The sequence below is a fragment of the Flavobacterium sp. LAR06 genome, assembly GCF_041946075.1.
GTDB lineage: Bacteria > Bacteroidota > Bacteroidia > Flavobacteriales > Flavobacteriaceae > Flavobacterium.
Genome location: NZ_JAUTYT010000013.1, coordinates 1 through 57671 on the forward strand (window position 1 = coordinate 1; position 57671 = coordinate 57671).

Below are 57671 nucleotides of genomic sequence, written 5' to 3' on the forward strand. Positions count from 1 at the left end.
GGGTCATCTCAAATTCTTAGATTGCAAATTTCTTATTTTATTTTGACATTTCCTCCCCAGGTTTTGTGCTTGATCCAATTTTATTACGTCTAATGGATTGATATTATTGGGAATGATGAAATTTTAATGTTAAATATCAATATTTAGTTTGGTGGTTCAATATATACTTATTACATTTATTCTATCGAATTAGTCAAGTTTAAATAAAGGAATTAATTTTAAATAAAATAAAATGAAAACAATAGTAAAAACAAATATGATGTGTTGTAGTATGATGCAAATGTGCATCCAACCTTGCTGTTGCCAAAAGTAAAAGATCTAATCTTTGTTATAGTTAAACTATAAGCCCTTTTGGTTGCCATCCGAAAGGGCTTTTTCATTTCAACATTTTAAATTTTAAATCATGAACACATTAGATATAAATACAATCGCATTTCAGTACTTATTAAGAACTAATTCTCAAAAAACTAATAAATCTGAAGAACTAACAAGTGAACCTATAAAGTATGATCCTGAACAATATGTAAAAGCTCAAAAATCATTACTCTTTCAAATGTATGATGTTGAAGAAGAAGATCTCTATGTTTAAACAATATCAAATTTCAATTTCAGCGAAACAATTTCAATAACAATATATAATAGTACTAACAATACCTAAAAATAAGAAATCATGAGCACACAAAAATTTGCCACAAACGCACTACACGCAGGACACGACGTAACAAAAAATGCAGGAACCAGAGCGGTGCCAATTTACCAGACATCTTCGTATGTTTTTAATAATGCTGATCATGCAGCCAATTTATTTGGTCTTGCTGAAGCCGGATTTATCTACACGAGATTAAATAACCCAACAAATGATATTTTAGAACAACGGCTTGCAGCACTTGAAGGAGGAATTGCAGCAGTTGTGACAGCTTCTGGAGCATCGGCAATTGCGACAACCTTTTTGACTTTGCTAAAAGCAGGTGATCATATCGTAGCATCAAATAGTTTATATGGAGGAACATATAATCTATTGAAAGTAACTTTGTCAAGATTAGGAATTACAACAACATTTGTAGATCCTTCAAAACCAGAAAATTTTACTAAAGCAGCAAAAGAAAATACCAGAGCTTTCTTCGTAGAGTCTTTAGGAAATCCAAAATTAGATGTACTGGATTTGAAAGCGATTTCAACGGAGGCCAAAAACTTCAAAGTGCCTTTTATTGTAGATAATACGGTGGCCACTTCTTATCTGCTAAAACCAATTGAGCACGGAGCTAACATTGTAATTCATTCTTTGACCAAATATATTGCAGGAAACGGAACTTCATTAGGAGGCGCCATTATCGATGCCGGAACTTTTGACTGGTCAAACGGAAAATTCCCTGAATTCACAGAACCATCTGCAGGATATCATGGATTAGTATACCACGAAGCTTTAGGAAATGCAGCTTTTATTGCAAAAGCACGAATTGAAGGATTGCGTGATTTTGGTTCGGCTTTGAGTCCGTTTAATGCTTTCCAGATCATTCAGGGATTAGAAACATTGCCAATCCGAATCAAAAAACACAGCGAAAATGCTTTGGCTCTGGCCGAATGGTTAGAGAAACAAGATGAGGTAGTTTGGGTGAATTATCCAGGCTTAAAATCAAATAAATATTATGATCTGGCGCAGAAATATTTGCCTGAAGGTCAAAGCGGAATCGTCACTTTTGGATTAAAAGGTGGTTTTGATGCGGCTAAAAAAGTAGTTGATGAAACTAAATTGTTTTCATTACTTGCTAATATTGGGGATACAAAATCATTAATTATTCATCCAGCAAGTACAACGCATCAGCAATTGTCTGATGAGGAACAACTAGAAACCGGAGTTTCAAAAGATTTGGTCCGACTTTCTGTGGGAATTGAAGATATCGAAGATTTGATTGCAGATTTACAAACCGTTTTTGCCAGCGTAACGCAATCAAAATACAGTATTAATAAAAATCAGAATTAGGTTTTTTTGTTTTTTGTTTGAAAAATTGCCTTTAGCAATGTGGTGTTGCTAGAGGTGATTTTTTATAAAAAGAAATTCAAGATAAATTTTCACCATATAAGTCATGTAAGTTCAATTTAGAAGGGACGCACAGCAGTGTGTCTAAAATCATAGAAGTTGTTAAATAAAATAAACTTAGATGACTTATATGGATTAAAATTAACCCCAATAAATAAAGTTATGTCAAAGCTTAAAATAAATATCATCCTATTTGGAATTGGGAATATAGGAAGCACTTTGATCAATCAGATTATAGAAAGTCAGGAATTTTTTCTTCAGAGTAAAAATATTGACTTTCATTTTCCGATTATCACCAATTCTACTGTTGCTTTTTTCGAGAAAGAAGGCGTTGGATATGCCTGGGAAACCAATTTTAGAGAATTGGCTGTTCCTTTTAAAGTAAAAGATATCGTTGAGTTTGCAAAAGAAAATGAATTCGAAAATCTGATTGCGGTTGATGCAACGGCCAGCGACGAATTGATTGGTCATTATAATACGTTGATTGAAAACGGATTTAATATTGTAGCGGTAAATAAAAAAGCCAATACATTACCAATTGACCTTTATAAGGAGATCCGTGAGAATCTTAAAAAGTATGATAAAGAATTTTTATATGAAACTTCAGTCGATACTGGTTTTCCGGTTTTGCAGACTTTGCGAGATTTGTATTATTCAGGAGAAAAAATAACAAAGATTCGTGGCGTTTTTTCTGATAATCTGAGCTATGTTTTTAATCGGTTTTCTGCAGAAGAAGCTTCTTTCTCCTCTATATTGAAAGATGCCAGTTTGTTAGGATTAATGCGTTCTACTTTTAAGGAAGATTTGTCAGGAAATGATACTGCCAGAAAATTGCTGATTTTGACAAGAGAAATTGGGAAAGATTTTGAATTATCAGATATAAAAATTAATTCTATTATTAAGGAAGAACATTTAGAGAAAAACGGAATCCTAAATAAAGAAGCAATTGACAGATCCTTTAAAATTGCAAAAATCACTCAGGCAGACAATCATGTATTAAGATATGTGGGCGAATTTGATGTGGAACGAAATTTATTAGAAGTTAAATTAGTTTCAGAACCTGTTTCCTCTGCCATTGGTCAATTAAAAGGTTCAGATTCAATTTTTGAAATTTATACACAATCTTATGCTAAAGTTCCAATTGTTATTCAGAGCGCGTCTCCATGTAAACAGGCAATTTCAAGAGGAATTATTACGGATATATTAAAAGTGTCAGAGAAAATTAAAAATAAAGAAGCAGTCTGGCTTTAAGAACTGGACACCTGAATAGTTTTTTAAAGTTCTTTGATAAACTGATTTGTGGAGATATTAAAAGAAAAAGTGTGTTTTTGTAAGTTTTTACTTTGTTTTTATGAAACAAAACTTTTGTAAGATGTTTTATATCGCTAAAATGCGTTTTTTTGTCGATTATTTGTCTTAATTTCCTTAAAATAATTTGTGTAATTAAAATAATATTTGCATATTTGTTAAACCCAAAAGCTACTAAATCAATGAACTTAAATGTCTATAAAATGTTTTGCGCCATTTCGGTTAATACCGTTGGGAAGTCTTTTGCTTAAATTGTAAGAAAACAACAATATTATATGCAAAGCCTCCCAATAATTTTAGGAGGCTTTTTAATTTTATATGAAAATGCAAGAATTTAAAATAACAAATAAATCACAGATGAATAAATCCCTACAGATGAACAAGATGTTCACTGTCGCATTTATTTGCGTATGCGTCTGTTGATTCCAAAAGAATATATGAGTTTGAAAAACTTAAACCCTTTTGGTACACTAATCCAAAAGGGTTTTTTTATTTCATCCGGCTGGTTAACACAATAGTAAACGAATAATAAAGATAATAATACGCAAACTAAACTAAACTTAAATATCATGAGCACATTAAACTACTTATCAAAGACATTTTCAACATTGAAAAACAGAAGTAAAAGGAACAATCCTCCGCCAAAAAATGAATTAATCGATCCAAGATTCGGAATAACCGAGACGGATAAAAAAACAGATAAAAAAGAACCGAACTCTTTATTGTTTTTGATGTATTCAAAAGAAAATGAAACGCTTTTTATCTAAATCGAAAAGTATCATAAAATAGGGGAATACCTGCTTAATTTTACTGGGCTTTTAGTTCGGTAAATTTTTGCGTATAATAGTTTTAGTTTGAATTATATTTATGAAATCGAGGAATCAGTTTCGATAAAATTTGTTTGTTTAAGAAAATAGTAGTTAATTTGCACCTTTAAGTTCAAAAACGTATTGAAATGTTATAAAGAAAGGACGAGGGATTAGACCCGATGAATCCTTAGCAACCCTTCGGTAAAGCGAAGAAGGTGCTGCATTCTACCACGCCCAAACGTGGAAAGATAACAACAAGAATTTTTCTAGTTTCACTCTAGACTTTTCTTTCTAATATTTCCAGATACAAATCAATAATACAATAGATTTGAAAATTGGAAAATATACCAAACCCCATTAACATACAAAATTTCACCACCGAAAATGGTGCACTATATCATTCGTTACCTTTAGGTTTTACCGTTGCCGGTTTGCCTCTGGATAGCGCGCCTATTGTTTTGGTTAATCATGCTTTAACAGGAAATGCTCAGGTTACCGGAGAAAATGGCTGGTGGAATGACTTAATTGGAGAAGGAAAAACAATTGATACCAACAGATATACTGTACTGGCATTTAATGTTCCGGGTAATGGAACAGATTCTTTTATAATTGAAAAGTACCAGGATTTTGCGACCAGAGATATCGCCCGAATTTTTCTTAAAGGACTTGAAATCTTAGATATAGATCAGGTTCATACGATTATTGGCGGTTCTGTTGGTGGAGGAGTTGCCTGGGAAATGCTAGCTTTAGAACCTAACATAACTCAGAATCTGATACCAATTGCAACCGACTGGAAATCGACCGACTGGATGATTGCTAATTGTTTTTTACAGGAACAAATCCTGAACAATTCATCAAAACCAATTGAAGATGCCAGGATTCATGCCATGTTGTGTTACCGATCTCCTGAATCATTCAAAGAAAAATTTCAACGGACGGTCAACGAAAACCTTTCCATTTTTAATATAGAAAGCTGGTTGGCACATCATGGAGATAAATTGCAAAAGAGATATCAATTAGCTTCATATAAATTGATGAATCAATTGCTTAAAACCATAGATATTACAAGAAATAGTGCCGATTTTGAGACTCTAATTTCTAAAACAAATGCAGCGATTCATATTATCGGAATCAATTCCGATTTGTTTTTTACTGCCAGAGAAAATAAAGAAACCTATGAAGAATTAAAAAAGTTCAAAGAAAATGTTTTTTACAGCGAAATAGATTCGGTACACGGACATGACGCTTTTTTAATAGAGTACAAACAATTAGATCATTTACTTGCCGATATTTTTAAGGCAGAAACAATAGCAAAATAAAATGAAAATATTAAAATTTGGAGGTAAATCATTATCAAACGGAGAAGGACTTAATAAAGTTGTTTCTATAATTTCAGATAAAGTAAATCAGGGCGAAAACATCGCTGTTGTAGTTTCGGCTCGCGGAGATGCCACAGATGAACTAGAATATATTTTAAAAATTGCCGCTAAAAACGGTAATTATAAAATCTTGTTAGAAAACTTTAAAGTCTATCAAATTTCAGATTATCCTGAGGTTGATTTGTCTGAGGAGTTCAATATTTTAGATAAACTGTTTGAAGGAGTAAGCTTAATTGGTGATTACAGCAACAAAATTAAAGATCAGATTTTATCTAAAGGTGAATTGCTTTCGGCTAAATTATTGACAGCCATTTTAAAAGAAAAAGGAATCCCTGCGAATTTTGTTGATTCTAGAGATTTGTTAAAAACCGATTCTAAGTTTGGAGATGCGCAGCCTTTAGAACAACTTTCTAAGAAAAATGTTATCAATTATTTCAAAGAACATAATGGATCAACAGTTAATATTGTGACTGGTTTTATTGGTTCAAACAACAATAATGATACTACAACTTTAGGAAGAAACGGTAGTAATTATACGGCTTCGTTAATTGCGAATTATTTAAATGCTGAAGAACTTCAAAACTTTACACACGTTGACGGAATTTATACAGCAAATCCTGATTTGGTTGCTGATGCTAAAAAAATCGAATTTCTTTCGTTTAACGAAGCGAATGAATTAGCGAATTTTGGCGCAACAATTCTTCATGCTAAGACTATTATTCCTTTATTGGAAAAAAATATTCCGCTTCGTATTTTAAATACATTCAATCACGAAAACCGTGGAACTTTAATTACTTCTGATTCGACCAAAGAAGGAATCAAAACACTTTCTGTTTTAGAAAATGTTTCTTTGGTGAATTTGGAAGGTCGCGGATTACTTGGTAAATCTGGTGTTGATGCCAGAATTTTTAAAGTAATGGGCGATAATAATATCAGTGTGAGTATTATTTCGCAAGGTTCTTCGGAAAGAGGAATTGGATTAGTTGTGGCTACTGAAAAAGCTACAACGGCTATGGTTGAATTGGAAAAAGAGTTTGAAAATGATTTTTATTCTAAAGATGTAAACCAGATTACAGTAACAGATAACGTATCAGTAATTTCGATTATTGGCCAGGATTTGAGTACTTTCCATAAACCGTATACTGCTTTAATTAAAAATAAAATTGTTCCGATTTTATTTAACAACACTGTTACGGGTAAAAACGTGAGTTTGGTGGTTAAAAAATCGGAATTAAATAAAGCTTTAAATGTAATTCACGGTGAGATTTTTGGAGTTTCTAAAAAAATCAACATTGCAATTATTGGTCACGGTTTAGTGGGTGGAACTTTAATCAATCAGATTTTAGAATCGGCTGCAGCTATCGAAAAAAGAAAAGATGTTAAACTAAACGTTTTTGCCATTGCCAATTCTAAAAAATTACTTTTAAATAAAAATGGCGTAACTTCAAACTGGAAAACCGAGATTGAAAAAGAAGGTCTTGCTTATACAATTCAGGACATTATCGCGTATGCAAACCAACATCATTTAGAGAATTTAATTGCTATTGATAATACAGCCAGTGCTTCTTTCGTAGAAAATTATATCCCGCTTGTAGAAGGTAGTTTTGATTTGATTTCTTCAAATAAGGTAGCCAATACATTAAGCTATGGTTTCTATAAAGAGCTTAGAAAAGCTTTGGCAGAAAACCAGAAGAATTATTTATATGAGACTAATGTTGGTGCAGGTTTGCCATTAATTGATACCATAAAATTATTACATCTTTCAGGTGAAAATATTACCAAAATTAAAGGAGTTTTCTCTGGAACGTTGAGTTATTTATTCAATAATTTCTCTGCAAAAGATGTTCCGTTTAGTGAAATTTTAAAGGAAGCAATTGATAACGGATATACAGAGCCAGACCCGCGCGAGGATTTATGCGGAAATGATGTGGGAAGAAAATTATTGATTTTAGCAAGAGAATTAGATCTGCAAAATGAATTTGAAGAAATTTCCATCCAGAATTTAATTCCGGAACATTTAAGAGAAGGAAATGTATCTGATTTCTTAACGAAACTAAAAGAATTCGATCCAATTTACGATAAAATAAAAGCAGATCAAAAGCCAAATCACGTATTAAGATATATTGGTGAATTGTCTGGAGATTTGCAAAATGATAAAGGAAATTTAGAAGTAAAATTAGTTTCAGTTCCTTCTGATACGGCGCTAGGCGGATTGAAAGGTTCAGATTCTTTCTTCGAAATTTATACAGAATCTTATGGAGATCGTCCAATTGTAATTCAGGGAGCCGGTGCAGGTTCTGCGGTTACAGCGAGAGGCGTTTTTGGAGATATTTTGAGATTGTCGGATAAAGGATAAGAATTTCTGATTTTAGATTATAGAGTTCAGATTTCTGAATTCAAAAAAACAAAAAAAAATAACACACAATGAAAGTAACCTTAAACAGAGTAAACGACGCGTTTCATTTCAAACTAAAAAATGAAAGAGGTCATGTAGTTGATGTTGATAGCAGAGCTGAATTTGGCGGAAGCGATTTAGGTGCAAGTCCAATGGAATTAGTATTGATGGGAGTTGCAGGATGCAGCGCTATTGATATGATTTCGATCTTGAAGAAACAACGCCAGGAAATAACTTCATTTAATGCTGAGGTTGAGGGGGAGCGTGTTCAAATTGACGAAGCAAAACCTTTTAAAGAAATCAATGTTGTTTTCTACTTAGAAGGTGACATCAATCCTGAAAAAGCACAACGTGCCGCACAACTTTCTTTCGAGAAATATTGCTCCGTTGCCAAAACAGTTGAACCAACTGCTACCATTAAATATAAAGTTGTCTTGAACAACGAAATACTATAAATTAAAAAATGAGTCAATTAGAGAATTAGATAATTTTTAGATTGGCTAAAAAGACTCACTTGTTTACGTTTCAAATAATTGTATTATACATCGTATAAACCTGAAACTTGAAACCTGAAACAAAAAAACAAAAAATAATGAACGAACAAGAATTTGGTTTTGAAACCCAGGCCATCCGTACACATTTAGAAAAAACACAATTTCAGGAACATTCCACTCCGTTGTACTTATCATCAAGTTTTGTATTTGAGGATGCAGAAGATATGAGAGCCTCTTTTACAGAAGAGAAAGTCCGTAATATTTACTCTCGTTTCAGTAATCCAAATACTACAGAATTTGTAGATAAAGTTTGTGCAATGGAAGGTGCCGAAGCGGGTTATGCTTTCGCAACCGGAATGGCTGCGATATATTCTGCGTTTGCAGGATTGTTAGAATCTGGTGACCACATTGTTTCTGCGGGAAGCGTCTTTGGATCTACGCACGCTTTATTCATGACCTATTTTCCAAAATGGAAAATCGAAACTTCTTATTTTGATATTAATCAGCCGGAAACTATTGAAAGTTTTATTAAGCCAAATACCAAAATTTTATATGCAGAAACACCAACAAATCCTGGTGTAGATGTGATTGATTTAGAATTATTGGGACAAATTGCAAAAAAACATAATCTGATTTTAATCATTGATAACTGTTTTGCTACGCCATACATTCAACAACCAATTAAATACGGTGCACATATCGTAATTCACTCAGCAACAAAATTAATAGACGGACAAGGTCGTGTATTAGGCGGAGTTGCAGTTGGAGATGCTGAATTGATTCGTAAAATATATTTGTTTTCTAGAAATACGGGACCGGCAATGTCACCTTTTAATGCGTGGGTTTTGTCAAAAAGTTTAGAAACTTTGGCTGTTCGTGTTGACAAACATTGTGAAAATGCTTTAAAAGTAGCTGAGTTTTTAGAAAGCCATCCGAATGTACAAAGTGTGAAATATCCGTTTTTGAAATCACATCCAAAATATGAAATCGCTAAAAAACAAATGCTTTTAGGTGGTAATATTATTGCGATTGAAATTAAAGGTGGTCTTGAAGCAGGTAGAAAATTTTTGGACAAGATTAAATTATGTTCGCTTTCTGCAAACATTGGAGACGTAAAAACAATTGTAACACATCCGGCCTCAACAACACACAGTAAATTGTCTGTTGAAGAAAAGCTTGCAGTTGGAATTACAGAAGGTTTAGTACGTGTCTCTGTAGGTTTAGAAACAGTAAAAGATGTTATTGCCGATTTAGATCAGGCACTTTCTTAAAAAAAAATTAGATTTATGATTTTAGATATTAGATTTTGAATCTGATATCTAAAATCATATTTTTATGGTATGGTTAAACCGAAAGTACTCATCCTATCAGATTTATTTGGAGGGCAACATCCGAAATGGATAAACTACTATACAAATACATTACGGTCTAAATTTGAGATTCAGTATTATGATGTTCTTGAATTAGCCAATATTGATGCTTCCAATCTTACGGAAGCAGATATTCACAAACAATTTCTCAATGGAGGAATTGATAAAGCAGTTGAAACTTTATTAAAATTAGAAACTGATAAAGTAACAGTTTTGGGATTTAGCATTGGAGGAACAATTGCCTGGAAAGCTTCTTTGCTAGGATTAGAAACAACACATTTATTTGCTGTTTCTTCAACCCGATTACGATATGAAGCAGAAGCTCCAAATTGTGAAATTAAAGCGTACTTTGGAGAAAATGACCCAAATAAACCAATTGATAAATGGTTCACTGACTTAAAAATAACGAATATTATTCTTCAGGGGCAAAATCACGATTTTTATAAGAAAGCAGAAAATGCTTTTTTAATCTCTGCAGAAGTTTAAAACCAAAAACGATTTTTTGACTGTAAATTTATTACTGTTAAAAAATCGTTTTTGGTTTTTATAATTGTTTCAGTAAAAAGTATATTTTTGTTTATAACGAAATCAAAAAGATATACTTAACCTTAAATCAACCTTTATCGCTTATGAGCAATTCTACTTACATTTTAGATGATACATTATTGGTGTCCAGCGGGACTCGTTTTTTGAATTACATTATTGATCTTGTCTCTTTTTTTGTTGTTTTGTTTGCAATTGGCATTGTATTAGGAATTTTGACCAATTTATTAGGAATGACTGCACTTGGTCTTTGGGTTGACAGTTTGGGCGACTTGGGATGGAATTTAGTAGCTATTACGGTGTCCATAATTTATTACACTGTCATGGAAGGATTGTTTGGACGATCTGTAGGTAAATTTATTACAGGTTCTGTTGTTGTAGATGAAAATGGAGAAAAACCAAGCTTTGGAACAATTTTTAAAAGAAGTTTATGTCGTTATATTCCTTTTGATGCTTTTACTTTTTTAGGAGGTTCAAGAGGATGGCATGATTCTATTTCTGACACCTATGTTGTTAGTAAAAAAGGATTGGATGAAAGTGTAAAATCTTTTCATGATTTTAACTTAATTGGTGTTCCTGAAACTGAATTAATTTAAACTATACTAATTTAGTAGAATATAGTTACTCATTATATTATTATTCTCGTTCAAAAAGTATATTTTTGTACTGGAAAATATGTTGATTTTTTAGATGTTGGTAAACAATCTAAAATCTAAACTCAACAATCTAAAATTATACACGTGCTTTCAAAGAAAACAAAATACGGAATTAAAGCTTTAACTTATTTAGCCAGACGCGAGAACAACGAACCGGTACAAATTGCTGAAATTGCCAAAAGCGAACATATTTCGATTAAATTTCTGGAGAGTATTTTATTACTGCTTCGTAACTCTGGTTTTCTTGGAGCAAAAAAAGGAAAAGGCGGTGGATATTATCTGATCAAAGATCCAAAAGATATAAGTATGGCCAAAGTGTACCGAATTCTGGAAGGACCAATTGCGCTTTTACCTTGCGCCAGTCATAATTTTTATGAAAAATGCGATGATTGCGATGATGAATCAACTTGTGCTGCCAGACGTTTAATGACTGAAGTTAGAGATAATACACTTAAAATTCTTGAAAGTAATTCATTGGCAGATATTGCTTTTTAAAGGGTTCTGTTCAGAATAAAACAAAATAAAAAGACCTTTTCAGATTAATGAAAAGGTCTTTTTTTATGTTTTGAAAGATTCTTTCTTTTAAAAAACTAATTTATATCCGGCCAAAAATAACATTACTGCGATCGCATTTCTAAGAAATAAATCGGGAACTTTTCCGCTTAACATACTTCCAATAAAAATCCCAGGAAGTGATCCCATTAATAATTGCCCTAATAATCCCAAATCTAAATTTCCCATAGAGGCATGTCCAATTCCCGCAACAAGTGTTAATGGAACCGCATGAGCAATCTCTGTTCCAACCAAACGAGGTGTTGGTAAAAGCGGATAAAGGAAAAATAAAGTAACAGTTCCTAAGGCTCCCGCTCCAATAGAAGTAAGTGTTACTGTTGCACCCAATAATACGCCAATCCCGATAGTCAGCATATTTTGAGTATGGCTTTCACTATGAAATTTATCTCCCGCATGTTTTTGAGAAAAAACTAAAAGTTTCTTTTTAAACAAAATAGCAACTGAGGTAAAAAGAAGCGCCCAGCCTAAACTGTATTTGATTACGGCATTAATTGTACTAATGTCTGTCTTGATGCTATTTAAAATCCATAAAGTAAGTAAAGCAGCAGGAACGCTGCCTAAGGTCAACCAGCCTGTTATTTGCCAATTGATATTGCTTTTTTTATGATGTACAAATACGCCTCCCATTTTGGTAAATGCGGCATACAATAAATCAGTACCAACGGCTGTTGTTGGGGGAATTCCAAAATACAATAAAATAGGAGTCATTAATGAACCGCCGCCAACACCTGTCAACCCCACGACAAAACCAACGAGTAAACCCGCTATAACAAGACCGATTTGAAAATCCATAATAAAAATTTGCCGTAAAAATAACAACAATTTTATAATTATCCTATGGAAATGGTAGACTTTAAAAGGTGTATTTTATAAAACAAATATTCCAAGTGTATTTATTGTTTGAATACATTGAAATAGCGTATTATTTGTTAAAATAATCGGCTCCGGCTATAAATATCTCGCTAAGGTGTAATTAAAGGATTCTTAGAGGGTTAAAAAAATAAAAATATTGTTTTGATATTTAGAAATAAGTAGTATTTTTGCAAAGTAATCTACTAACCCGATAGGGTAATGGATTTTTGAAAAGAATAGTAGAAATATGGAAAAAGAACTGAAGTTAAATAGTGTTGAGGTTAAGTCTGATACGTCATTAAAAGAAAAATTATGGGTTATTATACCTGTAGTTTTGTTGGTAGGTTTACTGACTGTGTTGGTTTATAATCATCATGCTGAATTTTCATGGAATGGTTTTGTTTCGGGATTTAATCAGGAGTTTTTAGTTTTTTTCTTTATTGGTGTATTTGCTCAGTTGGTAGATGGAACGTTAGGAATGGGTTACGGAGCAACTTCAACTTCTTTTTTATTGGCTTATGGAGTTCCACCGGTAGTTAGCAGTACAGGAGTTCACGTTGCCGAAATGTTTACAACAGGAGTATCGGCAATTTCGCATCACCGTTTCGGGAATATCAATAAGAAACTGGTAAAGCATTTATTGATTCCGGGAGTTTTAGGATCCATTACAGGAGCTTATTTATTGTCTGATGTAATTAATGGAGATGTTATAAAGCCATTTATTGCAGTTTATATGATCATTTTAGCGATCATCATTATAAGAAAAGCATTAGCAAAAAGTATTATAAAAAAGAAAACGAAGAAATTAGGTTTTCTTGCCACTTTTGGAGGTTTTATGGATGCCGTTGGTGGCGGAGGCTGGGGACCAATAGTAACTTCTACATTGTTAGGAAGAGGGAGAAATCCTCGTTACACGATTGGATCAGTAAATGCAGCTGAATTTGCAGTATCATTTGCAAGCGGAATTACTTTCATGCTTTTTGGAGGAATCCATGGTTGGCAGGTTATTATTGGTTTGATTTTAGGAGGCGTAATTGCAGCGCCATTAGGAGCTTATTTGGTAAATAAAATCAAAAGAAAACCAATGATGATTGCAGTTGGAGTTTTAATAATATTATTGAGTTTGAAAACATTATCTAAATTATTGTAAGCAGTTTTTTAGAAAGGAAAAAAGAATATGAGCGCGACAGTTATACAAACATTATTAGATAAAACGAAAGATTTTTCGCTTGATGAAACTTTAGTTTTTTTAGCTAAAGAATATCCGGGGAAAGTAATTTTTTCGACTTCTTTTGGTCAGGAAGATCAGGTAATCACAGATTTCATTGCAAAAAGTAATACTGATATTACCATTTTCACCTTGGATACCGGAAGACTATTTCAGGAAACGTATGATGTTTTTCATAAGACATTAAAAAAGTATAAAAGACCAATTGAGGTTTATTTTCCGGAAGCAACAGCAGTGGAAAATTTATTAAAACAAAAAGGTCCGAATAGTTTTTATGATTCGGTTGAGAATAGAAAAGAATGTTGTTTCATCCGAAAAGTGGTTCCCTTAAGAAAAGCTTTAGCAGGAAATTCAGTTTGGATCACAGGTTTAAGAGCGGAGCAATCTGAGAACAGACAAGATCTGAATTTATTTGAATACGACGGAGGTTTTGAAATCATCAAATTCAATCCATTATTAAAATGGTCTTTAGAGGAAGTTGAAACTTATTTGTCAGAAAACAATGTTCCTCAAAATGCATTGCATAAACAAGGTTTCGTAAGTATTGGATGCGCGCCATGTACAAGAGCAATTTTTCCGGGAGAAGATATCAGAGCCGGAAGATGGTGGTGGGAATCAAGCCACAAAGAATGCGGTTTGCACAGCGCTAAGAAAGAATAAAGAGAATAGAGCAAAGAAGATAGAATCAAGAGAATAGAATAAAACAATAGTTGAAAATTTCAGGGTACACCACAAAACTTGCAACCTGAAATTTGAAACTTGAAACAAAAAAACACAATGAGTTCAGTATTAAAAACAAACGCTTTAGAGAGTGAAGCAATATACATTTTCAGAGAAGTAATTTCACAGTTTGATAAACCGGTTTTACTTTTCTCTGGAGGAAAAGATTCTATAACATTAGTGCGTTTGGCACAAAAAGCCTTTTTCCCTGCAAAGATTCCGTTTCCTCTTTTGCACGTTGATACGGGACATAATTTTCCTGAAACAATTGCTTTCAGAGATAAATTGGTTGAAGAATTAGGTTTAGAGTTGATCGTTCGTAATGTTCAGGATGCTATTGATGAAGGAAAAGTGGTTGAAGAAACGGGTAAATATTCTAGTAGAAACAGCTTGCAGACGATCACACTTTTAGATGCAATTGAAGAATTTAAGTTTGATGCTTGTATTGGTGGAGCGCGTCGTGATGAAGAAAAAGCAAGAGCTAAAGAACGTATTTTTTCTGTTCGTGATGATTTCGGTCAATGGGATGAAAAAAATCAACGTCCGGAATTGTTTGATATTTTGAATGGAAAAATAGAAAATGGCCAAAACGTTCGTGTTTTCCCAATTTCAAACTGGACAGAATTAGATGTTTGGAGTTATATCGAAAAAGAACACATCGAGATTCCATCCATCTATTTTTCACATAAAAGAAAAGTTTTTTTGAGAGACGGTTTAATCTGGTCGCATTCTCCTTTTGTGTATCAGGAAGAAGACGAACAAATCGAAGAACGAATTGTTCGCTTCAGAACCGTTGGAGATATGAGTTGTACAGCTGCTGTTGAATCGTTTGCAGCAACAATTCAGGAAGTTGTTGGAGAAATCAGAACTTCAACTATTTCTGAAAGAGGAGCCAGAATAGATGATAAACGTTCTGAAGCTGCAATGGAAAAAAGAAAACAACAAGGATACTTTTAATTAATTGTGAATTATTAATGCAATTCGGAACGTAATTAAAGTCAAAATCAGAAAAACAAAAACATACAGATTTAAATTTTAGTTCAAAGGGAAGAAACCTGAAACTTGAAACAAAAATTTAAACTTGAAACAAAACATAAGAATGGAAGTTTTAAAAATAGCAACAGCAGGAAGTGTAGATGACGGAAAAAGTACTTTGATCGGAAGATTATTGTACGATACAAAATCATTGACTACAGATAAAATTGAAGCAATCGAAAAAAGCAGTAAACAAAAAGGTTATGATTATCTTGATTTTTCTTTGGCAACTGACGGATTAGTAGCAGAAAGAGAGCAAGGAATTACAATTGACGTTGCACATATTTATTTTTCGACTGCAAAGAAAAGTTACATTATCGCCGATACTCCGGGGCACGTAGAATATACCAGAAACATGGTAACAGGAGCTTCTACTTCTCAGGTTTCTATCATTTTGATTGATGCGAGAAAAGGAGTTATCGAGCAAACATACCGTCACTTTTTTATCAATAATTTATTGAGAGTAAAAGAGGTAATTGTTGCGATTAATAAAATGGATTTAGTTGATTATTCAGAAGAAGTTTACAATAAAATCAAAGCTGATTTCCAGGCATTGAATGCTAAAAGTACTTTCAAAGAGCAAAACGTAAGTTACATTCCGTTAAGCGCGATCAACGGTGGAAACGTAGTTGATCAATCTAAAGATATGCCTTGGTACACTGGTCAAACTGTATTGGAACATTTAGAAGGATTGCATTCTTCAGATGTATTTGAAGCAGGAAAAGCACGTTTCCCGGTTCAGACCGTTATTCGTCCAAAGACAGAAGAATACCACGATTTTAGAGGTTACGCTGGGAAATTATACGGAAACTCAATTAAAGTAGGAGATGCGGTAACGGTTCTTCCTTCTTTAACCGAATCAAAAGTGACTAAAATTCACTTTTTCGATAAAACATTTGATGAAGCCGTTGCAGGTTCGTCTATCACAATCGAATTAGAAAATGATATCAATGTGACAAGAGGCGATATGATTGTAAAGTCATCAGAACTTCCAAAAATTGAGAAAGAAATTACGACAACTGTTTGTTGGATGGACAGTAAAAAACTGGTTGCAGGAACAAAATACCTGATCCAGCACAATACCAATAGAGTTTTAGCTAAAGTAGAAAGTATTAAAAATACAATCTCAACAGATTATTCAGGAACCAAAGAAGCATCTCAATTAGCGATTAACGAAATAGGAGAGGTAAGTATCAAATTAAGCAAGCCTTTATATTTTGATGCCTATAACGATAATAAATCAAACGGAGCGTTCATCTTAATTGATACAGCAACGAACACAACAGCAGGAGTAGGATTCATTAGGTAGTTTTACTGCTGTAAGCAATAAGCTTTAGGCTGTAAGCTTTTAGCAAAAAACGTATAAAAAGGCATGCAAGAAAGCTTATAGCCTATTGTCTATTGCCTTAAGCAAGAAAAACACAAAGTTTAAAAAGCCTAGAGCGAAAGAAAAATGGAAAGTTTTAGAACAGAAATAGAAAATCCGATAGTTCAAAAAGAGATTATCGATTTAGAAAAAAAGATTCATTTATTCCGTGGAGGAAAAATTGATGATGAGCGTTTTCGTAGTCTTCGTTTAGCACGCGGTATTTACGGGCAACGCCAGGAAGGTGTTCAAATGATTCGTATTAAATTGCCTTATGGTAAAGTTACCAGCGAGCAATTGGTGCGTATAACTAAAGTTTCTGACGAATATTCTACAGGACGTTTGCACATTACAACGCGTCAGGATATTCAGATTCACTATGTGAGTTTAGACCGAACTCCGGAACTTTGGGCAAATTTGGCTAAAGACGATGTTACCCTGCGTGAAGCTTGTGGAAATACCGTTAGAAATATTACAGGAAGTGAATTGGCTGGTGTAGATGTAGACGAACCATTTGATGTTACGCCTTACGCACATGCTTTGTTTCAATATTTATTAAGAAACCCGATTTGTCAGGAAATGGGACGTAAATTCAAAATTTCGTTCTCATCATCTGATGAAGATACAGCTTTGAGTTATTTACACGATTTAGGATTTATTCCGAAAATTGTTGATGGCGTTCGTGGTTTCAAAATCATGTTTGGTGGAGGTTTAGGATCTCAGCCAGCGCATGCTGAATTGCTTTCAGAATTTGTTCCGGCAAACGAAATCATCCCGACAGCAGAAGGAATCATCCGTATTTTTGACCGATATGGCGAACGTGCAAAAAGAATGAAAGCACGTATGAAATTCTTGATCAAAGAAATGGGAAGAGATGTTTTCCTTGATTTGGTTGAAAAAGAGAAAAAAGCAATCGCTTTTGAAACATACGAAATTGATACAACCGCTTTTGACGGACCAATTGCTGAACCTTTATTAGAAGTTCCGCAAGTTACAATTGAAGATACTAAAGCTTATGAAGCCTGGAAAAAATCGAATGTAATTGCTCAGAAACAAGCAGGTTATTACGCGATAGGAATCAAAGTTTTATTAGGAGATTTTTATACTGATAAAGCGAGATTATTAGCCGCTTTAATCAAAAATTACGCAGCAAATGAATTACGTTTTTCATTGCGTCAAAATATTGTAATACGTCACGTAAAAGAAGAGAATTTACCTTTCTTTTATCAGGAATTAGCCAAATTAGACTTTGTTCATTTAGGTTATAATTCTACTGTAGATATTACGGCATGTCCTGGTACTGATACTTGCAACTTGGGGATTGCAAGTAGTACCGGTATTGCAGAAGAATTAGAAAGAGTAATAAATGCTGAATATCCGCAGTATTTAAATAACCGCGAAATCGAAATTAAAATTTCTGGTTGTATGAATGCTTGCGGGCAACACAATATGTCTGCAATTGGTTTTCAGGGAATGTCTATCAATTCTGGAAAATTAGTGGCTCCGGCTTTGCAGGTATTATTAGGTGGAGGAAGATTAGGAAACGGAGAAGGACGTTTTGCTGATAAAGTAATTAAAATTCCAAGTAGAAGAGGTCCGGATGCATTGCGTACGATCTTAAATGATTTTGACAAAAATGCAAATGGAGAAAAATTCCTAAACTATTACGATCAAAAAGGAGAGAAATATTTTTATGAGATTTTGAAACCTTTCGCAGATGTAACCAATTTAACAGAAGCTGATTTTGTAGACTGGGGTAACGCTGATAACTACGTAAAAGCAGTTGGAGTTGGAGAATGTGCTGGTGTTGTGATCGATTTAGTAGCGACTTTATTATTAGAAGCTAAAGACAAATTGACTTTCGCGCAAGAATCTTTTGACGAAGGAAAATGGTCAGATGCTATTTACCACGCTTACGCAGGATTTGTAAATGGAGCTAAAGCTTTATTGCTTTCAGAAAACGAAAAAACAAACAATCACGCAGGAATTGTTGATTTGTTTGATAATGTTTTCATCGTAACAGGAAAAATCGAATTGGCAACATCATTCAAAGAATTAGTGTATCAAATCAATCAAAATGAGCCTTCAGAAGCTTTTGCAAAACAATACATTCAGGAAGGAATTGCATTTTTTGATACCATTGAAAAATATAGAGCTCAAGAATTAGCAAATGCATAATACAATAAAACCAAAAGTAACTTTAGTCGGTGCAGGTCCCGGTGATCCGGATTTGCTTACGCTGAAAGGCGCAAAGGCATTGGCTGAAGCGAATGTGGTTTTGTATGATGCATTGGCCAATGAAGAAATACTAGCTTACGCACCCAAAAATGCAATTAGAATTTTTGTTGGTAAAAAAATTGGGAATCACGCTTATACGCAAGATCAGATCAATCAATTAATTGTTGATAACGCGCTGACTTACGGAAATGTGGTTCGTTTAAAAGGCGGGGATCCGTTTATTTTTGGGCGTGGAAGCGAAGAAATAGAATTTATTGAAAGCTTCGGAATCGAGACTGTTGTGGTTCCTGGAATTTCTTCAGTAGTAGCAGTTCCCGCAAGTCAGGGGATCTCCATTACAAAAAGAGGCGTTTCAGAAAGTTTTTGGGCAATTACAGGAACAACATCTGACAGAAAATTATCTGCAGATGTAGCACTGGCCGCACAGTCATCAGTAACAGTTGTGATTTTGATGGGAATGCACAAATTGCCTCAAATTATCGATTTGTTTCAAAAAGAAGCCAAAGGAGATTTACCCGTAGCGATCATTCAAAACGGAACAACTTCAGAAGAAAAAGTAGGAGTTGGGACAGTAAATTCAATTTTAGAAATTGTAAAAGAGAAGCAATTGAGTTCGCCCGCAATTATTGTTCTCGGAGAAGTTGTAAGGGAGAGCAACAAATTAAAAGGCTTTTACGAAGAATTTCTATCAAAAGAAATCGTTCGATAAGATATAAATCATCTAATTTTGATTAGTTGAAAATAAATTAAAATGGAACAGAATGAATTATATCCAATATTCTTAAAGCTTCATAATCTGAATGTGTTGATTGTGGGTGGAGGAAATGTCGGATTAGAGAAGCTTTCTTTTTTGCTAAAGTCAAGTCCAAATGCAAATGTTGAGATCGTAGCGCCGGACTTTCATTTAGAGATTAAAGTTTTAGCAGAGAATCATCCCTCAATTAAATTGACGGAATCGAAGTTCAAAAAGAAAATGCTCAAAAAGCGCCATATGGTAATCGCTTGTACCGATGATTTAAAAGTCAACAAAAAGGTATACGATTTATCCCGAAAGCGTTATTTGATTTGCAATATCGCCGATACACCCGATTTATGTGATTATTATTTAGGCGGAATCGTAACAAAAGGGAATGTAAAAATTGCCATTTCGACCAACGGAAAATCGCCAACAACCGCTAAAAGATTGCGGGAGTTTTTTGAAGAGGTAATTCCGGAAGACATCAACCAAATGGTAGAAAATCTAAACGAATACCGAAAGACACTGAAAGGCAATTTTGAAGATAAGGTTAAAAAAATGAACGAAATTACCGCTTCATTGAAAAATAAAGAGTAGAAAATTACGCAAAGAAATCAATGACAAAAATCATTGATTAAAGAATAATTTATTCGTTTCTTTGTATTATTAAGAATGATTATAAACAACAACCATAATGATTAAAACAGATATACTTATAATTGGAGCAGGCCCTACAGGTTTATTTGCCGTTTTTGAGGCAGGACTATTGAAATTAAAATGTCATATTTTAGATGCTTTACCACAAGCAGGAGGACAACTTTCAGAATTGTATCCAAAAAAGCCTATTTATGATATCCCTGGTTTTCCAGAAGTTTTAGCAGGAGATTTAATTGATAACTTACAAGAACAAATTAAGCAGTTTGAGCCAGGTTATACATTAGGAGAAAGAGCTGAAACAATCGATAAACAAGAAGACGGAAGTTTCATTGTAACATCAAATAAAGGAACTAAATTTCACGCGCCGGTTATCGCTATCGCAGGAGGTTTAGGAAGTTTTGAGCCACGCAAGCCACTTATTGAAGATATCGAGTTTTACGAAGATAAAGGAGTAAAATACTTCATCAAAAATCCAGAGAAATTCAGAGATAAAAGAGTTGTAATTGCAGGAGGAGGAGATTCAGCTTTAGACTGGAGTATTTTCTTAGCGAATGTAGCTTCAGAAGTAACTTTGATTCACAGAAGAAATGAATTTAGAGGAGCTCTTGATTCTGTAGAAAAAGTGCAGGAATTAAAAACATCTGGAAAAATTAAATTAATTACGCCTGCAGAAGTAATCGGAATCAACGGTGCTGAGCATGTTGAATCCTTAGATATCGAAGAAAACGGGGCACACCGTAAAATCGAAACAGACTTCTTTATTCCACTTTTCGGATTGACACCAAAATTAGGTCCAATTGGAGACTGGGGATTAGATATAGAGAAAAATGCAATTAAAGTAAACAACGCCTTAGATTACCAGACCAATATTCCTGGAATCTTTGCCATTGGAGACGTAAATACTTACCCAGGAAAATTAAAATTGATTCTTTGTGGTTTCCACGAAGCAACTTTAATGTGCCAGGCTGCGTACCAAATCATTAATCCAGGTAAAAAATACGTATTGAAATATACCACAGTTTCTGGAGTAGACGGTTTTGACGGAACACGTAAAGAAGCACCGAAAGCAGTTGTAAAAGCGATTGTTTAATTTGAGGGGCTAAGGTTCTAAGGTAATGAGGTACTAAGATTTTTATAAAGCTCAAACTTTTAGTTTGAGCTTTATTTTTTAATCCCGTAGGGATGCTATGTTTATAGAATAAGGATGCCTAATGAAAAAAAAGCCCCAGCAGGGAGACATACCTCAGTACCTTAAAAAAAACCTTAGAACCTCAGAATCTTAGTCTCTCAGAACCTTCAAAAAAAAACTTGCAAGTCGCAAGGCTATTTCATACCTTTGCACCGTTCCTAAATTTATTGAAAGTTATCACGAAAGGCGGAGGGATAGACCCGATGAAACCTTAGCAACCCTTTATCATAAAGAAGGTGCTAAATTCTACTTTAGACTAATTCATAGTATTAAAGATAGATAACACAAATACATAAAGTATTTCCTCAACTTTTCCTGACAACCTTACAATATTATTTTACTGAATTCACAGTTTAATGAGCGAATTATTGGCGCATTTATGCCAACATCGTTCCCGCTGTCCACAATATCTTTCATCCGCCGCGGCGGATAAAAGGATATTTGCTCCCATCGGGGCTAATTGGCCGGCGATAGTGAATTTTTGGAATTAATGTGAATCAAAATATCGAAATAAAGGGACGGGTTTCTAAAACAGCCAGTTTAAAATCGGAATTATAATTAAAAAAAAGCTTAGTGTCTTAGCGTCTTCGTGGCAAAAGACAAAAAAAATGGCAATAACAATTCAGGAAGCAATTAAAAAAAATATCCTAATCCTTGACGGAGCAATGGGAACAATGTTGCAACGCTATAATTTCTCAGAAGAAGATTTCAGAGGAGAGCGTTTCAAGGATTTTCCACATCCGTTAAAAGGAAACAACGATTTACTATCCATAACACAACCACAAGCGATCCGCGATGTTCACGCAGCGTATTTTGACGCCGGCGCAGACATTGTAGAAACCAATACTTTTTCAGGAACTACGATCGGTATGGCCGACTATTTCCTGGAAGATTTGGTTTACGAATTAAACTACGAATCGGCTAAAATTGCCCGTCAAGTAGCGGATGAATTCACGGCTAAAAATCCAGACAAACCACGTTTTGTAGCCGGTTCAATCGGACCAACAAACAGAACGGCAAGTATGTCGCCAGATGTAAACGATCCGGGTTACAGAGCTGTAACATTTGACGATTTGCGTATCGCCTACAAACAACAAGTAGAAGCCTTAATGGATGGCGGATGCGATTTACTTTTGGTAGAAACGATTTTCGATACGTTAAACGCAAAAGCAGCACTTTTCGCAATCGAAGAAGTAAAAGACGAGCGTAATCTGGATATTCCAATCATGGTTTCAGGAACCATTACCGATGCTTCAGGAAGAACACTTTCTGGTCAAACCGTTGAAGCGTTTTTGATTTCAGTATCACATATTCCGTTATTGAGTGTAGGGTTCAATTGCGCTCTTGGAGCCGATTTATTGAAACCGTATTTAAAAACATTATCTCAGCATACACAGTTCAACGTTTCAGCACATCCAAACGCAGGTTTGCCAAACGCATTCGGACAATACGATGAAACGCCGGAACAAACCCAGGCCCTAATCAAAGAATATTTGGATGATAATTTAATCAACATCATCGGTGGTTGTTGCGGAACAACTCCAGATCATATTAGATTAATTGCTGAGGTTGCGAAGGGTTACAAGCCGAGAGTAGCACCCATTTTTGCGTAATAATTATGGAAGTAAAGAACGATGCGAAAGCAAATTATTTGGCAGCAGTTGGTTTTGTAGCTGTAATAATTTTTATAATTCTTTTTAGTCGTAAGGAGGCTGATCAATCTGAAAAGTATAGAAAGACATTTAAGGGAGAAACGATTGCACTTACAACTAGAATTAAACATGCAGGTAAAACTAGTTCTTTGAGATATTATTTTTATACAAGCAAAAAAGTTTTAGCTGAAGTTTCTAGCAGAGATTACAATCTTGTAGACAAATTTTATAAAGTAAAATACGATTTGAATAATCCTGAAGAAAACTATATAGTTTTAGAAGAAGAATTAGAACCTGATTCAATTTCACTAGTTAAAGCAGGTTTTACTAAAACTAAATATTACATATATGATGCAGGGGTAACTTGCAAGTATATTGAGAATTCAAAATGGAAATAAAAGTTCCGGAGGAACGAAATATAAGTTCAAAGATTTGAAAAATTTATTTCAAAAACGACAATTGAAATCGTGAAAAAATAAATCGTCTTTTGAAACCGATATCGCGTGAGGGATAGAAGTGAAAAGCCCGCAGACCAATGCAGTGATAACGAAATTGGTCGAGGACTTGTAACGGATAGCCCTGTTCGCCTTTTTCGGCGAACACGCCCAAAATAAGATTATTAAAAAACGAATATACCTACAAGGTTTCGAAAACCTTGCAGGAAAAAAAAGAATAAAAAAAAAACTCAGAACCTTAGAATCTCAGGATCTTAGTAACTTAAAAAGAAAATGGCAGAAAAAAGAAGAGACCTTGTATTAGCAGGATTAGAACCGTTGATTATTACGCCCGAAAGTGTTTTTGTAAACGTTGGGGAACGTACGAATGTAACAGGTTCGCGAAAATTCCTTCGTTTAATCAAGGAAGAGAAATATGACGAGGCGCTTGATATTGCAAGACAACAAGTTGAAGGTGGAGCACAAATCATCGATATTAATATGGATGAAGGAATGCTTGATGGTGTTCAGGCAATGACAAAATTCCTGAATTTAATTGCATCAGAACCGGATATTTCGAGAGTGCCGATTATGATCGACAGCTCGAAATGGGAAATTATTGAAGCAGGTCTTAAAGTAGTACAAGGAAAAAGCGTTGTAAACTCGATTTCGTTGAAAGAAGGCGAGGAAGCCTTTATTCATCATGCCAAATTAATCAAACGATACGGAGCGGCGGCAATCATTATGGCTTTTGACGAAGTGGGTCAGGCCGATAATTACGATCGAAGAGTTGAGATTTGTCAACGTTCGTATGATATTTTGGTTAACAAAGTTGGTTTTCCTCCGCAGGATATCATTTTCGATTTAAATATTTTCCCAGTTGCAACCGGAATGGAAGAACATCGCTTAAATGCTTTGGACTTTTTTAGAGGTACAAAATGGGTTAGAGATAACTTGCCTCACGCACATATTAGTGGCGGAGTAAGTAACGTTTCATTCTCTTTTAGGGGAAATGATCACGTTCGTGAAGCGATGCACTCGGTGTTTTTATACCACGCGATCAAGAACGGAATGACGATGGGAATCGTGAATCCGGAGATGCTTTCGATTTACGATGATATTCCGAAAGATCTATTAGAGCACGTTGAAGACGTAATTTTAAATAGACGCGACGACGCGACAGAACGACTTTTAGATTTTGCTGAAAACGTAAAAGGCGAAGTAAAAAGTGATGAAAAAGCGATTCAGGAATGGCGTTTAGGAACGGTTCAGGAGAGAATTACGCATTCATTAGTAAAAGGAGTTGATGCTTTTATCGAAGAAGATGTTGAAGAAGCAAGATTAGCGGCTACAAAACCAATTGAAGTTATCGAAATTAATTTGATGACGGGAATGAATGTGGTTGGAGATTTATTCGGAAGCGGAAAAATGTTCCTGCCTCAGGTGGTAAAATCGGCACGTGTAATGAAAAAAGCGGTTGCTTATTTATTGCCTTATATTGAAGCAAGTAAACAAGCCGGAGACAAACAAGGAAACGGAAAAATATTGATGGCGACTGTAAAAGGGGACGTTCACGATATTGGTAAAAACATCGTTTCGGTGGTTTTGGCCTGTAACAATTACGAGATCGTAGATCTTGGTGTTATGGTACCTCCCGAAAAAATTATTGCCGCTGCGATTGAACATAATGTAGACATTATTGGTTTAAGCGGACTGATCACACCTTCGCTTGACGAAATGGTGTATCTGGCAAAAGAATTAGATAAACAAGATATTAAAATCCCGATTATGATTGGTGGAGCAACCACTTCGCGTGCGCATACTGCCGTGAAAATCGCTCCACAATATAGAGAAACTGTAATCCACGTAAACGATGCTTCGCGCGCCGTGACCGTTGCAGGAAATCTATTAGATCACAATCGTAAAATATATGCAAGTGATATTCGTGCAGAATACGATTCGTTTAGAGAAACGTTTTTAAATCGTTCAAGAGATAAAAATTTCTTAAGCATTGAAGATGCCCGTAAAAACAAAATGCAATTAGACTGGAGCGAATACACGCCAACCAAACCAAAATTTATTGGAAAACAAACCGTTGAGGTTGATCTGGATGTTTTGGTTCCGTATATCGACTGGACGCCATTTTTTCAAACTTGGGAATTGCACGGAAAATATCCTGCGATTTTAACGGATGAGGTTGTGGGTAAAGAAGCCACTTCTCTTTTTGCAGATGCTCAGGCGATGCTTAAAGTAATTTTGGCTGAGAAAAAACTACAAGCAAAAGGTATTTACGGAATTTTTCCTGCAAATCAGGTTGATGATGACGATATCGAATTGCGTGATGAAAACGGAAAAGTTTTAGAGAAATTCTTAACACTTCGTCAGCAATCACAAAAAACAAAAGGCGCACCGAATATTGCATTGTCTGATTTTATTCTGCCAAAAGAAAGCGGAATAGCAGATTATATGGGAGCATTTTGTGTGACAACCGGTTTTGGTGTAGACGAATGGGCAGCAGAATTTGAGAAGGATTTGGATGATTATAATTCGATTATGGTTAAGGCATTGGCCGATCGTTTTGCGGAGGCTTTCGCTGAATATCTTCACGAAAAAGTTCGTAAAGATTTCTGGGGTTATGATAGAGAAGAATCTTTAACAAACGAAGAATTGATTAAAGAAAATTACAAAGGAATTCGTCCGGCTCCAGGATATCCAGCTTGTCCGGATCACCTGGAAAAACCAACCATTTGGAAACTTTTAAATGTGGCCGAAGAAATTGGAGTGACTTTGACAGAAAGTATGGCGATGTGGCCAGCTTCATCAGTTTCCGGATATTATTTCGGAAATCCAAAAAGCAGGTATTTTGGACTAGGAAAAATAAAAGAAGATCAGGTGGTAGATTACGCCAAACGACGCAATGTACCAACAGATTATGCGATGAAATGGTTAAACCCTAATATAGCAGACTAAAATATAGTCATAAAGTCAAAAGTCATAAAGTCTCAAAGAATGTAACTTTCGACTTTCGACATTCAGACTTTAAACTAAAAGATTGATTTATGTTTTTTGATTCAGATTTTTTACACAAACAACTCAAAACTCATAATTCATAACTCATAACTTAAATAATGAAAGTAACAGAACATATAGAAAACGCCAAAGGAAATACCTTATTCTCATTTGAACTTATTCCGCCTCAAAAAGGGAAAAGTATTCAGGAATTATACGATAATATTGATCCGTTGATGGAGTTTAAACCACCGTTTATTGATGTAACGACTTCTCGCGAGGAGTATATTTATATTGACAAAGGAAACGGGCTTTTAGATAAAAAATTGACTCGTATGCGTCCGGGAACGCTTGGAATTTGCGCTTCTATAAAACATAAATACAATGTAGATACTGTACCGCATTTGCTTTGCGGAGGTTTCACGCAAGAAGAAACAGAATACATGTTAGTTGATTGTCAATATTTGGGAATCAATAATGTGATGGCACTTCGTGGAGATGCTATGAAAGACGAACAATCTTTTGTTCCTAAATTAGGTGGAAATCATTTTGCTATCGATTTGGTAAAACAAATCAATAACCTGAATTGCGGAAAATACCTGCATGAAGTTATGGATGTTGACAATAAAGCTGATTTTTGTATTGGTGTTGCCGGTTATCCCGAGAAACATTTAGAATCACCATCTTTACAATCAGACTTAAAAAGACTGAAAGAAAAAGTAGATGCAGGTGCTGATTACGTGGTAACACAAATGTTTTTTGATAATGCTAAATATTTTGAGTTTGTAGCAAAAGCAAGAGAAATAGGCATCACAATTCCGATTATTCCCGGAATTAAACCAATTGCAGTTCAAAGGCATTTACAAATTTTACCACAGATTTTCAGAATCGATTTACCAGAAGATTTAATTGATGCTGTCGATAAATGTAAAAATAATGCTGAAATCAAACAAGTCGGAATCGAGTGGGCGATTCAGCAATCTCTTGAACTAAAAGCAGCGGGAGTTCCGGTTTTGCACTATTATTCAATGGGTAAATCTGAGAATATTCGCCAGATCGCGAGTCAGATTTTTTAATATAAGTAGAATGCTTTAATCTTTGTCAAAGTTTTAAACTTTGACAAAGATATTGCTAGCTTGGAATTTGGAATTTAAAGGTTGAATTTTTTTAAATTTAAACATTATGGAAAAAGAAGAATTACAAGCAATCGCGGCTCAGTTAAAACATCCAACAGGAGAAAAAGGGATAGAAATGGCCAACATGATGCATGAAACCAACATCAACATGACGCGTCATTCTATTCAAAATCTAAATGTAAAAGCCGGAAATGCTATTTTAGAATTAGGTCATGGAAATGCGGGACATGTCGAATTTATATTCGAACAAGCCGAAAACCTGAAATACTACGGACTCGAAATGTCTGAATTAATGTTTCAGGAAGCGCGCCAGATCAACAGAAATTTTGTGTCTCAAAAACAAGCTTTCTTTTCACTTTATGATGGAGACGCAGTTCCGTTTCAGGATGCCTTTTTTGACAAAATATTCACGGTTAATACCATTTATTTCTGGCAGGAACCAGACAAATTGCTTTCAGAAATATATAGGGTTTTAAAACCAAATGGCCTATTCTGCATCACTTTTGCAGAAGAAAGTTTTATGAAACAATTGCCTTTTACCAAATTCGAATTTGAACTTTACAGCACTGAAAAAGTGGAGCAATTAATCCAGAAAACAGCTTTTAAAATCTTATACAAAGAGACTTTAACCGAAAAGGTCAAAACGAAAACAGGCGAATTGGTGGATCGGGACTTTACTACGATTGTTTTAGAAAAATAATTTTTGAACTCTTTTTTTGAGTAATTTAATTGATTTTTATTTTCAAGTTCCATTTCGGCAAATCCTAATACTTTAAAAAATTATGGAGGTTAAAAAAATCAATTTTCTGCAAAGCTACAGCAGTATTTTATTACTTCTTGGTGGAATTATAGTTGGGAGTATTTTAGGGTTATTTTATGGTAAAGATGTCTTGGTTATAAAACCACTCGGAGATATTTTCCTAAACTTACTTTTTACAGCCATTATTCCGCTTATATTTTTCACAATTGCTTCTTCTATTGCCAATTTAGAACGAACAGAAAAATTAGGAAAATTGTTTATTATTATGATCGCCGTTTTTCTGGCGACCATCCTTATTTCTGCAATTGTCATGATTTTTGCAGTTTATCTTTTTCCTATTCATCAAAATATCATCATTTCTAAAGTTCCGATAGAAAATATTCAATCAGGAAGTATCGGAGATCAGATAGCGCAATTGCTGACCGTAAATGATTTCTTCGAATTATTGTCCCGAAAAAGTATGTTGGCGTTGATTATATTTTCTTTTTTGATTGGATTTGCGAGTTTGCAGTCGGGCGAAAAAGGAAGTGCTTTCAGAAGTTTTTTGGATTCAGGAAATGAAGTCATGAAACAGCTTTTGAATATGATTATGAAATTGGCGCCAATAGGTTTGGGCGCTTATTTTGCGTATCAGGTTGGGGTTTTTGGCCCACAATTATTTGGTGTTTATGCCAAACCGTTAGGAGTTTATTACGGTGCTTGTACTTTTTATTTCTTTGTATTTTTTAGTTTGTACGCTTTGGTTGCCGGTGGGAAAAGAGCTTTTAAGGTATTTTGGGGCAACAACATTACGCCGGCTTTAACGGCAGTTGGGACCTGCAGCAGTATTGCCACCATTCCTGCAAATCTCGAAGCTGCAGAAAAGATGGATATTCCAAAACATGTTCGCAATTTGGTCATTCCGCTTGGTGCGCCTTTGCATAAAGACGGTTCGAGCATGTCTTCTATTTTAAAAATAACGGTTCTTTTTGCCATGTTTGGAAAAGATTTTACGGAGCCTTCAACGATACTTTTAGCCTTAGGAATTACCGTAATTGTTTCGATTGTTGAAGGCGGAATTCCGAATGGAGGTTATATAGGAGAAGTTTTAGCGATAACCGTTTATGGATTACCAATGGAACAAGCTTTGCCAGTGGCTATGATCTTGGGAACATTAGTTGATCCAATTGCGACTTTATTAAACGTAAACGGCGATTTGATTTGTTCGATGATGATTTCGCGATTTTCTGAAAAGACCAAATGGTAAATAAAATTTCAATTACTTCAAATTATACGTAATGAATTCAATATTAAAAAGCGATTTAAATAATCTGTCGACGATTCTTGACAGAACAAAACAACAAGGAATAGATTTTTTGAACAATATCGAAAACGTTCCAACTTCTACTAAAAATTCAATTGATCCAACCAGAGAGCTAAACGAATTAGGTTTGGGTTCATTGGCTGCGTTAGAAGAATTTAATGAAAGATTAGCTCCTTTATTGGTTAGTTCACCAGGTCCAAGATATTGGGGATTTGTGACTGGCGGATCAACGCCGGCTTCAATTGTAGGTGATTGGCTAGCTACAGTTTATGACCAAAATACACAGGCGATAAAAGCACAAGGGGGAGTTTCTGCTTTAATAGAATTTGAAACAATTAATTTACTGCTTCAATTATTACAATTGCCGGATTCTTTTTTAGGCGGATTTGTAACCGGAGCAACCATGTCGAATTTCACTTGTTTAGGCGTTGCAAGACAATGGTTTGGAAAACAATTTGGAAAAGATTTTGCAAAAAACGGAATTTCAGAAACAATCAATATTCTGACTGCAACTCCACATTCATCATCGATCAAATCATTGGCGATGCTAGGAATTGGGAGTAATAATTATACCACATTAAAAACAATTGAAGGAAATCGAGAGGCTATCGATATTACTGATTTAGAGAAAAATATTGAAAGTCTAAACGGAAAGCCTTTCATTTTAATTTCAAGTGCAGGAACCGTAAATACAGCAGATTTTGATGATTTTGAAGCTATTTCAAGGCTAAAAGAAAAATACAATTTCTGGTGGCATATTGACGCTGCTTTTGGAGGATTTGCTGCGGTTTCAGATAAATTTAAACATTTTGTTGATGGTTGGGAAGGAGCAGACAGTATTACAATAGATTGTCATAAATGGCTTAACGTACCTTATGAAAGTGCTTTTTATTTGATTAAAAAAGAACATACAAGTTTGCAAGTAGAAACTTTTCAGAATTCGAATGCACCCTATTTAGGGAATCCGTTGGAGAATTTTAATTACCTGAATGTATTGCCGGAAAATTCAAGACGTTTAAGAGCGTTGCCGGTTTGGTTTTCCTTATTGGCTTATGGTAAGGAAGGATTTCAGGATATTGTTGAAAACAGTGCTGCACTGGCATTACATTTTGGAAATGAATTGATCGAAGACGGTAATTTCGAATTGCTGGCTCCAATTCGCCTTAATAATGTTTGCTTTACTTTGAAAGGAAACCACAATCAGGAAAAAGTAAGCGCGTTTTTGACACTTCTAAATGATAAAGGAAAAGTATTCATGACACCAACAGTTTACCAAAACCGAAAAGGAATACGAGCCTCATTTGTGAACTGGCGTACAGCAGAAGAAGATATTAAAATCGTAATTGAAGAAATGAAAGAAACTATTTTGGATCTAGAAATTTAAGATAAAGCAAGAAATTTTTGAAAAGCCGTTTACATTGTAAACGGCTTTTTTTATGACAAAAAAGTAGTTTTTCTTAAAATTGAGCATTGCTTTTTAATTTTTTAGATTCAAAATATTAAGCAAATCTTAAGCTAGATTTAATTATATCTTAAAAAATAAAAACTTTTTTACGAATATGTGTTTTTAAAAGCCAATAATTGTTTTTATTTAGAATAATTAAAAATAGTTTTGGAAAAGCTCTTTGTACCGCCTATTTTTGTGCAAAATTTTATCTCAATCAATTTTAAAATAATGCATATAAAAAAACTATTAATCCTGATATTGGTTCTTTTAGCTTCAATTCAGGGTTTTTCACAAAAAAGTAAAGTAAAATTAAATGGAGTTGTTTTAACACAAAATGGCCAACCTGCTGAAAGTGTTTCTGTGGCATTAAAGGGAACTGGCTATTCGGCATTGACAAATGAAAAGGGTGAATATGAACTTAATGCTGAGCCAGGTGATTACGTGTTGTCGGTTACTTATGTTGGATATAAACCAAAACAAACAAAAATTAATCTACAATCTAATCAGACCGCTGCGACAATAAGTATTGATGAAGATATGGCTGCTCTGGAAGAGGTTCAGGTAAAAGGAAAATCTAAGGTACAAAGAGTAAAAGAAGAGGCCTTTAATATTACTGCGGTTGATTTGAAACAATTGTACAATACTTCTTCTGATTTAAATCAGGTCTTAAACAGAACAACAGGCGTTCGTGTTAGAGAGACAGGAGGAATGGGATCTGCTTTTAATTTTTCATTGAATGGTTTTTCCGGAGATCAGGTGAAATTTTTTATGGACGGAATTCCTTTAGATAATTATGGATCCTCTTTTACATTAAATAATATTCCGACTAACATGGCAGAAAGAATTGATGTTTACAAGGGAGTTGTGCCAATCGAATTAGGAGGTGACGCATTAGGAGGTGCAGTAAATATTATTACAAATAAGAGTGCCAGAAGATATATTGATGCTTCTTATAGTTATGGCTCTTTTAATACTCATAAAGCCGCTTTAAATACACGTTTTACAAGTAAAAATGGTTTCGTAACTAATTTAAATGCTTTTTTTAATTATTCTGATAACAGTTATAAAGTTGAAGGTCAAATTCCAGATCCTATGACGGGAGTTTTTGGCCCGCCAGAGGAACTTGAGCATTTTCATGATGGATATAAACAAGGAACTGTAATAGCCGAAGTGGGAGTAAAAGATAAAAAATATGCAGATTATTTGTTGATAGGCGCAACGGGAAGTGCAAATAAAAAAGAAATTCAGCAAGGACCAACTATGTATAGAGTTGTTGGTGCTGCTTTTGAAGATAGTCAAAATTTGGTAGCTTCCTTAAAGTATAAAAAAGCAAACTTATTTACCAAGGGGTTAACCGCAACCTGGAATGCATCCTACAATGTAGCAGAAGAACGAAAAGTAGATACTTCATCAAGAAGATTTACATGGAGAGGAGAGCGAGAAACCCCAGGATATTTTAATTCCGGAGAAATTAATCAGGTTAAAACTTTAATGGTATTTGATATAAAATCCCTGCAAAGTAATGCTAATCTTAAATACGATCTAAATCAAAATCACTCATTTGGTTTAAATTACACTTATATTGGTTATAAGCGAACTGAGGATAATGAATACATTACTACAGATACTCCAACAAAACCTTTTTTAAATAAAAACATAGTAGGATTCTCCTATAGTTTGTCGGCGCTTGAAAAAAGACTGTCTTTTAACGTCTTTGGGAAAATAATTGATTTAAAAGGAGAAGTGATAACAGACGCAGGAACCACTTCAGAACAAAAAGTAAATCCTTCGTTTAGTAATTTTGGATACGGTTCAGCAGCGGCCTATTTTTTAATTCCTGAAGAGCTTCAGGTTAAAACATCTTTCGAGCATGCTTATAGACTTCCTTCATCTTTAGAATTGTTAGGAGATGGACTTACGGTTAGTCCAAGTCCTAATCTTCAGCAAGAAACCAGTGATAATTTTAACTTTGGGCTTTCTTATAAAAAAATATTTTCAGTGCACTCTTTTGGAGTAGAGGGGAATTTCATCTATAGAAAAGCCAATGATTTTATACAGTTTAGAATAGATCAATCTAATCAGTTTAAAAGAAAAGCTGTTAATTTTAAAAATATACAGGTAACCGGATTTGATGGAGTTGTTCATTATGGTTATAAAGATTGGTTATTTTTTGATGCCAATGCAACTTATCAAAAAACACTTAATAAAGATTCAACCATTTCTCCGGATACTAATCAAATTAATTATTTATATGATACACAACTTCCTAACGTTCCAATTTTTTACGGAAATGCCAATTTAGGGTTCAACTTCAAGAAAATTAAATTTGACGATGACTTCCTTACTGTTAATTTAATGGCAAATTACTCAGCGAGTTATTACTTAAGAAGTCCAAATCTTGGAGAGACAAATAAAAAAGAAATTCCTGAACAGCTTTACTATTCTGCATCTGTAGCCTATTCACTTAAAAACGGCCGCTATAACATTGCCGTAGAATGCTTTGATTTTACCGACGTTAAACTTTACGATTATTTTAGTGTACAAAAACCGGGAAGATCGTTTACGTTAAAACTGCGCTATTTCTTTATGTAATCAAATAAAAATTAAAATCAATTCTCAATCTGTCCTATGGCAGATAAATAAATAATTAAACTAAATATTATGAAAACAATTAAAATTAAAAATCTATTAGCAATTATGCTAATGTCTGTTACTCTATTTTCATGCAGTAGCGACGATTCTCCTGTTGAGGAACCTGAAGTTATTACTCCAGAACCAGTAGTGGTTAATAAATATGTTATTGGTTACCAGACTGATACGTGGAATGAAAATTATATGTGGAGTTTTAGCTCATTAAGCGATTTAATGACAGGAACAATTGATATGACTGGAAAAGGAATCGAACAAGGTGGTTCGTATATTCCTGTTGCTAATACAATGTTTGCATTGGATAGTGAGGCAGAAGGTGCAGCACCTTATTCTTTAAATGCTGCGGGTCAATTAATTGCAGGAACACGCGTTTTGATAGAATCTCCTTATGCTTACGGTGTTACAGACGATAATAAATTATTAATTGTTGGTGCGTCATGGGAAGGTGCAAGTTCAAATAACGAATTAATTGTTTATGATCCTGTGAAACAGTTGATTACGAATCGTAAATTCAATGATTTCGGAACAACTACAGGACGTTTTGATTTTCCTACTGGTGTAACAGTTGTTGGAGATAAAGTATTTGTTACAGTTTTTAATAGAGACGCAAGCGATAATTGGGCTATAGATCAGGCGAAAGCTTATATTAGAGTTTATGATTATCCTTCTTTGACATTCGTTAAGAGAATCGAAGATGCACGTACTACTGCAGCGGGTATGTATTATACTAATACAGGTATTATCCGTACTGAATCAGGAAATGTTTATACTTTCTCTTCAAACGCAAAAGCGGGAGGTTACAGTGCTCCATCTACAACTGTTAATTCAGGAATTTTGAGAATTAACAAAGGTCAAACTGAATTTGATTCTTCTTATTTCTTTGATATTCAGGCTAGTTCTTTAGGTGGTAAAGTGCTTGCTGCTTATCCGCTTGGAGGAGAGAAAGCATATATTGTTTATCTTCCAACTGCAGATGATACTTTGGAATGGGGATTCTTACGTCACTATTCATTTAAATTTAAATCTGCAATTATCGATTTACCATCTAAGAAAATAACTCCGGTAACAGGATTGCCTGGACACGCTGGTGATAATTATTTTGGTATTGGAAGTTTATACTATGAAGATGGTAATGCTTATAAAGCTTTTGTAACGAATGAAGAAGTTCGTATATATAAAGTTAATATAGAAACAGGAGTTGCTACTGCCGGAGCAAAAGTAACTGGTGGTGGAACAGATATTCCTGCAATTACCAAATTGTCGCACACAACACCGGCTACAACAACAAAATAATTAAAACTTTTTGTTTTTAACTTTATAACCATATAAGCAATGTCTTTAGTGATATTGGTTATATGGTTTTTTAATAATAACAATTTCATTACTGGTGAAATATTAAGAATTTTATAATGTCTATTATCACTGAAAAATTTTCTAAAACAAAACAAAAAAACAAATCACGCTTTAGCAAAATAAACGCGTGGCTTCATTTATGGCTTGGATTGGCTAGTGGAATTGTTGTTCTTATAATGGGGATTACCGGCTGTATTTTGGTTTTTGAACAAGAAATAAAAGCAATGACTTCACCCTGGTTAAATGTAGAAGCGCAAAGTGCCGACAAAATTCTACCACCTTCTAAGATCTATGCTGAGGTTAAAAAAGCTTTACCGGAAAAAGATATTCACGGTTTATGGTATAACGGTTTAGATAAAACAATAAAAGTTGATATTGAATCAGATTCTTTGATTTATGTAAATCCTTATAACGGAAAAATTACTGGAATGGTAGATCATGAAGATTTTTTTCATGAAATTGATGAAGGGCATCGCTATTTATGGCTTGGGGAAGAACTTGGAACAACCATAACGTCCTGGGCTACTTTAATTTTCTTTTTTCTTTTAATCAGCGGTATAATTTTATGGTTTCCAAAAAAGTGGAATAAAACAAATATAAACAGCAGTTTCAAAATTAAATGGGATGCCCGTTTTAAGCGACTTAATTACGATTTGCATAATGTATTAGGATTTTATTCTCTCATTTTAGCTTTTTTAATTGCGCTAACCGGATTGATAATGAGTTTTCATTGGGTACGAGAAAGTACGTACTGGATAACCGGAGGTTTTACTAATGAAGAAGTAAAAAAGGAAGTTGTAGCAGAAGTTAAAACAGATAGCCTTTCTAAACCTAAATATGACATGTTGACTGCGTCAGATATTATATTTAATAAAGTTCGAAAAGAAATAGCAAAGGAAAATAAAGAAGCGGTTATTATTAATTTTCCAGATGAACCCAATGATGATTTTTATGCTTGTACGGATATGAAAAATGGTAATTGGAGAGATTTATATTTTAATTCCAAAACATTAGAACTACTTCCTAACTCGAGAAAATATATCGGAAACGAAAAATTTCACGATTGGTTAAGTCGTTCAAATTACAGTCTTCACGTTGGTGCTATTGGGGGATTGCCAACTAAGATTATTTATTTTGCGGCCAGTTTAATTTGCGCCAGCTTGCCTCTTACTGGTTTTTATATTTGGTGGGGAAGAAATAAAAAGAAAAAAGCAGCACTCAGTTAGTAAAACATTTTTTACAGTCCGCTTTTAATAATAAGAAAGAGCCTGTTGAACAGACAGGCTCTTTACTAACATCAAAAAAAAACAAAAAAACAAGGATCTAAAAAACAAAAAAATATTTCGGACTAAGTTTATAATTAAAGACAATTGAAAAATTGACTTGCTTTATAAATTAAGATTGAAATTATGAGAACAATTATATTTGTCATCGTTCGTATATTTTGTATATCATTTGACAAATATATAACTATTTATAATAAGTCTAAATAAAAACAATAAGAAAGTTTCTAAGAAATAGTTAATTAATTGGTGCTCCGTTGTTTGTATGTTTAAGCTATTTTTTAGTTTCCATTTAAGATCTGGAATGCAAATGCGTGAGAATTTAAAAAACAAAAAAAATGCCCTATAAATAGAGCATTTTTTTTTAAACCTAGACTAAGATTGAAACCTATTTAGTAATTTCTCTAAAAACAGCTTCTAAGTTTTTATTTTTCTGATTCAATTGTAATGTTTTTAAGCCATTTTCATTGGCAAAATCAAAAATAGCAGGGCGCATATCTTTATCAGCCACAAAGGTTAATTCCCAGGTCATATCGTGCGTGTTTTTGTATGCTGTAATATTTGGGAGCTTTGCTAAAAGCTGTTCTTCCACCTGATAATCAAATTCAACTTCGATAACTTGTTCCTTATCTTCAGACACTAAATGATCTAATTTTTTATCGGCAACGATTTGTCCTTTGTCAATAATAATGACACGATCACAAATGGCTTCTACTTCCTGCATGATGTGTGTTGACAGAAAAACCGTTTTATCTTTCCCAACATTTTTAATCACATTTCGAATTTCCATTAACTGGTTCGGATCCAGACCTGTAGTTGGTTCATCCAAAATTAGAACATCAGGATTGTGCAATAAGGCGTTGGCAAGTCCCACACGCTGACGATATCCTTTAGACAATTGTCCTATTTTTTTATGACTTTCAGCTGACAGTCCTGTCAGTTGAATTACTTCTTCAATTCTTGACTTTGGCACTTTGTAAACATCGGCATTAAAAGCCAAATACTCACGAACATACAAGTCCAAATACAACGGATTATGCTCCGGCAGGTAACCTATAGACTGTTGTACTGCTTTTGCATTTGTCATGACATCGTGGCTATTTACAAGGGCTGAGCCGCTATCTGCCAATAAATAAGTAGTCAAAATTTTCATTAAAGTAGATTTTCCTGCTCCATTTGGACCAAGAAATCCAACGATTTCTCCCTTCTCAATTTTAAAGGAAATTTCGTTTAAAGCTTTTTGCTCTCCGTAACTTTTTGATATACTGTTTACTTCTATCGACATGACTTTTTATTTGCTACAAAAGTAAACAGAAATAGTCTCGATTGCTAAAATTTATCTTTTAAAGTAATGATAAAAAAAATTAAAGAGCCCGCTATTGACGGCATTGTTATTGTTAAAGGATTGCTAAATAAAATAAAACCCAAATTATGAAAAAAATTTTAGTGATGGCTGCATTGGCTATCTGCAGTTTTGCAAACGCTCAAAAAGGAACAATTTTAGTAGGTGGAAGTGTTGGTTATTCTTCAGAAACAAGAACTCTTGCTAATAACGAAGTAAAAGACAATGAATTTGACTTTTCTCCTAAAGTAGGTTACCAATTTCACGATAATTGGACAGTTGGAGGTGAAGCTTCTTTTGGTTCTTCTAAAACAAAACAAGGAGTAAACGAAGAGAAATTTAATACTACTAAATTAGGTGCATTTTTACGTTATACTATGCCATTGAATCCAACTTTCTCATTCTTTGCAGAATTAGGTTTAGGTTATCAAAGTGAAAAAGAAAAAATTTATGAAGGACCAATCACTTCAACTTATGAAGGTGACGGTATGTATGTTGGTGTAACACCTGCACTTTTCATTAATATGAAAAAAGGTTTTGGTTTAAACTTTAATATTGGAGGTTTAAGCTACGGTACAATAAACTACGAAAACAACGGTCCAGAATACAAAAACTTCGATTTTAATTTTGGTAGAACATTTAACATTGGAGTTTCTAAAAATTTCTAATCTTAGATTTTATATTCAATTTTTTAAAAGCATCTGCCGCGGCGGATGCTTTTTTGTTTTCTGGCTGAAATCTTATGAAAACTAAAAATTCTTATTTAGCTCCGATAGAAGCGATATCCTTTTTGTGTCCGCGACGGCGGACACAAAAAGATATAGCGGGATAGCGGGACTTGACGTGTTTTGAAAATGAAAATTTCTGCTTCTAAAAAAAATAATACCAACAGAAGTGAAATCGAAATTAAATCATAACTACAAGAATTTTCGATTCCACTTGTTGACACTAAAAAAACAAAAATATATTAGGATAAAATTAGGCAGTCACTCCGTTTTCAACAGCAGCTCGCATTTCCTGAGCGGCGGCAACCATTTCGATCAAAGCTTTTTTGGTTTCATCCCAGTGACGTGTTTTTAAACCACAATCTGGATTTACCCATAATTGATCAACCGGAATTACAGCTGAAGCTTTTTCTAATAAACGAACCATTTCAGCAGTTGAAGGTACACGTGGCGAATGAATATCATAAACTCCAGGTCCAATTTCGTTTGGATATTTAAAGTTGGCAAAAGCATCTAAAAGTTCCATTTGCGAACGGGAACATTCTATTGTGATAACATCAGCATCCATATCGGCAATATTCTGAATGATGTCGTTGAATTCACTGTAACACATATGGGTATGAATTTGCGTATCATCCTGAACGCCAGAAGCAGAAATTCGGAATGCTTTTACAGCCCAATCTAAATAATTTGCCCATTCTTCTTTTCTCAACGGTAAACCTTCACGAATAGCAGGTTCATCAATTTGAATAATTTTGATTCCGGCTTTTTCAAGATCTACGACTTCATCGCGAATCGCCAATGCAATTTGTGTACAAGTTTCAGAACGTGGCTGATCATTACGAACAAACGACCATTGTAAAATAGTTACCGGGCCAGTCAACATTCCTTTTACCCATTTTGGAGTTAAGGATTGTGCATATTTCGACCATTTTACCGTCATTGGATTTGGTCTTGAAACGTCGCCATAGATAACAGGAGGTTTCACGCAACGGCTTCCGTAACTTTGAACCCAGCCATTTTTGGTGAACGTAAATCCAGCCAATTGCTCGCCAAAATATTCCACCATATCATTACGCTCGAATTCTCCGTGAACCAAAACATCAATTCCGGTTTCTTCCTGAAAACGAATCGTAGCTTCGGTTTCTTTTTCGATTAAATCGTTGTATTGTTCTGTAGTTAATTCTCCTTTTTTGAATTTCGCTCTCCAGCTTCTCACTTCAGCTGTTTGAGGGAAAGAACCAATTGTGGTTGTTGGAAATAAAGGTAAATCTAAAGCGTCAATCTGGCTTTTTCTTCTTGTTGCAAAAGTGCTTTTACGTTTGTCATCAGAAGCTGTAATTCCGGCAACACGCGCTTTTACTTCATTATTATGAATTAATTTTGAAGTTTTACGATTGTCATTTGCGATTACGTTTCTTTCAAAATCAACAGAGTTTTTAACATCGATTTCACCGGAAGCTAATTGTTTTAATATGACAATTTCGTTGATTTTTTGTTTGGCAAAAGCCAGCCATTGTTTGATTTCCGGAGTTAAAGTTGCATCGTTAGTTTCTAAATCCAAGTCGCATGGACTATGAATTAAAGAACAAGATGGCGCTACCAGAATTCTATTTTCACCCAAAGCGTCAATTGCTTTTTGGATCAATTCTAATGATTTTTTGAAATCATTCTTCCAGATATTTCTTCCGTCAACAACTCCCAAAGACAGCTTTACATTTGAAGCCAATTGTCCCGATTCTAAAATGTCATCTAATTGAGAAGGACAACGCACTAAATCTAAATGGAAAGTATCAACTGGCAAAGCCAATGCGGTTGCTAAATTTTCTCCGAAGCAATCAAAATAATTGGCTAGAATGATTTTAATTTTTGGAAAACGAATGTTAATTTCATTGTATACTTCCGTGAAAGTATTATGCTCTTTACCAGTTAAATTCAAAGCTAAAAACGGCTCATCTAATTGGATATATTCTACATTTTCTGCTTGTAGCTTTTCGAAAATTTCGAAGTAAACCGGAAGTAATTTATCAATAAGATCAATTCGGTGAAAACCTTCTTCTTTTTCTTTTCCTAAAAGTAAATAGGAGATTGGTCCAATTAGAACAGGTTTTGTAGCAATTTTTAAAGCATTTGCCTCTTTGAATTCATTGATTATTTTTTCAGAAAACAATTCGAATTTTTGGTCCTTTGTGAATTCAGGAACAATGTAGTGATAGTTGGTGTCGAACCATTTTGTCATTTCCATTGCCACAACATCCTGTCCGTCTTTTTGCGCGCCTCTTGCCATTGCAAAATACAAATCGATAGCAGAATTTGTTTTGGCAAATTCCTGATAACGTTGTGGAATTGCTCCAACAGTCAAAGTCAAATCGAGAACCTGGTCGTAAAAAGAAAAATCATTAGACGGAATCAAATCAACTCCTGCTTCTAATTGCAAATGCCAGTTTCTGCGACGAATGTCTTTTCCGGTTTCGATTAATTCTTCTACAGAAATTTTTCCTGCCCAATACAATTCTGAGGCTTTTTTTAGTTCTCTGTTGCTTCCAATTCTTGGGTAACCTAAATTATTTGTTTTCATTTTTGATTCAGTATTTTTTACTGAACAAATTTATTGTATTAGATTTTATAACTTATATTTGGTCATTATTTAAGTAAATAGTCTTTTAAAAGTGGATTTTTGAAGATTATAATACTGTGAAAATCTTTATAAAGAACCTTTAGCCGTAAAAATTACTATGGAAAACCTGGATAAAACCGACTTATTGATCCTGAAACACCTTCAGGAAAACTCAAATATCAACACAAAAGACCTGGCTAGTAAATTATTTCTTACTGTTACACCAGTTTATGAGCGTATAAAAAAATTAGAAAGAGATGGCTATATTACCAAATATGTGGCTTTGCTTGACAAGAATAAAATGAATCGCGGAATGACAGTTTTTTGTAATGTGCGATTAAAAGAGCATGCAAAAAACGTGGGAAGCAATTTTGTGAAAGATATTGTAGCGCTTCCTGAAATTATCGAGTGTTATAATATTGCAGGCGATTATGATTTTATGCTGAAGATTTTAGTTAAAGATATGGCTAGTTATCAGGATTTTGTAATGAATAAATTGTCAACGATTGAAAACATCGGAAATACGAATAGTATTTTTGTAATGGGAGAAATTAAGCATAGCACAGCATTGGAGTTTTAATGAATATTTTGTCACAGATTACAATGATTTTTATATGCTCATTGTTTAAATTTCCGCCACGAATTCACGAATTTTTATAAATCATTAGTATTTAAAATAATTCGTGAATTCGTGGCGAATAAAACTTAAATCAAATTAATCTGTGGCCTATTTTTATTCAGTATTATCATAAAATAAAATGTATTTTTGACGTTTAGATCCTAAATCTAAAATCACAAATCTAAAATAAGAAATGAACTGGGAACAACTTTTATCACTAAAACGCCAAGGCGACACTAGCAAAAGATTACGTGTAGAACAAGATGATACACGATTAGGTTTTGAGGTAGATTATGACCGAATTATATTTTCGGCTGCGTTTCGATCTTTGCAGGATAAAACCCAGGTTATTCCACTTTCTAAAACTGATTTCGTACACACGCGTTTAACGCACAGTTTGGAAGTTTCAGTTGTTGGACGTTCTTTAGGACGTTTGGTTGGAAAAAAAATTCTTGAAAAATATCCTTATTTAAAAGAAATTCATGGGTATCATATGAATGATTTTGGAGCCATTGTTGCTGCGGCTTCATTGGCACACGATATTGGGAATCCGCCTTTTGGACATTCTGGAGAAAAAGCAATTGGAGAGTATTTTTCAATAGGAAAAGGATTGAAATATAAAGATAAACTGACTGCAAAACAGTGGCAGGATTTAATAGATTTTGAAGGAAATGCGAATGGATTTTCTGTTCTTACAGCAAGTCGCCCGGGAATTGAAGGCGGACTAAGAATTTCATACGCCACTTTAGGGGCTTTTATGAAATATCCAAAAGAAAGCCTTCCTAAAAAACCAACAAACAATATTGCAGATAAAAAATATGGTTTCTTTCAGACTGATAAATCATTCTTTGAAGAGGTAGCTAATGATATGGGAATGATCGCCAATAAAGAAGATGGTGATATTGGTTTTGAAAGACATCCTTTAGCCTACTTGGTTGAAGCTGCAGACGACATATGTTACACTATTATCGATTTTGAAGACGGAATAAACTTAGGATTGGTTTCTGAAGATTATGCTCTGGAATATCTTATAAAATTGGTAAAAGATAATATTGGCGTTGCTAAATATAAGTTGTTAGAAACTAAAGAAGACCGAATTAGTTATTTGCGTGCTTTGGCAATTGGTGCATTAATTAATGATGCTGTTGATGTTTTTATTGAAAATGAAGAAGCAATTTTGCGTGGAGAATTTCCGTTTGCCTTAACCGATAAAAGTAAATACAAAGCCCAAATGAATGATATTATCAACTTAAGTGTTGAGAAAATCTATCAAAGCCGTGAAGTAATCGAGAAAGAAATTGTGGGTTATCAAATTATTCAGACTTTGCTGGATAAATTCATAACAGCGTTCAATAATAAATATGATGGAACTGCTTCAAACTATGATAAATTGATTTTGAAAATGCTGCCGGAAAAGCATCATTTAGACAAAGGAAATTTATACGAGCGTTTGCTTCATATCTGTCATTATGTTTCGCTTTTAACAGATGGAAATGCGTTAGAATTGTTTGAAACAATCAACGGAAGAAAGAATAATTAATTAGAACCTTTCAGAAGCTTAACTAATAAAAAATCACCCCATAAAATGATCATTTTATGGGGTGATTTTATTTTTTTAAAATTGATTTTTTACTATTGAAAAGCATATACAAGGCCAACACCTAAAACTTGTCTTAACTGCGCTCTTGGTCCGTCATTAACCTGAGATGTTGCTCCGGTAGTTGGATCAACAACATCCTTTTTAGTTTTGATATCGTCGTCATAAACTAAATGTATACCAATATTTGCTTTTACATAAGCATTTACAACAAGATCTAAACGGGTATCATAATCGACATCGACGTTTCCGAATTTGTTTAAATAATCCGTATAAAGGCTTAATCTGTTTTCGTAAAATATATTTTTAAAAACCTCACTTTTCATATAGGCAGTAAACAAAATACCAAATTCGGCTTTTACTTTTTGTCCTTCTTCAACTAATATCTGAGCGGTAGGATCGAGAGGATCTGGTGCGTAAACTGCTTTTCTAACACCAAAAGATCCCTGATTAGCTAAATAATCGTCTAGTACCAAAGTGGTCTTTAAAGTGATTGGTGAGAAATAAAACGTTCTGTTTTTTGCTTTATTTGAGTTTTCAGCTCCGGCTCCTAAAAAGATATAGGCTGGTGCAAAAGGTTTGGAAATCTCAATATCTTTATTTGGATAATTATAACCGTTTGAAAATTGCGTATTAAAATTGAATTTCGCTGAATAATACCAATTTGAGACGGTATCTTTTCTAAATCCGTAGGTCGAGTTTAACTGAAATGCATCGTCCGTTTTTCTTAATTCGGTACCATCCTGTTTATTTAAACCATATTTTACAATAAGTTCGTTCACCCATTTATGATTTCCTTTGGCATAAGTTCTTCCAAATTCACCCTTAAATAAACCTGAGATAGAACTTGTTCCCCCGGCACTCCAGTTAACAAAAGCAATTTCTGAAATGTCAAAACCTACTTGGTTTTTTTTAGTCCAGTTAGAGGGTAATTTTGGTAATTGATTTGGGTCTAAAGTCGTTTGGATAATTTGAGCGAAGTTATTTGAAGTACACAACAGCAACAGCAACAAAAGGGTAGAACGCAATAATTTCATTAGGTTGAATTTAATATTTCGGTTGTGCAAAATAATTATTTTGAATCGTTAGAAAAAAGATTTACCAAACTTTTAACGTCAATTTTACACAATTGTTGCAATTGATTTACAGTTCCATGCTCAATAAATACGTCCGGAATACCCAAAATTTGAATATCATTTTTGTAATTATTTGCAGCAGCAAATTCTAAAATAGCGCTTCCAAATCCTCCATTTATTGTTGCTTCTTCGATAGTGATTATACGATTGAAGCTAGAAAAAATAGAGTGTAATATATTGTTGTCTAGTGGTTTAATAAAAGGAAAGTCATAATGGACAATCTCGTCAGAATTTAAACATTCATCAAGTGCTTCAATAACATTATTACCTATGCTTCCAGTTGATAAAACCGCAATTTTTGTGCCGTTTTTTAGGCAGCTGGCTTCACCTATTTTAATTTTTTCATAATGTCCGAAATTTTCTACTTCCCAATTTGGTAAAACACCTCGCCCGCGTGGATATCGAATGGCGATTGGATGGTCAAGTCCTAATTGAGCAGTATATAAAATATTTTGAAGTGCAATTTCATTGATTGGCGCGTAGATAATCATGTTGGGAATTGCTCTTAAATACGCAATATCAAAAACGCCATGATGGGTAGCGCCGTCTTCGCCAACCAAACCCGCTCTGTCTAAGCAAAAAATAACAGGAAGATTTTGTAAAGCGACATCGTGGATAACCTGATCGTAGGCGCGCTGTAAAAATGTCGAATAAATATTGCAGTACACAATCATACCCTGAGTTGCCATTCCAGCTGCAAGAGTTACGGCATGTTGTTCTGCGATTCCAACATCAAAAGCACGTTCGGGAATTTCATCCATCATAAATTTTAAAGAACTTCCGGATGGCATTGCAGGTGTAATTCCGATGATTTTTTCGTTCTTTTTGGCTAAATCCAAAATCGTTAAGCCAAAAACATCCTGATATTTTGGAGCTAAATTTTCTTCTGATTTTAAAAGGAGCTCTCCCGTCGTGGCATCAAATTTGCCAGGTGCGTGATATTTGACCTGATTTTCTTCAGCCTGTTGTAAGCCTTTTCCTTTGGTAGTAACAATATGAAGAAATTTAGGGCCTTTTATATTTTTTAATCTGTTGAGTTCTTTTATTAAATTCGGAAGATCATGACCGTCAATTGGACCTGAATAATCAAAATTCAGAGACTTGATCATGTTATTTTTCTTCGGATTTTTCCCTTCTTTTACTGCAGTAAGATATTGTTTAAGCGCACCAACACTAGGGTCAATTCCGATAGCATTATCATTCAGAATGACCAGTAAGTTAGCATCCGTAACTCCCGCATGATTCAAACCTTCGAAAGCCATTCCGCTTGCAATTGAAGCATCACCGATAACTGCAATATGTTGTTTATTAATTTCGCCTTTTAATTGGGAAGCAATCGCCATTCCGAGAGCTGCAGAAATAGAAGTGGAGGAGTGCCCAACGCCAAAAGTATCATAAACGCTTTCGCTTCTTTTAGGGAAACCGGAAATACCTCCAATTTGTCTGTTAGTATGGAAATTTTCTCTTCTTTCGGTCAAAATTTTATGTCCATAAGCCTGATGGCCAACATCCCAAACCAGTAAATCTTCGGGTGTATTAAAAACATAATGTAAAGCAATAGTCAATTCTATAACACCTAAACTGGCGCCCAAATGACCTTCTTTCACAGAAACAATATCAATAATAAATTGACGTAATTCTTGTGCGACTTCTGGAAGCTGTTCTTCAGAAAGTAAGCGTAAATCGGCAGGATTGACTATGTTGGAGAGTAAATTGCTTTTCATTGTAAGGTAAAAAGCAAATTTACGGTTTTAAATTTAATTTTTTAAGTGAGATCTTATTCCAATACAATTGGTAAGGAATATTGCATTCTTATTTTTTTTCCATTAGATTCTCCCGGCTGCCATTTTGGGGATAAGCTTAAAACTCTAATAATTTCTTGCTCTATTGTTTTGTCAACTACCGGTACTGATTCAATATAGGACAAAGACCCGTTTTTTTCTACTGCAAAAGAGATTCGAATTTTGAGGTTTTTGGCATTTACATTTTCCGGTGTTTTAAATTCTTTTCCAAAAAAGGTATAGAATGGATCAATACCTCCTGGGAATTCTGCATTTGTCTGCATTACAGCACCCGTAACAAATTTGGAATCATCTTCTTTAACTTGATTTGAAGGATGTTTTTTATCTGTAATGTTTTTGCTGGAATTTACAGAAACTGGTTTTTTAAATTTAACCTGGTCTACTTTTGGAGGAGGTGGAGGGGGTGGTACAATAGTATCGTGTAAATTATTAATTTTTGGATCACCAACAGAAATATGATCTACTGGAACATCATCTTGAACAACTTCAACTTTATCAATTTTTTGCTTATTTCCGTTTTTATCCTGACAACTAAACAAAGTTGTTCCCATTGCTATAAACAATGCCAGTAAAAACATTTTGTGATAATACGTTTGATTATGCAAAATGCGACTTGGAATTTGAATGTTAATCGTATCCAATTGGGAATTTTTAAATCTTCCGCAGATCTTTTTATTTTGATTTTGGATGAAAAAATGCTGTACTTCATCAGGTAACATCGAAGTGAAGTCCATAACGGTTTTAGAACAGCTCATACAAAAACGACCATCTTCAGTTGGAGTCATTTTATCCCAGTTTTCATGGCATGGTTTAGGAATGGTTATTTTATGTTTCATTCTTTATTACTTAAATGGAATTGGCAAAGTGTAAGTGGAGCGAACAATTCTATTTTTTCGTTTACCCGGAATCCACTTTGGAGTTTTTTCTAAAATTCCGATGATATCTTTTTCACTTACTGAAGTTGTATTTTTAAGTATATTAAAATTGCTAAGACTTCCGTCGCCTTCAATTACAAATAAAAGGGATATTTCTCCTTGTTTTGCTGTGATAAGATTTTTTGAAAAATTGGAAGTGAATTTTTTTATTCCATTTTTAGGAACAGCAGCAACATCTAAATCATTTGAATTATAAATAATTCCGTAATGTCCAGATTGAGGTTCCTCTTGTCCAGATTGAGAGTGTTCTTCGGGATTAAGTTTGTCTATAGGCATCAAAATAATTCCAGTAGTAGCGCGTTGTTCTGGTTTGACATCTTCTACAATTTCAATTGTATCTATTTTTTTCTTATTTCCGTCTTTGTCTTGACAACTAAATAATGTAGTGCCCATAGTTGCAAAAAGTGCCAATAAAAACATTTTTCGATAATGGATTTGGCTGTGTAATATTTGAGATGGAATCTGAATATTTATTTCACTTAACTGTTCACTTTTAAGTCTTCCACAGACATTTTTATGTGAAATAAAATACTGCTGAATTTCCTCCGGAAGCATTGACGTAAAATCGACAACAGTTTTTGAACAGCTCATGCAATAACGGCCATTATCTTTTGGCGTCATTTCATTCCAGTTTTCGTGGCAAGGTTCTGGAATCGTTATTTTAAATTTTCTTTCCATATTTCAATATCAGAATTTAAATGTAATAAAAAATAAATACGAAAACAGTATTTTTGCAACTATGATAAATCCTTTCACCGACGAATATTTTATGAAAAAAGCTTTACAGGAAGCTGAAGTTGCCTTTGATAAAGGTGAAATTCCTGTTGGAGCTGTAATTGTAGTAGCCAATAAAGTAATTGCGAGCAGTCATAATTTAACCGAATTGTTGAACGATGTTACAGCTCATGCAGAAATGCAATCCATTACAGCTGCAGCCAATTTTCTTGGTGGAAAATATCTAAAGGATTGTACCTTATATGTAACCCTCGAACCTTGCCAAATGTGTGCAGGTGCTTTGTACTGGAGTCAAATTTCGAAAATTGTTTTTGGTGCGAGAGATGAGCAACGTGGTTTTATGGTTATGGGAACAAAACTGCATCCCAAAACGACTGTAGTTTCTGGAATTATGGCTAATGAAGCTGCTGATTTAATGAAACGATTCTTCATTGAAAGACGAAAATAATTTTTAAAAACTTCAACAAAAGTTAAATAGTTAGAGTAGCGAATTTTCCTCTTAAAATATTTCAGAAAATACTTTACATTTACTACAATATAATTGGCATTTGGCTAGTTATGGTTTTAATAGTAAAATGTTAAAACGTTCTGTCATTTCTTTAAAATTCGTAACCCATTAACTCTAAATAAAAGTGAAAGCAAAAGGATTAGTTCTCGTGTTTTGTGTGTTTTTTATTTTTCAATCTTGCGGCAGAAAATCAGCAGCCGATTTTAATTCCGATTTTTCATTATTTAAAGAGTATATAGTCAGTTTCACGGGAGGAATAGTCTCGTCGGAATCTGATATTCGGGTGGTTTTGGCTTTCGATAAAAAAGACTGGAAAGCCAATCAGGTTTTAGACAGCGATTTGTTTGATATTTCGCCAAGTGTTGATGGAAAAGTCGTGGCACTTTCTCCTAATACAATTGCGTTTATTCCGGAAAAAAAATTAAAACCGGGAACAGAATATCAGGTTACTTTAAACTTAGATAAACTGATCACATTTCCAAAAGAGAAAGAAAAGGAACTTTCTGATTTCAATTTTACGGTTAAAACCATCAAGCAGGATTTTACCATAAATACGGCTGATATTCAATCGTACAGCAAAGAATACCAATACCTAAACTGCGTTCTTAAAACAGCAGACAATATTGATATTGAAACCGCTAAACAGCTGGTTGAAGCCAAGCAAAAAGGGAATAATCTTAAAATTAAATTTGAGAAAAACTCAGGTTCCGGAAAAGAATTCCATTTTATGATTGATAGTATTCAGCGTTATTCTGAAGCAACAAATCTGGAAATTATTTACGACGGAAGTGATTTTGATATTGATCAGAAAGGACAAATCGATGTTCCGATTACGAATATAAACGAATTTAAAATCGTCAAAGTTGAAGTTCCGGATGGAAGCAATCAATCCGTTTTGATTAACTTTTCTGAACCTTTGGAAAAAGGACAGAATTTTGCAGGTTTGGTTTCGATTCAGAATACCAATAATCTTAAATTTTCAACTCAGGGGAATTTGCTAAAAGTGTATTTCAATAATGAAAAAGCACCTGTTCAAAAGGAAGTTACTGTTTCTGTTCCGGTAGAAGAAACGGCGGTTTCTTTAGTAGATTCGGCTGCCGTTGTGGTTGATAGTGCTGCGGCGGTTGTAGACGATGCCGTAGAAGTAGTTCAGGAAGAAGAAACCGCAGCCGAACCGGAACAAATTTTGGCAGGAGATTTATTGATTGAAGTTTTTCAGGGAATTGAAAGTCAGTACGGCAAAAAAATGGACTCGAATTACACTGAGAAAATCTCTTTTGACCAAATCAAACCAAGTATTAAATTCATTAAAAACGGAACTATTTTACCAAGTTCTAATAATTTAAAACTGAATTTCGAAGCCGTAAACTTAAGTGCGGTTGATGTAAAAGTCTATAAAATTTACAAGAATAATATACTGCAATTTCTTCAATACAATGAATTAAACGGAGCTCAAAATCTCAAGAAAGTGGCTCAGCCCATCGCCAAAACAACGCTGAATTTAATTGAAAGCAAATTGATAAACCCAGCTAAGTGGAACACTTTTGCTTTGGATTTATCTAAAATTATTACACCGGAACCCGGAGCCATTTATAGAGTCGAATTTGTATACAAAAAGAAATATTCTTTATACAAATGCGAAACTTCAGAAGAAGGTTCAAATGAGGAAGAAGAGGAAGAAGTTGATGAAAATGATGTGAATTATAGTGAAAACTCGTATGACGATTATTACTATGACGATTACGAATGGAGAGAAAGTCAGGATCCTTGTACAAGTTCCTATTATTATAATGCTAAAATCGCAACTAATATTCTGGCAACAGATTTAGGTGTAATTGCAAAAAGAGGCGAAAATAAATCGTATGTATTCGCTGTAAACAATATTGTAACAACAGAGCCAGTTTCAAATGCAAGAGTAGATTTGTATACCTATCAGCAGCAAAAAATCGCTACTTCAGCTACAAGCAGCGAAGGAATTGCTTCTTTTCAGTTGAATAAGTTTGCCTATTTTGCTATTGTTTCTTTAGGAAATCAGTCCACGTACGTGAAGCTGGATGACGGACTTTCACTGTCTGTCAGTAATTTTGATGTTGCGGGCGAAACTTTGCAAAAAGGTTTAAAAGGTTTTATTTATGGAGAACGTGGCGTTTGGCGTCCGGGCGATAATTTGTATTTGTCTTTCATTTTGAATGATGCTTCAAACAAACTTCCCAAATCACATCCCATCAAATTTAGATTGAATGATCCGAATGGAAAAACGGTTTACCAGACGGTTCAAAAGACAAATGAACTGAATCATTATGCTTTTACAGTTCCAACAAGTCAGGATGCGCCAACAGGAAATTGGGAAGCAATGGTAAGCGTTGGTGGTGCTAAATTTTACAAAAGCATCAAAATTGAAACGATTAAACCGAACCGTTTAAAAATCAAAAATACATTTACAAGAAAAACACTTTCATCATCTTATCCAAATACTGATAATCTAGAAGTAACATGGCTTCACGGTGCAATTGCTAAAAATCTGAATGTAGAAATGCAGGCAAAATTTTCTCAGCAAATTACCACTTTTAAAGGGTACGAGAAATTCAGTTTTGATGATTTAGTGCGTCAATTCAGCACAGAAGAAATTAATGTTTTCTCTGGAAAATTAAACGAAAACGGAAAAGCAGCTGTAAATATTCAGCCAAAATTACAAGGTCAGGCTCCGGGAATGCTTCGTGCATCGTTTATTACAAAAGTGTATGAAGAAGGAGGAGATTTTAGTACCGATGTCATTTCGACTACTTATTCTCCATATAAAACCTATGTCGGAATTAAATCGCCGGAACCTAACAAATACGGAATGTTGGAGACCAGAACTAACAATCGTTTTGATATTGTGACGGTGGATGAGAATGGAAGACCGAAATCGGTAAGAAACCTTGAAGTGAAAGTATATAAAGTCGACTGGCGCTGGTGGTGGGATGCTTCTAGTGATAACTTATCGAATTATAATTCTTCGAATGCGACTACTTCATACAAAACATTTGTAATCAATACCGATTCAAGCGGAAAAGGAAGTGTTCAGTTTTCGTTAACCGATGAAGAATGGGGACGTTACTTGATTCGTGTTTCAGATAATGCAGACGGTCATGCAACAGCTTTAACGGTAAATATTGACTGGCCAATTTGGTCTGGAAAAACACGTAACAGAGATGCTTCAACGGCCAATATGTTGGTTTTTTCTACAGATAAGAAAAACTATGCTGTAGGCGAAAAAGCGCAGATTTCTTTCCCTTCAAGTGAAGGTGGAAGAGCTTTGGTTTCTATAGAAAACGGATCAAAAGTAGTGCAGACCATTTGGGCGAAAACACAAAAAGGAGAAACAAAAGTTGAGGTTCCAATAACTTCGGCAATGGCTCCAAATGTGTATTTTAATATCACCTTATTACAGCCTCACGCTTCAACGAAAAATGATTCGCCAATTCGTATGTATGGAATTGTTCCTATTGAAGTAGTGGATAAAAATACGATTTTGGCACCAACACTTTCAATGCCGGATGTGTTAAAACCAGAGCAGGCTTTTACGGTAAAAGTGGGAGAGAAAACAGGGAAAGGAATGACCTATACTATTGCGGTTGTTGATGAAGGTTTACTGGATTTAACCCGTTTTAAAACACCAAATGCCTGGGATAGTTTTTATGTTCGTGAAGCTTTGGGTGTTAAAACCTGGGATATTTATGATGATGTAATAGGAGCGTATGGCGGAAAAATAAATCAGATTTTCAGCATTGGTGGAGATCAGGATTTAGGCGGTGGAAAAGCTAAAAAAGCCAATCGTTTTAAACCTGTGGTGCTGTATTATGGCCCGTTTAAATTGGAAAAAGGGCAAACGAAATCACATCAATTAAAATTACCAAAATATATTGGTTCTGTTCGAACTATGGTGGTTGCGGGAGATGCCAATACAAGCGCTTACGGAAGTGTTGAAAAAGCAACTCCGGTAAAAAGTCCGTTGATGGTTTTGGCTTCGCTACCAAGAAAAATTTCGCCTTCAGAAAAAGTAACAATTCCGGTTACAGTTTTTGCAACGGAGAATAATATCAAAAATGTTTCGATTCAGATTAAAACGAGCAATGGCTTAAAAGTTATGGGAAGCGCAACGCAATCCTTGACTTTTGCTTCGCCTGATGAAAAAATGGCCTATTTCAATTTGGTTGTAGGTTCTGCTACCGGAATTGCGAAAGTTCAGGTTATTGCTACTTCTGGAAAAGAGAAATCGGTTTATGATGTTGAAATCGATATGACGAATCCAAATCCGGTTACGAATACTTTTACCGATGTGATTCTGACACCAAACAGCACCAAAACGATTTCATGGAAAACATTTGGTGTTGCTGGAAGCAATAAAGCAAGATTGGAAGTTTCATCAATGCCAACGATGAATTTGAATGGAAGATTGCAATATCTTATTCAATATCCGCATGGATGTGTGGAACAAACAACTTCTTCTGTCTTTCCACAATTGTATTTAAATGATGTTGTCGATTTAGATGCAACACGCAAAGGAATTATTCAAAAGAATATTACTGCTGGAATTACAAGATTAGGAAGTTTTCAATTATCAAATGGAGGAGTGGCTTACTGGCAAGGCAATACAATTGCAGATGATTGGGGAACTTCATATGCCGGACATTTCTTAATTGAAGCAGAGAAAAAAGGCTATGTGTTGCCAATTAATTTCAAATCAAAATGGATTTCGTATCAACAACGCGAAGCAAAACAATGGCGTTTTGAAGCGAAATACGGAAATGATTTAGCTCAGGCTTACAGATTATATACGTTGGCTTTATCCGGAAATGCCGATTTATCTTCAATGAACAGATTAAGAGAAACCAAAGGAATTTCAAACGAAAGTAAACTGCGTTTGGCTGCGGCATATGTTTTGGCGGGTCAAAAATCGGCTGGATTGAACTTGTTTTTACATAGCAAAATTGAAGACGAATCTAGTAGCTACAATTATTACTATTACGGTTCAAGCGAAAGAAACAGAGCAATGGCTTTGGAAACAATGTTACTGTTAGGACAAAAACAAAAAGCATTTGATATGGCTTCAAAATTAGCTAAACAAATGTCAAATAATCAATGGATGAGTACGCAGACAACGGCTTATTGTTTGTATGCTATGTCGAAATTTGCTGTAAGTAACGGTCCAAAAGGAATCAATATTCAGTTTAGCAAAAATGGAAAAGGCGAGACGATAAATACTCAAAAAACAATCGCAGACAGAAGTTTGGTTGCTCAAACGGGTTCTAATAGCATAACACTGAAAAACATTAAAAATAATACGGTTTACGTTCGTGTTTTGAATACTGGAGTATTGCCAATCGGGCAAGAGAAAGCAGTACAGAGTGATGTTTCGGCTTCTATTGTTTTCAAAAACAGAAAAGGAAGTGTTATTAATGTTTCTAAAATTAGTCAGGGAACTGAATTTATTGCCGAAGTTACTATTAGAAATCAAAGAAATGAACACGTTGAAAATGTAGCATTGTCGCAAATTCTGCCTTCAGGATTCGAAATCGTAAATACCCGTTTTACGGATTACGGCGATGCAACAAACAACATTGCAGATTACATTGATATTCGCGACGACAGAACTAATTTCTATTTTGGAATGAAAGCCGGAGAAACAAAAGTCTTCCGAATTTTGTTGAACGCTTCTTATCTTGGGAATTATTACTTGCCAGGTTTACAATGTGAGGCGATGTATGATAATACATTTTTAGCCAGAACAAAAGGATTTTGGGTTGAAGTGGTAAAATAAAATAATTAGTCACAGATTACACGGATTAAAAAGATTTTTAAATCTGTGTTAATTTGTGTAATCTGTGGCAAAAAGAATCTTTGCGCTCTTTGCGGTTAAATAACTACTAAGTTGAAAAATAAATTAATAGCGTTCTTACAACGCATTATAAATTGGATAAAAAAAAATAAAATAAAATCAGCAATTGTATTTATACTCTTGCTGATTTATTATTTTTCTATACCACGAACATTATTTCAGGAACCCTATTCGACGGTAATTGAAAGTAAAGAAGGAGAATTGCTAGGCGCAAAAATTGCTGATGATGGACAATGGCGTTTTCCTGCACAAGACAGCGTGCCTGATAAATTCAAGAAATGTATTGTCTATTTTGAAGACGAATACTTCTACAAACATCCCGGATTTAACCCCGTTGCGATGGTAAATGCCATTAAGCAGAATAAAAAGGCAGGAAAAATTGTCCGCGGCGGAAGTACCTTGACACAACAAGTTATTCGTTTATCCCGAAAAGGAAAAGGAAGAACTTATTTTGAGAAATTAATCGAAATTATTCTTGCCACCCGATTAGAATTGGGATATTCTAAAAATGAAATTTTAGAAATGTATTCAGCTCATGCACCTTTCGGTGGAAATGTTGTTGGTTTGGAAATGGCTTCGTGGCGTTATTTTGGAGTCCAATCCAATCAACTATCCTGGGCTGAGAATGCAACTTTAGCCGTTTTACCAAATGCACCAAGTTTGATTTATCCGGGAAAGAATCAAGTAAAGTTATTAAATAAACGCAATAGATTATTGCTGAAATTGCATCAGGAAGGGATTATTGATAAACAGACATACGAATTGTCAATCGATGAACCTTTACCACAAAAACCTTATGATTTGCCTCAAATTGCGCCTCATTTATTGCAGCGCGTGGCAAAAAATGAAGAAGGAACCCGTGTAAAAACGACAATTGATTATGCTTTGCAAAATAGAGTCAATCAGATAGCGAAATATTATTACAATCAATACAAACAAAACGAAGTAAATAATTTAGCGATTTTGGTTATTGATGTTTCGAATCGAAATGTAATGAGCTATGTTGGAAATGCTCCGACAGATAAAGATCATCAAAAAGATGTTGATATTATTGACGCTCCAAGAAGTACAGGAAGTATTTTGAAACCGCTTTTATATGCAGGAATGTTAGACGACGGCGAATTATTGCCGAACACTTTAGTGGCTGATGTACCAACTCAAATTGCGGGTTATACACCTGAAAATTTTAATCTCACATTTGATGGAGCTGTTCCGGCGCATCGTGCATTGTCCCGATCATTGAATATTCCGGCAGTTTTGATGCTTCAGGATTTTGGTGTAAATAAGTTTTATGAAGAATTGCAAAAATTCAAATTGAGAGACATTAATAAAACGCCAGATCATTACGGATTGTCGCTTATTTTGGGTGGTGCCGAAAGTAATTTATGGGATTTATGCCGAACATATGCAGGATTATCGTCCACAGTTAATTATTATACTAAAAACCAAGCAAAATATAGAACGAAGGAATTTGTAGAGCTGAATTATAAAAATGATTTTGAACCCGATTTTGGTTCAGACACAGACCAGAAGAATATAATAGGAGCGGGAGCAATTTGGCTGACTTATAATGCAATGGAAGAAGTAAATCGTCCAGAAGGAGATGAAGCCTGGAAATTTTATGACAGTTCCTTGAAAATTGCCTGGAAAACCGGAACCAGTTTTGGAAATAGAGATGCATGGGCCATTGGTACCAATTCAAAATATGTAGTAGGGATTTGGGTTGGAAACGCGACAGGCGAGGGAAGACCAACTTTAACCGGAGTTACAAGTGCGGCACCTATTTTGTTTGATGTTTTTAATTTATTGCCTAGACAAAAGTGGTTTGAAACACCTTATAAAGATTTAGAAGAAGTTGAGGTTTGTCGTTTGAGCGGTTATTTGGCAAAAGAAGATTGCCCGAAAATCAAGCAATGGGTTTCTAAAAAGGGAAAATCTACGATAGTTTGTCCGTATCATAAAAAGGTTCATTTAGATAAATCGGAGCGATTCCAGGTCAATAGCAGTTGCGAAAGTGTTGATAATATTATCACTAAAAGCTGGTTTGTTTTGCCTCCGGTTATGGCGTGGTATTACAAAAGCCAGCATATTGAATATTTGCCTTTGCCTCCGTTTAAAGAAGATTGTCAAGGAACACAAACCACAACAATGGATTTTATTTATCCGAAAACGAATAGCAAAATTTATTTGACGAAGAATTTTAATAGTGAGGTACAGCCCGTAATTCTGAAAGTCGCTTATTCTGAAAGGGACAAAGAGCTTTTTTGGTATGTTGATGATGTTTATAAAGCAACAACCAAAACATTTCATGAATTGCCAATTACGCCAACTTCGGGAACACATTATATCACGGTTGTGGATGCTTTTGGAAATGAGATTAGGAGGAAAATTGAAATTGTGAGGGAATAAGTGAAAATAAATTCCAATTTAAAAATTGCTTCACCAGTTCGCTATCGCTCGGGTCCAAATTCCAAAACCAATCGCGTATAAAAAATTTCCGCCACGAATTCACGAATTATTATAAGCTTAAATTCGTGAATTCGTGGCGAAAAAAAAACGCAAAAAAAAGACATAAAAAAACCGCCAATCTTTCGAGAGGCGGTTTTTATTTTATTCTGAAATAGCATTTCCTTTTTTATCATAGAAATGGTATTCTAAGTACGTGTAAGCGTCACGAGGTATGATTTTCACCCATTTCTTATGTTCAAAAAACCATTTTGAACGTAAGGATGGAAAACCTTTACTGAGGTAAGCAGCCACAAACGGATGTACATTAAGTACAACATTTTTGTGGGTTTTTAAAAGTCTGTCTAAATCCAGTGCGATTTTATCAATGATTAAAATTGGCGCTTCAATTTCGCCATGTTCATTGTTTGGATCTTCTTCTCTGGTCTTAATATTAACTTCTGGTCTTACGCGTTGTCTGGTAATTTGAACTAAACCAAATTTACTAGGCGGTAAGATTTTATGTTTTGCTTTATCGTCGCTCATTTCTTCTCGCAAGAAGTCGAACAAGACTTTCCTGTTTTCAGGATTAGACATATCGATAAAATCAACTACGATTATTCCGCCCATATCACGCAAACGAAGTTGTCTGGCAATTTCAGCGGCAGCAATCATATTCACTTCCATGGCAGTATCTTCCTGGTTAGTCGCCTTATT

43 protein-coding genes and 2 riboswitches (1 of these 45 running past the window's edge) are annotated in these 57671 nt (G+C 34.5%); of the genes, 35 read left to right on the forward strand and 8 right to left on the reverse strand.

All coding sequences use genetic code 11. The features are described from left to right. Positions 1–403 precede the first annotated feature (403 nt). From Q7C23_RS17925 to Q7C23_RS17975, 11 genes are all read left to right on the forward strand, one after another. Entirely contained in the window at positions 404–589 is a 186-nt protein-coding gene (locus Q7C23_RS17925) for a hypothetical protein (protein WP_375033791.1), read from the forward strand. Positions 590–670: 81 nt separating this feature from the next. After that, positions 671–1981 (forward strand): O-acetylhomoserine aminocarboxypropyltransferase/cysteine synthase family protein, encoded by a 1311-nt coding sequence (locus Q7C23_RS17930; protein ID WP_375033792.1) that lies wholly within the window; start codon positions 671–673, stop codon positions 1979–1981. A 219-nt stretch (positions 1982–2200) separates the two neighbouring features. Next, entirely contained in the window at positions 2201–3289 is a 1089-nt protein-coding gene (locus Q7C23_RS17935; RefSeq protein ID WP_375033793.1) for an aspartate kinase, read from the forward strand. 626 nt (positions 3290–3915) lie between these two features. Beyond that, complete coding sequence (locus Q7C23_RS17940) at positions 3916–4113, forward strand: hypothetical protein (RefSeq protein WP_072970406.1); 198 nt, start codon at positions 3916–3918, stop codon at positions 4111–4113. 188 nt (positions 4114–4301) lie between these two features. After that, a riboswitch (SAM riboswitch) is annotated at positions 4302–4410 on the forward strand. Between the two features lie 80 nt (positions 4411–4490). Beyond that, the gene (locus Q7C23_RS17945; protein WP_375033794.1) at positions 4491–5474 is read left to right on the forward strand and encodes an alpha/beta fold hydrolase; all 984 of its coding nucleotides are present in this window, start codon (positions 4491–4493) and stop codon (positions 5472–5474) included. Between the two features lies 1 nt (position 5475). Continuing rightward, positions 5476–7890: a bifunctional aspartate kinase/homoserine dehydrogenase I gene (gene thrA, locus Q7C23_RS17950; RefSeq protein WP_375033795.1), complete on the forward strand. Its 2415-nt coding sequence runs from the start codon at positions 5476–5478 to the stop codon at positions 7888–7890. A gap of 68 nt (positions 7891–7958) precedes the next feature. Beyond that, positions 7959–8384 (forward strand): OsmC family protein, encoded by a 426-nt coding sequence (locus Q7C23_RS17955; protein ID WP_375033796.1) that lies wholly within the window; start codon positions 7959–7961, stop codon positions 8382–8384. A 137-nt stretch (positions 8385–8521) separates the two neighbouring features. Next, on the forward strand, positions 8522–9694 hold the full coding sequence (locus Q7C23_RS17960) for a trans-sulfuration enzyme family protein (RefSeq protein ID WP_375033797.1): 1173 nt from the start codon (positions 8522–8524) through the stop codon (positions 9692–9694). Between the two features lie 69 nt (positions 9695–9763). Next, the gene (locus tag Q7C23_RS17965; RefSeq protein WP_375033798.1) at positions 9764–10279 is read left to right on the forward strand and encodes an alpha/beta hydrolase; all 516 of its coding nucleotides are present in this window, start codon (positions 9764–9766) and stop codon (positions 10277–10279) included. A gap of 143 nt (positions 10280–10422) precedes the next feature. Continuing rightward, positions 10423–10932 carry an RDD family protein gene (locus Q7C23_RS17970; protein WP_375033799.1) on the forward strand — a complete coding sequence of 170 codons (510 nt, stop codon included), beginning with the start codon at positions 10423–10425 and terminating at the stop codon, positions 10930–10932. Positions 10933–11076: 144 nt separating this feature from the next. Continuing rightward, complete coding sequence (locus Q7C23_RS17975) at positions 11077–11487, forward strand: Rrf2 family transcriptional regulator (RefSeq protein ID WP_012023576.1); 411 nt, start codon at positions 11077–11079, stop codon at positions 11485–11487. An 87-nt stretch (positions 11488–11574) separates the two neighbouring features. On the opposite strand, the gene Q7C23_RS17980 is transcribed toward Q7C23_RS17975, so the two are convergent. Continuing rightward, on the reverse strand, positions 11575–12357 hold the full coding sequence (locus Q7C23_RS17980; protein WP_375033800.1) for a sulfite exporter TauE/SafE family protein: 783 nt from the start codon (positions 12355–12357) through the stop codon (positions 11575–11577). A gap of 307 nt (positions 12358–12664) precedes the next feature. On the opposite strand from Q7C23_RS17980, the gene Q7C23_RS17985 reads away from it, so the two are divergent. From Q7C23_RS17985 to Q7C23_RS18070, 18 genes are all read left to right on the forward strand, one after another. Then, positions 12665–13567 (forward strand): sulfite exporter TauE/SafE family protein, encoded by a 903-nt coding sequence (locus Q7C23_RS17985; protein WP_375033801.1) that lies wholly within the window; start codon positions 12665–12667, stop codon positions 13565–13567. A gap of 27 nt (positions 13568–13594) precedes the next feature. Further along, entirely contained in the window at positions 13595–14305 is a 711-nt protein-coding gene (locus Q7C23_RS17990; RefSeq protein ID WP_375033802.1) for a phosphoadenylyl-sulfate reductase, read from the forward strand. Positions 14306–14422: 117 nt separating this feature from the next. Next, on the forward strand, positions 14423–15322 hold the full coding sequence (gene cysD / locus Q7C23_RS17995; protein WP_375033803.1) for a sulfate adenylyltransferase subunit CysD: 900 nt from the start codon (positions 14423–14425) through the stop codon (positions 15320–15322). 142 nt (positions 15323–15464) lie between these two features. Next, positions 15465–16709: a sulfate adenylyltransferase subunit 1 gene (locus Q7C23_RS18000; protein WP_375033916.1), complete on the forward strand. Its 1245-nt coding sequence runs from the start codon at positions 15465–15467 to the stop codon at positions 16707–16709. A 144-nt stretch (positions 16710–16853) separates the two neighbouring features. After that, positions 16854–18944, forward strand: coding sequence for a HEPN domain-containing protein (locus tag Q7C23_RS18005; RefSeq protein WP_375033804.1), 2091 nt, complete (start codon positions 16854–16856; stop codon positions 18942–18944). Further along, on the forward strand, positions 18937–19713 hold the full coding sequence (gene cobA, locus Q7C23_RS18010) for a uroporphyrinogen-III C-methyltransferase (RefSeq protein ID WP_375033805.1): 777 nt from the start codon (positions 18937–18939) through the stop codon (positions 19711–19713). Before Q7C23_RS18005 ends, cobA begins: the two co-directional genes overlap by 8 nt. Positions 19714–19755: 42 nt before the next feature. Next, positions 19756–20337 (forward strand): bifunctional precorrin-2 dehydrogenase/sirohydrochlorin ferrochelatase, encoded by a 582-nt coding sequence (locus tag Q7C23_RS18015; protein ID WP_375033806.1) that lies wholly within the window; start codon positions 19756–19758, stop codon positions 20335–20337. Positions 20338–20434: 97 nt separating this feature from the next. Then, positions 20435–21487: an NAD(P)/FAD-dependent oxidoreductase gene (locus Q7C23_RS18020; RefSeq protein ID WP_121322507.1), complete on the forward strand. Its 1053-nt coding sequence runs from the start codon at positions 20435–20437 to the stop codon at positions 21485–21487. A gap of 270 nt (positions 21488–21757) precedes the next feature. Further along, a riboswitch (SAM riboswitch) is annotated at positions 21758–21872 on the forward strand. Positions 21873–22194: 322 nt separating this feature from the next. Continuing rightward, positions 22195–23199 (forward strand): homocysteine S-methyltransferase family protein, encoded by a 1005-nt coding sequence (locus tag Q7C23_RS18025; protein ID WP_375033807.1) that lies wholly within the window; start codon positions 22195–22197, stop codon positions 23197–23199. Between the two features lie 5 nt (positions 23200–23204). Then, entirely contained in the window at positions 23205–23636 is a 432-nt protein-coding gene (locus Q7C23_RS18030; RefSeq protein WP_375033808.1) for a hypothetical protein, read from the forward strand. A 330-nt stretch (positions 23637–23966) separates the two neighbouring features. Further along, positions 23967–26642 carry a methionine synthase gene (gene metH, locus Q7C23_RS18035; protein WP_375033809.1) on the forward strand — a complete coding sequence of 892 codons (2676 nt, stop codon included), beginning with the start codon at positions 23967–23969 and terminating at the stop codon, positions 26640–26642. Between the two features lie 158 nt (positions 26643–26800). Then, positions 26801–27757, forward strand: a complete 957-nt coding sequence (metF, locus tag Q7C23_RS18040; RefSeq protein WP_072970423.1) for a methylenetetrahydrofolate reductase [NAD(P)H] — start codon at positions 26801–26803, stop codon at positions 27755–27757. A 106-nt stretch (positions 27758–27863) separates the two neighbouring features. Beyond that, complete coding sequence (locus Q7C23_RS18045) at positions 27864–28517, forward strand: class I SAM-dependent methyltransferase (RefSeq protein ID WP_375033810.1); 654 nt, start codon at positions 27864–27866, stop codon at positions 28515–28517. Between the two features lie 82 nt (positions 28518–28599). Then, complete coding sequence (locus tag Q7C23_RS18050) at positions 28600–29823, forward strand: dicarboxylate/amino acid:cation symporter (protein ID WP_375033811.1); 1224 nt, start codon at positions 28600–28602, stop codon at positions 29821–29823. Positions 29824–29854: 31 nt separating this feature from the next. Next, positions 29855–31264, forward strand: coding sequence for a pyridoxal phosphate-dependent decarboxylase family protein (locus tag Q7C23_RS18055; RefSeq protein ID WP_375033812.1), 1410 nt, complete (start codon positions 29855–29857; stop codon positions 31262–31264). 291 nt (positions 31265–31555) lie between these two features. Further along, positions 31556–33919: a TonB-dependent receptor gene (locus Q7C23_RS18060; protein WP_375033813.1), complete on the forward strand. Its 2364-nt coding sequence runs from the start codon at positions 31556–31558 to the stop codon at positions 33917–33919. 69 nt (positions 33920–33988) lie between these two features. Next, the gene (locus Q7C23_RS18065) at positions 33989–35269 is read left to right on the forward strand and encodes a DUF4374 domain-containing protein (RefSeq protein WP_375033814.1); all 1281 of its coding nucleotides are present in this window, start codon (positions 33989–33991) and stop codon (positions 35267–35269) included. A 116-nt stretch (positions 35270–35385) separates the two neighbouring features. Beyond that, complete coding sequence (locus Q7C23_RS18070) at positions 35386–36555, forward strand: PepSY-associated TM helix domain-containing protein (protein ID WP_375033815.1); 1170 nt, start codon at positions 35386–35388, stop codon at positions 36553–36555. A 445-nt stretch (positions 36556–37000) separates the two neighbouring features. Here the strand turns inward: Q7C23_RS18070 and gldA are convergent, their stop codons facing one another. Continuing rightward, positions 37001–37897: a gliding motility-associated ABC transporter ATP-binding subunit GldA gene (gene gldA, locus Q7C23_RS18075; RefSeq protein WP_375033816.1), complete on the reverse strand. Its 897-nt coding sequence runs from the start codon at positions 37895–37897 to the stop codon at positions 37001–37003. Positions 37898–38043: 146 nt separating this feature from the next. Here gldA and Q7C23_RS18080 point away from each other — a divergent pair, with 146 nt between their 5' ends. Beyond that, positions 38044–38622, forward strand: coding sequence for an outer membrane beta-barrel protein (locus tag Q7C23_RS18080; RefSeq protein ID WP_375033817.1), 579 nt, complete (start codon positions 38044–38046; stop codon positions 38620–38622). 310 nt (positions 38623–38932) lie between these two features. Here Q7C23_RS18080 and metE read toward each other — a convergent pair whose 3' ends face one another. Beyond that, a complete protein-coding gene (metE, locus tag Q7C23_RS18085) occupies positions 38933–41257 on the reverse strand; it encodes a 5-methyltetrahydropteroyltriglutamate--homocysteine S-methyltransferase (protein WP_375033818.1) in 2325 nt (774 codons plus the stop codon). 157 nt (positions 41258–41414) lie between these two features. Here metE and Q7C23_RS18090 point away from each other — a divergent pair, with 157 nt between their 5' ends. Next, positions 41415–41876, forward strand: coding sequence for an Lrp/AsnC family transcriptional regulator (locus Q7C23_RS18090; RefSeq protein ID WP_375033819.1), 462 nt, complete (start codon positions 41415–41417; stop codon positions 41874–41876). A 232-nt stretch (positions 41877–42108) separates the two neighbouring features. Then, complete coding sequence (locus Q7C23_RS18095) at positions 42109–43455, forward strand: deoxyguanosinetriphosphate triphosphohydrolase (RefSeq protein WP_194658504.1); 1347 nt, start codon at positions 42109–42111, stop codon at positions 43453–43455. Positions 43456–43547: 92 nt separating this feature from the next. Here Q7C23_RS18095 and Q7C23_RS18100 read toward each other — a convergent pair whose 3' ends face one another. From Q7C23_RS18100 to Q7C23_RS18115, 4 genes are read right to left on the reverse strand one after another with little or no spacing between them, the layout of a single operon-like run. Further along, positions 43548–44549: a DUF3078 domain-containing protein gene (locus Q7C23_RS18100; protein ID WP_375033820.1), complete on the reverse strand. Its 1002-nt coding sequence runs from the start codon at positions 44547–44549 to the stop codon at positions 43548–43550. A gap of 35 nt (positions 44550–44584) precedes the next feature. Continuing rightward, positions 44585–46372 (reverse strand): 1-deoxy-D-xylulose-5-phosphate synthase, encoded by a 1788-nt coding sequence (locus tag Q7C23_RS18105; RefSeq protein WP_375033821.1) that lies wholly within the window; start codon positions 46370–46372, stop codon positions 44585–44587. Positions 46373–46425: 53 nt separating this feature from the next. Next, positions 46426–47286, reverse strand: a complete 861-nt coding sequence (locus tag Q7C23_RS18110) for a hypothetical protein (RefSeq protein ID WP_375033822.1) — start codon at positions 47284–47286, stop codon at positions 46426–46428. A gap of 6 nt (positions 47287–47292) precedes the next feature. After that, positions 47293–48063: a hypothetical protein gene (locus Q7C23_RS18115; RefSeq protein ID WP_375033823.1), complete on the reverse strand. Its 771-nt coding sequence runs from the start codon at positions 48061–48063 to the stop codon at positions 47293–47295. A gap of 61 nt (positions 48064–48124) precedes the next feature. On the opposite strand from Q7C23_RS18115, the gene Q7C23_RS18120 reads away from it, so the two are divergent. The 3 genes from Q7C23_RS18120 to pbpC all read left to right on the forward strand — a co-directional run bounded on the left by Q7C23_RS18120 (position 48125) and on the right by pbpC (position 56918). Further along, entirely contained in the window at positions 48125–48568 is a 444-nt protein-coding gene (locus Q7C23_RS18120) for a nucleoside deaminase (protein ID WP_375033824.1), read from the forward strand. A gap of 184 nt (positions 48569–48752) precedes the next feature. Beyond that, positions 48753–54431 carry an alpha-2-macroglobulin gene (locus Q7C23_RS18125; RefSeq protein WP_375033825.1) on the forward strand — a complete coding sequence of 1893 codons (5679 nt, stop codon included), beginning with the start codon at positions 48753–48755 and terminating at the stop codon, positions 54429–54431. A 111-nt stretch (positions 54432–54542) separates the two neighbouring features. Next, positions 54543–56918 carry a penicillin-binding protein 1C gene (gene pbpC, locus Q7C23_RS18130; RefSeq protein WP_375033826.1) on the forward strand — a complete coding sequence of 792 codons (2376 nt, stop codon included), beginning with the start codon at positions 54543–54545 and terminating at the stop codon, positions 56916–56918. Positions 56919–57119: 201 nt separating this feature from the next. On the opposite strand, the gene Q7C23_RS18135 is transcribed toward pbpC, so the two are convergent. Continuing rightward, positions 57120–57671, reverse strand: partial view of an Rne/Rng family ribonuclease gene (locus Q7C23_RS18135; protein ID WP_375033827.1) — the end only. The gene runs 993 nt beyond the window's last position; 552 of the gene's 1545 nt are visible here — the last part of the coding sequence; the start codon falls outside the window, past its right edge; its stop codon occupies positions 57120–57122.

Excerpts from the sequence above, each read along its gene's own strand:
- Q7C23_RS17925 (WP_375033791.1), top strand. The coding sequence starts at position 404 with ATGAACACATTAGATATAAATACAATCGCATTTCAGTACTTATTAAGA.
- gldA (WP_375033816.1), bottom strand. The coding sequence starts at position 37,897 with ATGTCGATAGAAGTAAACAGTATATCAAAAAGTTACGGAGAGCAAAAA.
- Q7C23_RS18080 (WP_375033817.1), top strand. The coding sequence starts at position 38,044 with ATGAAAAAAATTTTAGTGATGGCTGCATTGGCTATCTGCAGTTTTGCA.
- Q7C23_RS17930 (WP_375033792.1), top strand. The coding sequence starts at position 671 with ATGAGCACACAAAAATTTGCCACAAACGCACTACACGCAGGACACGAC.
- Q7C23_RS18015 (WP_375033806.1), top strand. The coding sequence starts at position 19,756 with ATGGAACAGAATGAATTATATCCAATATTCTTAAAGCTTCATAATCTG.
- cysD (WP_375033803.1), top strand. The coding sequence starts at position 14,423 with ATGAGTTCAGTATTAAAAACAAACGCTTTAGAGAGTGAAGCAATATAC.
- Q7C23_RS18045 (WP_375033810.1), top strand. The coding sequence starts at position 27,864 with ATGGAAAAAGAAGAATTACAAGCAATCGCGGCTCAGTTAAAACATCCA.
- Q7C23_RS18115 (WP_375033823.1), bottom strand. The coding sequence starts at position 48,063 with ATGGAAAGAAAATTTAAAATAACGATTCCAGAACCTTGCCACGAAAAC.
- Q7C23_RS18030 (WP_375033808.1), top strand. The coding sequence starts at position 23,205 with ATGGAAGTAAAGAACGATGCGAAAGCAAATTATTTGGCAGCAGTTGGT.
- Q7C23_RS17935 (WP_375033793.1), top strand. The coding sequence starts at position 2,201 with ATGTCAAAGCTTAAAATAAATATCATCCTATTTGGAATTGGGAATATA.
- Q7C23_RS18000 (WP_375033916.1), top strand. The coding sequence starts at position 15,465 with ATGGAAGTTTTAAAAATAGCAACAGCAGGAAGTGTAGATGACGGAAAA.
- Q7C23_RS18060 (WP_375033813.1), top strand. The coding sequence starts at position 31,556 with ATGCATATAAAAAAACTATTAATCCTGATATTGGTTCTTTTAGCTTCA.
- Q7C23_RS18020 (WP_121322507.1), top strand. The coding sequence starts at position 20,435 with ATGATTAAAACAGATATACTTATAATTGGAGCAGGCCCTACAGGTTTA.
- metH (WP_375033809.1), top strand. The coding sequence starts at position 23,967 with ATGGCAGAAAAAAGAAGAGACCTTGTATTAGCAGGATTAGAACCGTTG.
- Q7C23_RS17985 (WP_375033801.1), top strand. The coding sequence starts at position 12,665 with ATGGAAAAAGAACTGAAGTTAAATAGTGTTGAGGTTAAGTCTGATACG.
- Q7C23_RS17965 (WP_375033798.1), top strand. The coding sequence starts at position 9,764 with ATGGTTAAACCGAAAGTACTCATCCTATCAGATTTATTTGGAGGGCAA.
- Q7C23_RS18090 (WP_375033819.1), top strand. The coding sequence starts at position 41,415 with ATGGAAAACCTGGATAAAACCGACTTATTGATCCTGAAACACCTTCAG.
- Q7C23_RS17940 (WP_072970406.1), top strand. The coding sequence starts at position 3,916 with ATGAGCACATTAAACTACTTATCAAAGACATTTTCAACATTGAAAAAC.
- Q7C23_RS18055 (WP_375033812.1), top strand. The coding sequence starts at position 29,855 with ATGAATTCAATATTAAAAAGCGATTTAAATAATCTGTCGACGATTCTT.
- Q7C23_RS18005 (WP_375033804.1), top strand. The coding sequence starts at position 16,854 with ATGGAAAGTTTTAGAACAGAAATAGAAAATCCGATAGTTCAAAAAGAG.
- Q7C23_RS17960 (WP_375033797.1), top strand. The coding sequence starts at position 8,522 with ATGAACGAACAAGAATTTGGTTTTGAAACCCAGGCCATCCGTACACAT.
- thrA (WP_375033795.1), top strand. The coding sequence starts at position 5,476 with ATGAAAATATTAAAATTTGGAGGTAAATCATTATCAAACGGAGAAGGA.
- Q7C23_RS18120 (WP_375033824.1), top strand. The coding sequence starts at position 48,125 with ATGATAAATCCTTTCACCGACGAATATTTTATGAAAAAAGCTTTACAG.
- Q7C23_RS18065 (WP_375033814.1), top strand. The coding sequence starts at position 33,989 with ATGAAAACAATTAAAATTAAAAATCTATTAGCAATTATGCTAATGTCT.
- Q7C23_RS17970 (WP_375033799.1), top strand. The coding sequence starts at position 10,423 with ATGAGCAATTCTACTTACATTTTAGATGATACATTATTGGTGTCCAGC.
- Q7C23_RS17980 (WP_375033800.1), bottom strand. The coding sequence starts at position 12,357 with ATGGATTTTCAAATCGGTCTTGTTATAGCGGGTTTACTCGTTGGTTTT.
- Q7C23_RS18110 (WP_375033822.1), bottom strand. The coding sequence starts at position 47,286 with ATGAAACATAAAATAACCATTCCTAAACCATGCCATGAAAACTGGGAT.
- cobA (WP_375033805.1), top strand. The coding sequence starts at position 18,937 with ATGCATAATACAATAAAACCAAAAGTAACTTTAGTCGGTGCAGGTCCC.
- Q7C23_RS18050 (WP_375033811.1), top strand. The coding sequence starts at position 28,600 with ATGGAGGTTAAAAAAATCAATTTTCTGCAAAGCTACAGCAGTATTTTA.
- Q7C23_RS17955 (WP_375033796.1), top strand. The coding sequence starts at position 7,959 with ATGAAAGTAACCTTAAACAGAGTAAACGACGCGTTTCATTTCAAACTA.
- Q7C23_RS18070 (WP_375033815.1), top strand. The coding sequence starts at position 35,386 with ATGTCTATTATCACTGAAAAATTTTCTAAAACAAAACAAAAAAACAAA.
- Q7C23_RS18100 (WP_375033820.1), bottom strand. The coding sequence starts at position 44,549 with ATGAAATTATTGCGTTCTACCCTTTTGTTGCTGTTGCTGTTGTGTACT.
- metF (WP_072970423.1), top strand. The coding sequence starts at position 26,801 with ATGAAAGTAACAGAACATATAGAAAACGCCAAAGGAAATACCTTATTC.
- Q7C23_RS17990 (WP_375033802.1), top strand. The coding sequence starts at position 13,595 with ATGAGCGCGACAGTTATACAAACATTATTAGATAAAACGAAAGATTTT.
- Q7C23_RS18025 (WP_375033807.1), top strand. The coding sequence starts at position 22,195 with ATGGCAATAACAATTCAGGAAGCAATTAAAAAAAATATCCTAATCCTT.
- Q7C23_RS18095 (WP_194658504.1), top strand. The coding sequence starts at position 42,109 with ATGAACTGGGAACAACTTTTATCACTAAAACGCCAAGGCGACACTAGC.
- Q7C23_RS18105 (WP_375033821.1), bottom strand. The coding sequence starts at position 46,372 with ATGAAAAGCAATTTACTCTCCAACATAGTCAATCCTGCCGATTTACGC.
- metE (WP_375033818.1), bottom strand. The coding sequence starts at position 41,257 with ATGAAAACAAATAATTTAGGTTACCCAAGAATTGGAAGCAACAGAGAA.